The sequence below is a fragment of the Paenibacillus sp. 01T443 genome (assembly GCF_056398325.1).
On sequence record NZ_JBFTPE010000008.1, the window covers coordinates 288,358 to 346,028 of the forward strand.

Below are 57,671 nucleotides of genomic sequence, written 5' to 3' on the forward strand. Positions count from 1 at the left end.
AAGCAGCTTGACMGTTTCTCGGCTTGCGATGAACTGGTCCCCCGACAATACTTTCCCTTTAAGGCTTCGGCCCGAGAATAGTCTGCTGCTGGCAGCAGACGCAAGCTCGATTAAACGATCATCCGCTGCAAACTCTGATCTTGGGTGAAACGGAATCGTCCCACGAGCAAAGCCGAGCGGCGAGCAGTCCATATCATGCTGTATGCAGCTCGTTGAAACCACGATATCGCCAATGTTCAGCTGAGGATCAACGGCTCCTGCTACACCAGTAAAGAGCACGCAGTCAGCGCCGAGATCAAGTAAGATTTGCGTACAGACAGCAGCATTTACTTTGCCGACACCTGATTTACAATATATGACCTCTTTACCGTGAAGGGTACCTTCATAATATGTAATTCCAGCTTTCGTCACTTGAGACGCTATGTTTACATGCTCATGGAGCAATTCAATCTCTTCCGCCATAGCGCCTATAATTCCTATTTTGTTAAAAGACATTTTTCTTATATTCCTCCAACCGATTGACGCACGACGATTTCATGCGGCAGTACCACTTTGGATTGATCTACATTTTCTTTTTTCATAAGCTTGGTCAGCAAACGCATGGAAACTGCGCCAATATCATACATCGGTTGTGCGACAGCTGTAAGCTGAGGGCGAACCATCGATGCCATGCGGCTGTTATCCACGCTAATAATGGAAATATCATCCGGAACCTTTAATCCGGAATCCTGAATACTATGAATTGCCCCAATCGCCATTTCATCCGTTGCGGAAAATACAGCTGTTGGACGCTCGTCCAATTCAATAAAGTACTTCATAGCTTCAGCGCCGGACTCATACCGATAATTACCGATACGCACTAATGAATCATCATAGGCAATTCCAGCCGCTTCGAGCGCACGCTTGTACCCTTGAAATCTTGCATACCCGATTGATGGATCCTGCAGCGTTCCACTGATCATGGCAATACGTTTATGACCTTGCTCCAGCAGCTGCTGTACAGCATCAAACGCAGCATCTTCATGATTGATATCGACAGATGGAATCTGTCCGCTTTCATCGGATGTCGCACAAAGCACAATCGGAACGTTCGCCGTCTTAAAAGCTTGCAGATGCTCCTCCGTAACGGCCCCGCCCATAAATAACAAGCCGTCGACCTGCTTCTCCAATAAAGTGTTGATAACGCGGATTTCTTTATCTTTTTTCTTATCCGCGTTGCACAAAATAATATTATAATGATACATATTGGCAATATCTTCGATACCGCGCGCTACTTCCGCAAAAATAGCATTTGAAATATCAGGGATAACAACCCCGACCGTAGTCGTTTTCTTACTTGCCAGACCTCTCGCTACAGCATTCGGACGATATCCAAGTCTTTCTATTGCTTCATATACTTTCTTGCGTGTTGCGGGCTTCACATTCGGATTGTTGTTAACAACCCGAGAAACCGTAGCCATCGACACTCCTGCTTCTCTTGCTACATCATAAATGGTTACCGTCACAGTGGTTCTCTCCATTAGCTCAGATTTAAAATTACGTACGACGCATATTAACGTAATCATACGACAAAATATTACTTTTCGCAATGTTGACGCATGATCAGCTCTGTTGCATGGTATGTAAAAATGTAAATCCGAGCACTTATGTAAGCAGTGTCCGACGGCTAATTTGCTCAAGTCTCTTCTTTAAATCCGCAATCCATGCTTCATCATTAAGCGTTTGAGCAAGTAAATACAAATCGAGCAATTTGTTAATTCTCTGCTCAATCAATCTCTCAAAGGCGGATTGATCCGTTTGCAGCTTCTCCGCTTTCGCTTCGACCAATAAATTAGCCCATTCATTGCATTCATTGAACAGAAACGTTTGTTTATTTGGTTGAGCACCTAGTTGAGCGATTAATCCAGTTAAATCCGGCTTTACCTCCGGAAATACCTCACTTCGGTTACAGGTCGTGCAAGAGAATATAGGAACATTATCGATTTCTACTTTCCCCGAATAAATAACTGTGCGCAGTTTCATCTTCATGATGTCGCCACAATGACACATCTTATGCAAAGTGGTCCACTCCTTCTTAGTAGCAGCTACCTTTGTCAGCATAGCTTTCAGAGTTCTAATCTATAAATGATTCGACCATTTTCGCGTAAATTCCTGCTTACACAGTCTTGTAATTTTTACTACTAAACGTATCAAAAAAACATCTTACTCCGTTCACTACGGCGCTATTTTTCTCCATTTTGCACGCACCCAAGGTATGGCTGCCAAAGTCGTCCAAATCGCTGCTCCAATGAGATCATTTCGGATATCCAATGGATCAGGCATCCTGCCTCCAACAAAGGATTGATGATATTCGTCCGTTATGCCGTATAATCCGCAAAGCAGCACGATGATTACCTTCATCCAAAAACGATCGCCTTTTTTTCCGATTCCATAATCAAGTGTGAGTGCAAGGATGAAATAAGAAACAAAATGCCCCCAATTGAAACCTTCCATAAAAGGAAAAAACTTCTGAAAGAACGGAAGAAAGGTATCTATCTCCTCGCTCGTTCTTGAAGATAATCCAAATATAACAGCCATCCATGCGGYAGCCGGTATAAATCGCAGCAAACGCATAGGTATTAATGATTGAGCTTTCGGTTCAGTTTGCTTCATTGTTGCTCCTTCGTTACAATAATAGAGATCTTTAATAGATGGAGGGGAAAATATGTCTTTACAAAACAAAACCGTCATCTGCTTACTAGACGACGAATTCGAAGATTTGGAACTATGGTATCCCGTATATCGTGCACGCGAAGCTGGCGCTACCGTTCTGTATGCCGGCCCTGAAAAAGGCAAAACCCATATTGGCAAATACGGCGTCCCTGCAGTCGCTGATCTGTCATTTGATGAAGTGAACAGCAATGATATTATCGGCCTATTGGTTCCAGGCGGCTGGGCTCCTGATAAATTGCGCCGTTATCCAAAGGTACTCGAGCTTGTGCAAGAGCTGAATGCGGCTGACAAACCAATCGGCCAAATTTGTCATGCTGGCTGGGTCCTCATCTCTGCAAAAATTTTAGAGGGACGCAAAGTCACATCGACTCCAGGCATACGTGATGACATGGAAAATGCTGGCGCAACTTGGTTTGATGAAGCTGTCGTTGTTGACGGAAATCTTATCTCCGCACGTCGTCCGCCAGATCTTCCTCCTTATGCGAAAGCTTTTGTAGATGCACTAGTACAGCGAATGGGCTAACCATTCGCTGTTTTTTTGTCTACGCGCTCCATAAATGCCGTTAACAGCTCTAAAATTTCACTACTCGTACGACAGCTGTGCAATTGTTGGAAAACCTCTCTGCTCTCTTCCTGTGAAGTACTCAGAAGTCTTTGCTTGACCTGCAAAATAGAGTGCGAGGACATGCTTAGTTCGTCAACGTCCAGACTAAGCCAAATCGGCAGCGCCCTCAAATCTCCAGCAAGCTCTCCGCACACACCAACTGAAATTCCGGCTCGCTTGGCAGCTTCAACCGTCATGCGCAGCATTCGGATCAGAGCGGGATGGTACGGCTCATACAAATGTGATATTTCTTCGTTCATCCGATCAACCGCAAGCGTGAATTGAACCAAATCATTTGTACCAATACTGAAGAAATCGACCTCTTCCGCAAGCAAATCAGCAATCATTACGGCTGCGGGCACTTCGATCATAATACCGATCTTCATCCCTTTATCGTAAGAGATTCCCGCTTCCTCAAGCTCCAACTTGGCCTCGTTTAACACGGCATTTGCCGCACGCACCTCATCTACCGAAGAAATAAGCGGATACATGAGCTTTACTTTTCCGTAATGGCTCGCACGAAGGATGGCACGAAGCTGTGTCTTAAATAAATCTTTACGGTCTAGCGATATCCGGATGGCTCTATATCCAAGAAAAGGATTGTCTTCTTCAGGCAATTCAAAATAATCAAGCTGTTTGTCCCCGCCTACATCAAGCGTACGAATTACGAGCGGCTCGCCTGCAAGTCTTTCTGCCACGCTGCGATAAACCTCGAATTGCTCCTCTTCTTTCGGAAACCGATTGCGGTCCATATACAAAAATTCAGTCCGGAACAGGCCCACGCCATGCGCGCCGGACGATAATGCGATTTCCAATTCCTTAAAGGAGCTGATATTGGCCGCAAGCTCAAGTCTTTTTCCGTCTGGCGTAACTGGCCGATGACCAGCGATGCCGTGCAGCCGTTTTTTTGCTTCTGCTTGGTGATCATGCAGCTCCGTGTAGGCATCAATGACTTCCTGCACGGGATCGATAAATACGCTGCCGTCATTGCCATCGATAATAATTGTCTGGCCGGTTTGAATAGGCTCCAACAGCTTTGTCTCTACGCCTACGACGAGCGGTACACCAAGCGCCCTTGCCATAATGGCTGAATGGGACGTCGTGCTTCCTGCGAGCGTGACAATGCCTAGTACATGCTGCGGGTTAATGTGAGCGAGCTGAGAAGGCGAAAGCTCCTTCGCAATCAATATAAAGGGCTGGGTATCCGAAGGCAATGTTATCTCCGGTGCGCCAAGCAAATGCTTTAACAGCCGGTTTCCGACATCCTTAATGTCCAGCGCGCGCTCCTTCATGTACTCGTCATCCAGCAAATCAAACATCGTAACAAAATGATCAATGGCTTCCTTCACAGCTACCTCAGCTGCTTTGTACTGGCGTTGGATAATGCCTTGAATTTCATTCATAAAGACAGGATCGTCCAAAATGGCTATATGAGCATCGAATATGTGCGTTTCCTCTGAGCCGACAACATCTCGCAGCTCATCCTTAATCTGTTCGATTTCCGACTTGGAGGTACGAATTCCTTCGTATACACGTTCGAACTCTCGGGCAAAATCCGCTACGTCGATTTTTTGCTCCGGCAGCTCCCATTCCCAGTTCGGTAGCACAAACGATCTCCCAATCGCTATGCCTGCTGACGCCCCTATTCCTTGAATCATTGTGTTTCCCCTCCACCGTTTCTCTCTTTCAGTACAACAGACAACACCGAGGACTGCCCCTTTTTCACCGCTTTGAACGGTGCAAACCGCCAAGAATGAACAAGATCAGAATTTGTTATAACCATTGGGGTAGCAAGCGACTTGCTTTCCTTACGTACCCGCTGCAAATCAAACTTGATAAGCATCATGCCAGGTGTAACTTCATCGCCTTCTTTAACAAGCGCATTAAAATATGCTTTGCCTGCCAACCGCGAGGTGTCAATGCCAATATGCAAAAGCACTTCCAGCCCTTCTGGCGTAAGTAGGCCAATAGCATGCATCGTTGGATAAATATGAATGACTTTACCTTTCACCGGTGAAACGAGCTCCCCTTTCTCGGGAATGAAGGCAACACCTTGTCCAACAAGCTTTCCTGCGAATATCGGATCAGGTACCTCGTCAAGCGGAATCATACGGCCTTGCATCGGCGAATGAAACAGAACCTGCGCTTGATCGCGATGAATCGTCTTAATCATTTCTTCACGAATTAGCTCAGAGTATGTTCCAAATACGACTTGAACCTGTCCGCCGCCAAGCTTTATAACGCCTGCCGCGCCTAAATTGCGAAGTGCATTTATATCAAGCAGCTTGTCATTGGATACTTTAAGCCGCAGTCTTGTAATACAGGATTCCATTTTAACAATGTTTTGTTTTCCACCGATCGCCTGCAAAATAAGCGGTGCGCGATAAGGAATATCGCCTGCCCATTCATCAAGCTGTGAGCCTTCCTCGCGACCAGGCGTCGGAATTCGAAATCTCCCGATGGCCCAGCGGAACAAGAAGTAATAAATAAATCCAACAACGATTCCAATCGGTATAATAAGCCAGCCCCGTGTCGCCAGATGCTCATTGATAACAAAATCGATAGCGCCGGCCGAGAAGGAGAATCCGTGTCTGATACCCAGCTCATAGGTAACCCACATGATAATACCTGATAATATGGCGTGAACGACATATAAATACGGCGCCACAAATAAAAAAGCGAATTCTACCGGCTCGGTTACACCCGTTAGGAATGATGCTAACGCAGCGTATAGAAATGTTTTCCGTATTTTAGGTTTTAAGTCCTCACGCGCCTCATGAATGATGGCAAGTGCAATGGCTGGCAAAGCGAACATCATCGTCGGATATAAGCCTGCCATAAACACGCCTGCTGTAGGATCTCCGGCAAAGAATCGCGGAAGATCTCCATATACCATTGCGCCAGATGCGGTTTCATAGCCGCCAATTTGAAACCAGAACACGTGGCTAACGAGATGATGTAAACCGAATACAACCAAAATACGATGAACAAAACCATATAAGAACACGCCGAAGCCGCCGCCGGATGCTACGATTTCTCCAAGCTCTACGAGCATTTTTTGCAAGTAGGGCGCGACATTGATCATGGCTATGGAGAACAACAAGCATACGACGCTTACGAACAACGGAACAAACCGCGGTCCGCCAAAAAATTGTATGTATTCCGGCAAACGAAGACTTTTGAAGCGCTCATGGCTAACACCAGCAATAATCCCGATCAAGGTGCCTATAAGCACGGTCGGTTCAATTGGAACCGCGGCGGTGCCCGTGATGCCGCTGTAGATAATCATCCCTACAAGAGCAGCCATGCCGGCTGCGAGCGCATTTCCCGTTAATCCAAGCGAAATGCCAAGCGCAAAGATATATGGTAAAAACGTAAAAATCGTTTCGCTGGCCGCTATTAAATAGCCTTCCATACCTGGCAGACCAATGTACGCCCACGGCAGCTTGCTTAAGCTTAAAAATATAGCTGCGCCAGGCAGTACAATCATCGGTAGCATAAATGCTCTACCGAGCTGCTGCAGGCTTCCAATGAAAATCATCTTGCACCCCCTAAAAGTTTTGCGAAGCAAAACTAACTTCGAAAGCATATGCTGTTTTGCGAAGCAAAACTAACTTCGAAAGCATACGCTGTTTTGCGAAGCAAAACTGACCTCATAAGCATTTATCCCAATATGTCTATATCGATGTTAAGCGTTTGCTGCGTTTTTGTCAAAGTAAAACGGCGAGCCAATAAAGGCCCGCCGATGTTGATGATTCTTTTCTAATTATTCTAAAACGTTGTTATCGCATACCGCCTGAATAAGGGGAATTCGCAGCACTCGTCGACTGCCAACCTACATGTGAAATAACTGGACCCGATTGTTGATAGGCATTAGTAGCTTCATATACAGGGTGTAGCGATGTGTTCGAATGTGCAGTTGTCATACCGTATCCGCTATGTGCATTCGACTGCGGATAGCCGCCATAACTTGCGTTTGAGAAATGCGAATTGTGTGCTCCGTAATTCATACCAGAATTTTGGTTAAAAGATTGCTGGTATGATTGCTGGTTTTCTGGACCAGCTTGATACCCTACATGTGCGATAACTGGACCCACGTTGCCAAATGCCGATGCTGGCGATTGAGCGTAGCTTTGTACGGGTTGATGCGAGATGAATGAATTATTCGTTCCTACCGGTTGAGTCATATTCGTATAGCCCATCGGTGCGTAATGCTGTACGCCTTGGTTATACGAGTTAGACGCTTGATAACCGCCTGGCACATTCGAAACGATGGAATTCGTTTGTCTGCCAAAAGTCGGTTGGCTGAGCTGTCCTTGATAGTGAGATTGCACGTTGCCGGTTGGCTCAAAATGCGTGCTTTGGTTTAGGAAGCTCTGTTGGCCTTGGTAATTACCCGGTTGTTGCGAAAATTGATTCACGTCGTGTCCTCCTTGGATTACAATCATAAAGTCTTCAAGCAAATGCCGTTTGCCCCGCTTTCGTTGATCATGCGAAAGGCAAGTGAGGCACTCGCTTATGAAGCCTTCTTATTGTGTAGGAGAGCCCTCTTTTTTATAACAGTTATGTTTTGGATTTTCCACCAGGAAGTAGGATGGAATCTTCAACCTTGATACAACGGTCCATAATGACCTCAAGACCGCCAGCAGCTGCAATAGCGGCCGCTTCCTCGTTCGAGATACCGAGCTGCAGCCACAAGGTTTTGGCGCCAATCGCAACCGCCTCCTCCGCTACCGGAGGGGTATGCTCGCTTCTGCGGAAAACATTGACAATATCTACAGGTACAGGAATATCTTTAAGCGAAGCGTAGCTTTTTTGTCCCAATATCGTATCGGCGTTAGGATTGACAGGAATAATCGTATAGCCCTTCGCCTGCATGGCTTCGGATACCATATAAGACACGCGATCCGGCTTGTCGGATAAACCAACAACGGCGACCGTCATGCTTTTCTCTAGAATACCCTTAATTTGCTCGCGCGTAGGATTCTCAAAAACCATCATAACACCTCAATTCTTCATGATATGAACAGAGCTTAAGCGTCTTCGTCCGTTTAACCGTCAATCCATTCTACGTTTGCACCCAGTGCTTTCAAATGATCGAAATAAATCGGATACGACTTCGCAACATGATGGGCATCACGTATGCGGATCGGCTGCTTCGCACGTAAACCAACAACCGTTAATGCCATAATAACGCGATGGTCAAAATGGGCATTAATCTCGACGCCGCCTTCCACGCCCTCCGGCCGGCCGTGCACAATGATTTCCGCCTGGCGTTCTTCAACATTTGCTCMTGCTTTTCGCAGCTCGTTCAAATAATCGGTAATGCGGTCGCACTCTTTATAGCGCAAATTTTCTACGTTATAGAAGCGTGAAGTCCCCTCGGCAAAAACAGCCGCAGCAACCATGGCCAGAACCGCGTCAGTTGCGTGATCACCATCAAACTCAACAGCTTTCAGTTTCCCGTTGCCTTTTACATGAACGATCCCGTTCTCATGCGTGAGAGGAACCTCCATCATCTTCAGTACATCAACTACCGCACGTTCACCTTGCTTGCTTTTCTCTTCCAGACGATGCACGATCACATCCGACTCTGTCACCGCCGCTGCCGCAAGAATTGCCGCGGAGCCTGGGTAGTCACCTTGTACGGAATACGTTTTTGCTTCATAGCTTTGGCCGCCTGGAATGCGGAAACGCATATAATCCTCGTCGGCATGGATGATAATACCTGCTTGTTCCAGCACCTCAAGTGTTTGACCAACGACAACCTTTGATTTTAAATCATGCAGCACTTCGATTTCGCTATCTTCCTCTAATAGAGGCGTCAGAAACAATAGCGCGCTCAGAAACTGCGAGCTGATGTTGCCAGATACTTGAATTTTCCCGCCTTTTGGAGCACCGCCTTGAATACGGATAGGAAGCTTCCCATCATTATGCTCAATGGAGACGCCCATTGCAGTTAACGATTCGATCAAATCGCTATGCGGCCGTTTGCCGAGCGAATCCGGATAACGGTTAATGAAGGTAACGTCTGGACATAGCACTGCTATAGCCATCAAAAAACGCAATACAGCGCCGGCATTCCCTACATCAAGCTGTTCAACCGGTTTCGGATGACGGCCAAAGCCTGTGATGATGATTTTCTCCTCATCTTCTTCCACCGTAGCACCCAAATCTCGGATGCAACGGCGCATAGCGTCGCTATCTTCGCTGTGAGCAGGATAATAAATCGTGCTCGTACCTTCTGCAAGTGCTGCTACCAGCAGGTAGCGGGTCGTGTAGTTTTTTGAAGAAAGCGCTTGAAGTTCACCTTCAAGTCTTGGCGTTGGTGTTACTAAAACGTCCATAGTTCGTATGATCTCCCTTTACAATAATATATACACCCCAATCGGCAGCCTGGCCTATTGAAATGATGTTCAATTACGTTATTGCTTCTTGGTCCATTGTTCCAAAATCGTTGCAACGACCTCTTCGGCAGACATACTCGTCGTATCAATCGTAAGATGCGCAAAATCGTAAGCATGCTTACGCTGCTCGAGCAGCATGTTCACTCGCTCTTCCGCGTCGCCCTGCAGCAGGGGACGGGCGTTATCCGTCTTTACTCTTGCCATTATTTGCTCGGGACTTGCTTTTAGCGCGACGACATAACCCTTGCTTAGCATCAGCTCACGGTTTGTGCTGCTTAGCACAGCGCCTCCCCCCGTAGCAACTACACAGGAATCTTCACTTGCCAAAATCATATCCAGCACTTTGGTTTCAATTTCCCGAAAGCTTGCTTCCCCTTCGGTTGCGAAAATATTAGAAATCAGCTTATTTTCAAGCCTTTCGATTTCCTCGTCACCGTCGACTCGTTTCCAGCCCAGCTCCTCTGCGAGCAGCCTGCTGACGGTTGATTTGCCGGTTCCCATAAACCCAATCAACACTAATTTATTACATGGTTGCCTTTCCATCGTTACCGTTTCACCCTTTTCATTCTTCCTTATCCATTTTTTCTACAACATCATATCATTTTTTTATTATTCAAGGGTATAAAAAAGTTGTATATGTCGTATGGATGATAATGATGTTTAAACAAGGATAGGAGTGACGTTAGCGATGACCAGAGATCTTCATTTGCAAAGTCCCCACCCCACTCAAATGCGAATCAATCGCATTCTCGATCCTGCTCATCCCCTTTGCCGCGAGGATGTCATTTGGGTGCTTGAGTTTATTAAAAAAAAGGTGGCTGACGAAGATCCAGCCTTAATGGATCTTTCGCAGCCACGCTTAATGCAAAACTTTCTGTTCTTTGCCGAAGCGGCCATGTCACTCATTCATCGAAGACATTACTCCGACCAAGAGGCTGATCGTCTGCGGAATTGGCTGCGCCTGGCAACCTTCGGATTAATTACGGACAATCCCCGCGAGACGAATCAATAATGGCTTTTGAAATTAAGATTGCATCCAGTTGAAGTGGAAGCTGCCTTCTTTGTCCAAACGCTTGAACGTATGAGCACCGAAGTAATCACGTTGCGCTTGAAGCAAGTTTGCAGGCAAACGCTCCGTGCGGTAGCTATCGAAATAAGCGATAGCGCTTGAGAATGCCGGTACCGGTACGCCGTTTGTTACTGCAGCTCCAATAACTTCACGCCATGCGCCTTGGTAAGTTTCAACGATGTTTTGGAAATAAGAATCGAGCAACAAGTTGCGCAGATTCGGATCACGGTCGTAAGCGTCTTTGATGTTTTGCAGGAAGCGTGCACGGATAATGCAGCCGCCGCGGAAAATCATAGCGATTTCGCCGTAGTTAAGATCCCAGTTATATTCTTCAGAAGCTGCACGCATTTGAGCGAAGCCTTGAGCGTACGAGCAGATTTTGCTTGCAAACAAAGCTTTGCGTACGGACTCGATAAATGCTGCTCTGTCGCCAGTGAAAGGTGTTTTTGCAGGGCCGTTAAGCACTTTGCTTGCCGCAACGCGTTCTTCCTTCATAGCGGACAAGAAGCGAGTGAATACGGATTCCGTAATGATGGAAAGAGGTACGCCAAGATCAAGCGAGCTTTGGCTAGTCCATTTTCCAGTACCCTTTTGACCAGCGGAATCCAAGATTACGTCTACCATTGGCTTGCCAGTCTCAGGATCATATTTCGAGAAGATATCTCTTGTGATCTCGATCAGGTAGCTATCTAGTTCCCCTTTGTTCCACTCGGAGAAAATCTCGTGAAGCTCTTCCGCACTAACGTCAAGAACGTTTTTGAGCAGGTCATAAGCTTCGCAAATCAGCTGCATGTCGCCGTACTCGATTCCGTTATGTACCATCTTCACGTAGTGGCCTGCACCGTCTGGTCCGATATATGTGCAGCAAGCGTCATCTCCGACTTTAGCGGAAATCGCAGTAAGGATCGGTTCAACAAGCTCATAAGCGGATTTTTGGCCGCCAGGCATGATGGAAGGTCCTTTCAAAGCGCCCTCTTCGCCGCCGGAAACGCCAGTACCGATGAAACGGAAGCCCTTAGCTTCAAGATCTTTGCTGCGGCGAACGGTATCAGGGAAATAAGCGTTACCGCCATCGATGATAATATCGCCCTCAGCCAAATGCGGAACGAGGGAATCGATTGTTGCATCCGTACCTGCTCCAGCTTGTACCATGATCAAAATTTTGCGAGGAACTTCCAACGATTGAACAAACTCTTCAATTGTATAAGTAGGGACAAGATTTTTCCCTGCTGCTTCTTGAACGAGATCATCTGTCTTCTCGCGGGAGCGGTTGAACACCGATACCGTGAAGCCTCTGCTCTCAATGTTAAGGGCAAGGTTCTTACCCATTACGGCCAATCCAATTACACCAATTTGCTGTTTTGACATCTGGTTCTTCCATCCTTCATCATCTATTTTGGGTCACAATAGTTTTATTTTACTCTTTTTATTCCAAGAAGAAAACTGCCTAACCGTAAAAATGTCGGAATATCGGCATCAGATTTATTGACCGATTTAAAAAGTTTATCTTATATATGCCTAAATACCTCATATTTTTTATGAGAATATACAAATCGTTTCCTGCTCGTGAACATCCTAAAAAAACCAAAAAACGATCAATGGCTGTTTGAAACCGCAGCAATTGATCGTTTTTAAGTTTTCATTTCGGGATCGCCAACTATCATCAGAGTTCCAGTTGCAACATTTCCGAGCGAAGTGCCATCAATCGCTCTTTTGACTCAGAAACCGCTTCCTCATCCGTGCCCTGCAGCGCGTCAAACAGCATCGACAACTCGTAATCAAGCTCATAGCGCAACACGATGGCTCTTTCTTCTGCGCGCTTGGATTGAAAAGCTCTGATCATTTCTTCTATTGTAACGAAAGGCTTCTTCTGATAAATAATCCGATGTTCCATACCGGACACCTCCACGAGTCGTATAATCTCACCGAACATAATACTCTCAATGACGATTTGACGATCTTTAATGCGCTTTACAACCGCATGTCCACGTGTGTCATTAATCAGCTTTTCAATCAACTCTGACAACTTCTCGTCTTTAATGATGTAATCTCCGACAATTTTGTAACGGTTCTTCATGCGCTGGAATTGAAGCTTAACGAGCTTGCGGCCAGTACGGATCGATACAAGGAACTGTCCCTCCGTCTCACTCCAATACAAGGAATAACCCTCCTGAATAAGATCGCGGATGAGATTTTGGATTTGCCGGCGGTCAAATCGCAGCTCCAAATTGCAATATTCGACTTCATGGCTTTTGTTCACGGCAATCCCTCCCTTACCTCAGTTTAGTTGACGAAATGTTCTGATAATTTGTTCTTACTTTTATCTTATACTCCATCCTATGTTCTGGCAACTTGGATTATTGACTAATTTTACGCTGAAAGCCGACTTTCATAAAAAAAGGGCGCGGCCGCCTCCAAATGAAGACAGCTCGTTCCCTTTTTACGGCATTATTCCATAGGCAAACGCGGAAAATCAGAAATACTTTTAATATTCTGATCCGAGTGCGAAAGAAATAGCTTCTTCCAAACCACACTTTTGAATTTCGCCGGCCTTTCTTACCTTTAATTCTACGACTCCTTCGGCAGCATGTTTGCCTACAACGATACGAAGCGGTATTCCGATTAAATCGGAATCCTTGAATTTAACGCCAGGTCTCTCGTCACGATCATCCAGCAGCGTATCCACTCCACCTTCGTTAAGCCTCGCCGTAATATGCATTGCCAAATCCATCTGCACCGGATCTTTCACCGAAACGGGCACGACATGTACCTGGTACGGCGCGATTGACCTTGGCCATACGATTCCGTTGCCATCACTATGCTGCTCTAATACGGCAGACAACAGCCTGGATACGCCAATGCCGTAACAGCCCATAATAAATGGCTGCGTTGATCCCGAGGCATTCAAATATTTGGCTTGCAATGATTCACTGTATTTGGTACCAAGCTTAAACACATGTCCGACCTCAATCCCCCGGTACAATGTCAAGCTCCCCTCCTCGCAGCGCGGGCAGCAGTCTCCCGCTTCAGCGTTACGGTAATCACCGGCTAATGCCTCTGCCAAATGAACATCCGGTTTCACATTGCCAAGGTGGAAATCCTTTTCGTTAGCTCCTGCAATACCACTGTCCATTGCAAGAACCGCAAAGTCAGCGAGCATTGGAATCTGAAGTCCGATCGGTCCCGCGAAGCCGGTAGGAGCGCCAGTCACTAGCTCCGTTGTTGCCTGATCCGCCAGTTCAAGATGCGAGGCAGACAGCATGTTCTTCACTTTTATTTCATTAACCTCATGATCTCCACGAATGATGACGGCTATAGGCTTGCCATCGGCTAAGTAAATCATAGTTTTGATGAATGAATCCGCTCCGAGCCCAAATGCATCGGTTAGCTGATCGATCTTCTTGATATCAGGAGTATGATGCCGCTCAAGCTGAGCGCTGTGCTTTTTCTCCCCATTTGCTTGCTCGCGAACAGGCTGCTTTTTTGTTCCATACTCCGCTTTCTCTAGGTTAGCCGCGTAACTGCAAGCACTGCATACCGCAATCGTGTCTTCACCGATATCCGCGAGTGCCATAAATTCATGCGTTCCGCCTTCGCCTCCGATTGAACCGGCATCGGCTTCAACGGAACGGAAATATAACCCGCAGCGCGTGAAAATACGGTGATAAGCTTCATACATGCTCGTATAGCTTCGATGAAGCCCTTCCCAATCCGCGTCAAAGGAGTAGGCGTCCTTCATCAGAAACTCTCTGCCGCGCAATAGGCCGAACCGCGGCCGCTTCTCATCGCGGAATTTCGTTTGAATTTGGTACAGCGTCATCGGAAGCTGCCGGTAGGAGCTCACCTCGCTGCGGACCAATGCCGTAATAACTTCCTCGTGAGTCGGTCCTAATGTAAATTCCCGCTCATGGCGGTCTCGCAGTCGCATGAGCTCAGGCCCGTAAATCTCATAACGGCCGGATTGCTGCCATAGCTCAGCCGGCTGCATCGCGGGCATAAGAATCTCTTGCGCTCCGGCGAGATCCATTTCCTCCCGGACAATTTGCTCAAGCTTTCTTAATACACGGCGGCCTAACGGCAAATAAGTATAAATACCAGCCGCAAGCTGTCTGATTAATCCTGCGCGCAGCATCAATTGATGGCTGATTGCTTCCGCATCGGACGGCGCTTCACGCAGGGTAGGCATTAATAATTGGCTCTGTCTCATTTTTGATAACCCTCCCATTTTAAATTCCCATTTTTTCGAAAACAAAAAGAACGCATTCGTAAGGGACGAATGCGTTCGTGGTACCACCCTAATATAGCCGCAGCAAACATAGAGCAGCTCTCAATCGATAACGGAAATATTTCCCGGCAGCAGCACGGCTAATAATTTACTGCTGCAGCTCACAAGGTAGGGTTTAATCAATCGTTCATAGAAGCCTTGCAGCCAGTGGGCTTCCTCTCTGAAATAAACGTTGGCTGATTAACATAGCCTTGATCTACGCTGATAAGATGTCATTAAGTTTTGACAAATTTACATTAAAACGCATTCGAAGTCAAGTCTATTTTCATAAAAGAATACGAACGGTTATTAACTGGTTCGATTCGGTCTAAGCACAACTGAACCAAAGGCAAGCAATACGGCAGCGAACAAGAGCAGGATACATAGCTGCAAGCTGATATCGCTAAAGCTGCCTCCGCCGCCCAAACGGTCAATCGCCATAATCGCCCATTTTTGAGGAGTGAAATTGGCGAGCTTTTGCATGAAATCGGGCAGAATCGAAAGCGGAAAAAAACAGCCGCTGATCATGCAGGAAGGCGTAATCACCAAGTTGTTGATTTGGGAAAGCTGCGTGCTGTTTCGTACTAAACCGGCTATTGCAGAAGCGACTCCCACTGCTGCGAGCAGGAAAAATTCCAGCACGAGCAGCATGGCTCCAAACGGTATGCCGGGCGAATAACCGAAGACGAAATACATTAAACTTAATACAATCACAAGCTGTATGGTGCCTACCAGCATGCTGCCCATAAAATTTCCAAACGCAATATCCATTGATCGAAGCGGAGCGGTAAACATTCTGGCCATCGTTCGCTGCTCCCGATCCTCCATTACAAAACCGATGGATTGGCTTACAAGAAGCATAAGAAACATCAAGATAAGGCCGATCATCATCGGGTTGGAAACGATATGGCCAAGCTTCATTTCAGCATTTTCCGCAACAATCGTTGGCGCTGCTTGTGCTTCAAGCAGCGCTTCCAGCTTTGCTAAATCAGCACCCGCTTCGCTACCTGCGCTGCTTACAAGACTTACAGATGCGAAAAGCCGATCTGATTCTGTTGCCAGCATTGCTGCAAGTGAAGCATTCCACAGCTGCTTATTCATTTGGTAGAGTGACGCCTTAGCGTGAATGCCCTCTAGCATTTTCGCCGTAAAATCGGGTGGAATATAGATTGCTGCGTCTGCTTTCCCGTCGATGACAAGATTTTTAAGCTCCTGCTCGGAATTCGATACACTTTGAATCTCATAAAGGGATTCTTTTTCTATCGTGGACGCTAAATAGGCGCCTAATAATCCCGTATCCGTATTGTTTACGGCAATCACGGCTTTGTTACCTTCTAAGCTTGCAAACAATCCAACCATAATCGATAAAATAATAGCCGGAATCAGGACGTTCATGATCAGTCCGCGACGTGACCCCATCGTTCTGCGTATGAGCTGCGCTGCTATATGCAAGCTAGGCATGCTGTTTCACCACCTTAGGCAGTCTAATGACTGCAATTATTGTAAGCGCGAGTGCGAACAGTGTGAGAATACCGATTCCGTGCCAAACGTCCGAGTCGTTGGTTCCGCTCATAATGGCACGAAGACTGATGTTAGCCCAATGATTAATCGTTAATTGATTAGCCCCGCCGACCAATTTCTCCACACCGGTCATCATGCCTCCGCTGAGAAATGTCATGCTGAATACGACGATAGTAAACAAGGTTTGCGTAGTTTTTCTTGTACGGGCTATTGAAGCGATCGTAATGGCTAGACCTGCGCCAGCCGCTGTCGTTAGCAAACAAATTAACGAAATGGCACCAAATTGCCCGCCCCAATCAACGCCGTAAACATAGGTTGTAAACACTACAATGACAACCGCTTGCAGCGCAGCAAGCATAACAGCGCCAACGATGATGCCAAACACGATCACCCGGAATGAATGCGGGATGGCGTACATGCGGTGAAGCGTACCGTTCTCTTTCTGGGTCAGCAATGCAATGGCTGCCGTCATGCCCCCATAAAGCAGAAACATAATGAGGTACGCTGCCGAATAATATTGGATGGCAGAAGTCTCGCCAAAAAATTGGCTGTCACCCATTCCAAGATTATGGATGTCTATCGGTGATTCCGATGCGGCAGCTGATTGGCCGCTCTGCACGCCTGCTCTAGCAGCCGCCGCCTCGTCAAGCGTCTTCATGGCTGCAATTTCTATATTCATGCTAGACATATAACGATCGACAAACGCATCCGCTGCAATATTTTTCTCTTCGTAACGCCCGCTGTAGGTGAACCATTTAGAAGCGTCTCCCGCCAGCACTTGCTTGGAGAAATAGTCAGGAATATATACGCCGTAATCCGCCAGGCCTTCTCGCACCCAGTCCTTTACTTCGGCTTCCGATTCCGCTTGAAGAACCTTAACATAGGGCCGATTGGCTTCATCGTTCCAAAATGAATCAATGCTTGCCTTCAACTCTCCTTGGTCCTCGTTGAAATAAGCAACCTTGGCAGGCTTAATCTCGGTATCGAACGCGCTGCCGAGCAGCAAAATCAATAGCAATGGCAATCCGATTAATATAATTAGAACGGAACGCATCCTGCTGTATTTAATCAATTCATAATAAGCAGTCGTCCACCAAACTCTCATCGTAAACTCCCCCTATTCGTCACGCAAATTGCGTCCGGTCATTTGCAGAAAGAGCGATTTGAGATTCGGCTCCACCCGTGTCAGCTTGCGAAGATTAATGCTGTGCTTCTGGATGATAAACAATAAATCTTGGAGGATGGACGGCGATTCCTTTACCGACACCTCAAGCGTCATACCATTATCCCGCTCATCCAGATGCTGCACGCCCGGATGCCCTGACATCTCATCCCGTGCTGGTCTCGGCAGCCCGTCAATTTCAAAAATAAGCTTCTCATCTTGCCCAACCTGGCGTTTTAATTCATCCTTCGTGCCGCATGCAATAAGCTTGCCTTGATCGAGGATACCGATTCTGGTACATATCGCCTCCACCTCTTCCATGTAGTGGCTTGTATAAATCACGGTTGATCCAAGTTTATTTAAAGCTCTTACCGATTCTAAAATGTGATTTCTGGATTGCGGGTCAATACCCACAGTCGGCTCATCCATAATAATCAGCTTTGGCCGGTGCATGATGGCGCATGCGATATTGAGCCGTCTCTTCATGCCGCCGGAAAACGTCGATGGCTTATCCTTAGCCTTATCCAGCAGCCCGACAAATTGCAGCGCTTCATCTACTCGATCGCGAAGCATCGAGCCTCGAAGGCCATACAGCTTCGCAAAAAAAGTTACGTTTTCCCTTGCAGTTAACGTTTCGTAGATCGCGAGCTCCTGCGGCACCAGCCCAATCCTTTTCTTTACCTCGAGCGGCTGCTTCCGTATGGAGAAGCCGTCAACCAAAATGTCGCCGCCGCTTGGATTCAGCAACCCCGACAGCATATGAATGGTTGTGCTTTTTCCTGCGCCGTTTGGACCCAGCAAACCAAAAATTTCTCCTTCGCCGATATTAAAAGTAAGGTGGTTAACGGTTAACGTTGTATCATATTTCTTAACAACCTCGCGAAATGCAACTAGACTCATCCATCCTCATCCTCCTGGTTTGTTTCTGATAAACCTATTGTAAACCAGGGCAATCTTGGAAACAGGTCAAATTAGTCACCTTCTGGAGGTGACAAAAGTCATCTCTTTAAATGACCGGGCTGAAAGCGTGAAGGTTATATGAAAACCTTCCTTCCTAGTCGTTCGTCAATCAGAGATTATGCTATAATGAAGCAAATTCAGCTGCGGGAGCTATTTCGATATGAATATACTGCTGTATCGGATTCGAGCCTTACTGGTAGCGGTACCTTCCGTTATTAGTATCGTGAACGTCAGCCCTAGCTTCTATGCTCTCTATACGGCTACTGCCCTGCTTGCGCTTCTGCTGATAAAGACTAGCTCGTTATTTCCTAAATATCGCAATCTATTGCTGGTTGCCGAGCTTATCAGCTTCACCTGGTTTTCCTATACCTATGGGGGATTCCTGTTTCTCTTGCTTTTCTCCACTCTTATTGCCTCTTTCCGCGGCAGACCTGACCGAACGCGAAGTGTCCTATGGTCTGCTATAGGGTTAATGGCATTAATCGCTGGATTGCAAAACAATGATCATCATCTGCTCCTGACTGCGGCTGTACTGTGGGTCATGACAGCAGCCATACTCTACGCTACAAATGAATACGAGGAAAAGCATCATCACATAGAAGACTTGTACGAAGCGCTAGCCGCCAGTCATGCCGAGCTCGATGCCGCGAGAATCCGAATGCAGGAATATGCCCTGCAGGTTGAGTATCAAGCACAGATTGAAGAGCGCAACCGGATCGCCAAAGATATCCACGATGATCTGGGGCACCGGCTGATTCGCGTCAAAATGATGTCGGAAGCCGCACTGCATTTATTTGATGCGGACACCGTCAGGGCACGCAACACAGTCGAGCAAATACGCGACCAACTGCAGGACAGCATGGAGCTGATGCGCCGTACCGTTAGGAGATTGGCAGCGGACGGTGAAAAGGATGTCAGACGGTATGCGCTCGATCGGCTCGTGGAAGAGTCGGCAGCTGGCCTTGGGATAACGGTCAGCTTCCAAGTAACCGGCAACCCTAGACCGCTTTATCCGAGCATGGAGCTCATCCTGTTCAAAAATGCCCAAGAAGCTATCACGAATGCCGTTCGTCACGGAAAAGTGACGTCTGTTACGGTAGATCTTAACTTCCTTTCTTCTAGCGTTGCCCTTACGATAGCGAATAACGGCAGCCTGCCGGAAGAGCCGATAGAGGCCGGGCTTGGGATGCGAGGCATGAGAGAGAGGATGGCATTGATCGGCGGCCGAGTGGAATGGAAAAAGTCTGATCGGTTCTCTATCACGACTACGCTTCCGCTGCTTGGCGGATAACGGAATTCATAGTGTTCAGAAATGGGGTTATGTGCTTATGATCCAGGTGCTGGTCGTGGATGATGATCCATTTATCCGAGAGAGCATGAAGGTAATTTTGGAGCTGGATAATGATTTGCATGTCGCAGGGGTTTGCGGCAACGGGCAAGAAGCCGCAGCTTTTGCTTGTCATAATAAAGTCGATGTCGTGCTCATGGATATTCGGATGCCCATTTGTGACGGCGTAGAGGGAACCAAGCTGCTCCGCGCGCTTGACTCTCCCCCTGCTGTCCTCATCTTAACGACCTTTGATGACGATGAATACATCGCACAAGCGATTCGTAACGGAGCAAACGGCTATTTGCTCAAAAATGTACCGCCTAGCCGCATTATCAGCGGCATTAAGACCGTCCATGAAGGCTCAGTCCTCATTCATCCGGACATTGCCCGCAAGCTTGCAGGGATGCTTGAAAGGCCGCGTGCCGAATCAGGCAAAGCAGCAACCATTGCAGGCCTTACGCAAACCGAGGTTCAAATCGTAAAATTAATTGCCGATGGGCAATCCAACAAGGAAATTGCGGCAACCTTATTTTTAAGCGAGGGCACGATCAAAAATTATATTACTGAAATATTAAATAAACTTGAGCTTCGCGACCGTACCCAAATCGCAATCTTTTATTTGAAATTAGCGCATCAATGATTTTTAAATTAAAGGAGATTAAACCATGACAACACAGACTACCTCAGCAAAGCTAGCTGGATTTACGCAGGCCGATTTCGATGTTTTTGGAATCGAGGGTCTTGAAGAGCGAATGGCGGCCATTCAAAATCAGATTCAACCAAAGTTTCGGGCACTCGGGGAGCAGCTTAGCGTTGATGCGGCTGTGCATGCCGGTAACGAGATGTACCTGCATGTAGCTAGGCACGCCCGCCGCAAGGTTAATCCCCCAAAGGATACCTGGCTGGCGATTTGCAGCAACAAACGCGGCTACAAAGCACACCCGCACTTTCAGCTTGGCTTATTTGATGACCATTTGTTTCTATGGCTGGCGCTTATTTACGAGGTTCCGAACAAAGCCAATATCGCAACTGCTTTCTTAAAACAAATCGACGATGTCATCGCGAATGTACCTAAGGATTACGTGCTTTCTCTTGATCATATGAAAAAAGAATCGACTGCGGTCAGCACGATGACGAAGAAGGACTGGAAAGAGGCGCTCGTTCGTTTCCGGGACGTACAGAAGGCTGAGCTCCTTATCGGACGGCATGTGCAGGTAAATGATCCCATCCTGCGCGACGGCGAAGCGCTGCTTGCTCTTGCTTCTTCTACGTATGAAACGCTCATGCCGCTTTACCACATGTCGAACTTATAATCGTAAAATAAAAAAGAGCTGTTCCAGCAAGGCATAACGCCTTCTGGGACAGCTCTTTTTTTAGTTAAAGCTGCTGAGCAGCTGCTGCTTCCGCTTGTGCGGATGCTGCGTTTGCGCGTCTTTGTTTGCGTGAAATGCGGAAGAACAACAGCTCATACACGCAAGGAACAATAATCAGCGTAAGCAGCGTTGCCGCGATCAAGCCGCCGATGACGACGATCGCAAGGCTTTGCGAAACGATGCTTCCCGATTCATGTGAACCGAATACGAGCGGCAGCATCGCCGATACTGTGGCTACTGCCGTCATCACGATCGGACGCATACGCGTCGTTGCCGCTTCGATCAGCGATTCGCGAATCGACATCGTTTGCTCATTTTGCTTCACTCGGTCTATTAAGACAATCGCATTCGTAACCACGATTCCGATCAGCATCAGCGCTCCGAACATCGCCGTGAAGTCTGGCGTAACGCCCGATACAAGCAAGCCTGTAACCGCACCGATGGCAGCTAGCGGCAAGGAAATCATAATCGCGAGCGGCGCTCGCAGCGTCTTAAACGTCAATACCATGATGAGGTATACGATACCGATGGAAATAAGCGCTGTTAAGCCCAAATCCGCAAAATCGCTTGATTGATCAGCAGATGCTCCGCCCACTGAAAGGGATACTCCATCAGGCAGCTTAAGCGCATCTGCCGCTTTATTGATTTCTTTCCCAACGACCGACAGCTCTTTAGGCTCCGCGATAGCCGTTACGCGAATGTAAGTCTTTCCTTCTTTATGGTAATACAAGGAAGGCTCATCAGAGCGAACCAGTTCTGCAACTTTCGATATTGGCGTTGCGCCAGCCTCTGTCATGACCGTCAGTTGTTCTAGCTCGGTTGTTGACGCTGGATTCACGACTGGCTGCAAAATAACCGGCGTATCGCTCTCCTCTATTTGGATCGTACCGATTGGCAGCGGATTGAGCATGCTTTGCAGCTGCATAGCGACCTCTTGKCCTTTAGCCAGGGTAGGATCGACTTTAAAGGAATAGACCGATTTTTTCTCTTCTTGGTTGCTTTCTACCTTCTGCACGCCGTCAATCGGTTTAACCGCGGCAATCAAATGATCTGCTGTTTGAGTAAGCTGCTCAATATTGTCGCCTGTCACATCGATATAGATTTGCGAGGATCCCCCGCCCATCATTAAATCAGATGCATTTGCGGTCAAAACAGCGTCTTTATAATTATCCTTCTGCGCTTTCACATTCTCCATAAACAGCTCTGCGTCAACGTTATCCTTCAAATCGATCATATACGTAATCAGGGTAGGCGATGATACCGATCCGTATTTCGCTGCATCAGCGCTATTGCCGAGCATCATCATGACCCATTCAATATCCTGATCGGCAGTCAGGTAGGATTCGAATTTCTTTCCTTCTTCCAGTACACGTTCCGCCGGCGTTTCACTCGGATATTGCAAGGTTACATTAATGTTCTCAGCGCTGGAAGAGTCGAGCGCTCCCTTTGGCATGAACACATATGCGCTGATTGAGCCTGCGAATAGCAGCACCGCTATAAGGAGCGGTATGATTTTGTGAGCAAGGTTCCATCTGATAAATGCTGCGAATTTAGGCGAACCGGCATGCTCCTTCTCCTTCGTTCCCCGCAGCAGCACGGCGCTTAAGAGCGGCACTACCGTCAAGGCAACAAGTAAGGAAGCAAGCAGCGAATAGGCAACGGTCAGTGCGAATGGCAGCAGGAATGCCTGCAATGATCCGCGCAGAAGGCCCATCGGTAAAAATACCGCAACCGTCACAAGCGTAGATGATGTTATCGCGGAGGAAACTTCTTTCGTCGCGTCCGTTATCAGCTTAACCGAGAAAGACTCTTTTTGGAGCCTTCTGTATATATTCTCGATAACGACTATACTGTCATCAACGAGTCGCCCAACGGCTACCGCAACGCCACCCAGCGTGATAATGTTAAGCGATACGCCTGATAGCTGAAGCAAATACAACGTAATGCCAAGCGACAGCGGAATCGATACAATCGTTACGATCGTAGCTTTGAAATTACGCATGAACAATAAGATTACGATCGTAGCGAACAATGCTCCGAGCAGCACCTCACGCATCATGCTGTTTACGGATGATACGACCGAATCGGAAGTGCTTAGAATAATCGAGGCATCGATTCCTTTTAGGTCTGCATTTAAACGTTCAACTGTCTCTTCAATGCCTTTACCAACAGTAACGGCGTTCGCATCAGCAGATTTAGAGACGGTGTACATAATGGCATCCTTACCGTTCATACGGCTGATGCTCTCTTGATCCTTTGCAAATTCGACACTAGCGACATCGCCAAGCTGCACACCGGCAGCGACAGGAAGCTTGCGGAGCGTTTCCAGATCCGTCACCTGGTCATATACGTTGATATTGCCAGCCGCTCCGTCCAGCGTGCGTTCGCCAATCGAAACGGATGCACCCCGGCCCTGCAGCACGCCCATTAGCGCTTGCATTGGTATGCCTGCAGCTGCGAGCTTATCCGTATTCGGTATGATATGGACTGCCGGCGTTGATTTCCCGCTTATGCTAACTTCGCCTGCGCCCTCGGATTTCTGAAGCTCCGTCGTAACCTCTTTAAGCTTCGCTTCCTTTTCCTGCTCACTCATTCCGTCTTCAAAGGTTAATGTCACCCATGCAATTGGAATCATGGACGTATTAAATTGAACAACGAATGGCTTCATTACATTCTCAGGAAGCTGTACCTGATCGACGATCCGCTCAATCTCAGCCTTAGCTTCCTTCATGTTTGTCTTCGAATCAAAATTCAAATTGATTTGAGCATAACCGTCGCCAGAGGTCGAGAACATATCTGTTTTCCCTTTAACGAAGGTTACCGCCTCTTCCAGCGGATTTGTAACGGTCTGTTCCATTGACTTGGCGTCATTGCCTGGTCCAATAGCCGTAATCATGACCTGCGGGTTATCAGCTGCCGGCAAAAACTCCATCGGCAATCTAAAGTAGCTGATCACCCCCATCGCTAAAGCCATGATGACGATCAGGATGATGGCCGCCTTATTCCGGAACGACCATTCTGTCAATTTACTCATTTGTTTCCGACTCCTTTTCCCTCTACGGTTTTCTAGTGTTTTGTCTTTTCTAATCATAGTAGGAAGTACGGATGAGAAAAAACGTCCAGAGAATGGAATTGGTTCTCGCCCTTAGTCGGAAATCGACTACGACTGAAGACCGATGCAATCCGAAAAATGAGTAAGTACTCACTTCTAAATCATCGAGATTCCCTCTATAATGTAGTGAGTACTTACTCATTATGAAGAACAGGAGTGTGCGATATGACTCTATTCAGCCCCGCTGCACATACAAAATCAAGCATCGCAGTAGAACTGCAAGGCATCACCCGCAGGTTTAGCGGCCGTACCGTACTTGAGGGTATTACGCTATCCATCCCGCAGGGCGAGCTGTTTGGCTTGTTAGGCCCTTCCGGTTCAGGCAAAACAACGCTAATAAAGCTAATTACAGGAATTGACCGGGCGGATGACGGTTCGGTTCGAATGCTCGGCGAGAAGATGCCGCAGTTGAAAATGCTGCAAGCCTTCGGTTACATGGCGCAATCCGATGCACTTTACAATGAATTGACTGGGAAACAAAATTTAGCTTTTTTTGGCGCCATGTTTGGTCTAAAGGGAGAAGCGCTTCAGGCCCGGATTCAGGCCGTTTCCAAGCTTGTTGCATTGACCGATCATCTAAACAAACAGACCGCCGCTTATTCCGGAGGAATGAAAAGAAGGCTATCGCTTGCCATCGCCCTCCTGCATGAGCCTAAGCTGCTCGTGCTAGACGAGCCGACGGTGGGCATTGATCCGGTCTTGCGCAAGTCCATTTGGAAGGAGCTCTCCGAGCTTACCACACAGGGCGTGACTATTATTTTGACGACTCATGTCATGGATGAAGCAGAGAAATGCGATCGCTTAGGTCTGATCCGGAGCGGAAAGCTCATAGCAGTCGATACGCCGCAGGCTCTCAAGGAGCAGGCTGGCTGCAGCACGTTAGAAGAAGCGTTCATTGCGCTTGGCGAGAACGAAGGTGACCAGCGATGAGAATACGCGCACTGGCCATCCGGATCATCAAGCAATTTTTGCGTGATAAACGGACGCTTGCCTTATTGTTTCTTGCCCCCCTTCTTATCCTGAGCTTAATGAAGCTCGTATTTGACGGGCAAGCCATAGCTCCCGTGATTGGAACCGTTAAACTCCCCGCTGCCCTAAACGAGAAATTCGAGCAGCTAGGTGCCGATATTATCAGCTATGACACGAACTCTGCTGCTCAATCCGCGATTCAAGCGGGCGACCTGGACGGCATCCTGCAATTAGACGGCGGTGCTCCCGAGCTAACGCTTGAAGGAAGCAACCCCTCAATCAACCGGGCAGTATTATTGCTAATGCAAAATGCATTGCAAACAAGCGAAGGAAGCGCGGCCCCTGCTATTACTTATTTGCACGGCGGGCCGGATATGGCTGCTTTCGATTCTTTTGGACCCGTACTCATTGGTTTTTTCTCTTTTTTCTTCGTCTTTCTGCTTGCTGGCGTTTCCTTCCTTAGGGAAAGAACAAGCGGAACCTTGGAGCGCCTGCTGGCCACGCCGATCCGCCGAAGCGAGATCGTGGTTGGATATTTAGCCGGATTCGGTATTTTCACCCTGCTGCAAGCTTCTTTGATCGCCTGGTATTCGGTCGACATATTAGGGCTGTATATGGCCGGAAACATTGGATATATGCTGATTATTAATTTACTGCTTTCCTTAACGGCATTAACTCTTGGAACACTGCTATCCTCCTTTGCCAGCAGTGAATTTCAAATCATTCAATTCATTCCGATCGTAATCGTGCCGCAGGCTTTTTTCTCCGGCCTGTTTAATCTCGATGCCATGAACCCTTTGCTGCAAAAGCTAAGCTTGATTATGCCGCTCTATTATGGTGCTGATGCGATGCAAGGCATTATGATTCGCGGCGAGGACTGGGGAGATTTTCAGTTGGATGTATACGTGCTTGTAGGCTTCTCCCTCTTGTTCGCTCTCTTAAATGTGCTGGCGCTGAAGAAGCATCGCCGCATGTAGCAGTGAAGCGCTTCTGATATAATGAATGGATTGGGTAATGAGAAGGAGTGTCTTAGATGCAAGAACCAGTGGATCAATGGCTGCATGAGCTGTTGAAGTTAGATGATGACGAAGTGAAAATGACCGAAAAGCAATCAAAAATCGTGCAGGCTGCCTCTGAGGTTTTTGCGCAAAAAGGATTCGCTGCTTCATCAACGAGTGAAATTGCACAGCGGGCTGGCGTAGCCGAAGGAACGATTTTTCGTCATTACAAAACAAAAAAGGATTTGCTGATCTCAATCGTTGCGCCTGTGATGGCAAAGCTTGTAGCCCCATTTGTCCTGCGCGACTTTTATAAAGTGCTCGATGGCAGCTTCGACAGCTTAGACCAGCTGCTGCGCGCCATCATTGAAAATCGAATTGCTTTTCTCGAAAAAAATATGCAGGTTTTCAAAATATTTATTCAAGAAATCCCTTTTCATCCCGAAATTCAAGAGCAATTTCAGAAACAAATTTTGTCAAAGGTGCTGGAAAAGTTCAGTATTAGTATTCAGAAATTTCAGCAGCAAGGCTCCATTATCGATTGGTCGCCGATTACGGTTGTCCGTTTAACGGCATCTGCGTTGATCGGTTACGTGCTCTGCCGCTCCTTGTCCGGGAATGTTCCCGGCAATGTATGGAATGACGATACCGAAAGGGAAGCAACCATCACTTTTATCATAAAAGGACTTGCACCTTAGATTTATTTCATTAAAAAAAGCCGGTTATCCATCAATATGATGAGTAACCGGCTTTTTTCTATTTATTTTGCTGACTGTAAATTCACTTCATCAATGCTTGTCCTGTCGAGCTGACGGAAGCGAAGCAGCAGAAGCAGTGCGGCCAGGCACAAAATGCCTCCCAGTAAATATGGCAATCCCATCTCAATCGTGAAGAAGAACGAACCAAGCAATGGTCCAGCGATACGGCCCAAGCTGTCCATCGAAGAGCTGAGTCCAGACGCTACGCCCTGACCTACCGTTGTCTTCTGCGAAATGAGCGAGGTCACGCACGGCCTGATCAAAGAGTTACCGATGCCGAACACCGCGAGAGAAAGCGTTGCCCACAAAAGCGAATGAGCGCCAAGCAGCAGGAAAAATCCGATGGCTGAGATAACAAGCCCGATTGCAATGTATTTCGGCTCCTCGCCTTTCTTGATGTGCCGGCGTACGACTCCGCCCTGCACGAGCGCACCAACAAAGCCGCATACAAAAAACAAGATGCCAACCTGCAGCGGAGTCACGTCAAATCTACGCATGCCGAAAAATTGCAAGGTCGCTTCCATGCCGGCAAGCGTAAATGTCACGAAAAACGCCAGCACGTACAAATACTTTAGTGGACCGGTAAAAGCAGCCCACCTTGAAACCCGTTTCTCCGAAGATGCTCGCCGCTGCTCAGGAGCAAGCGATTCCTTCAGCTTCCATGCCGCCAGCACAAACGTGATTAACGCAAGCGCCGATGCTGTGTAAAATGGCGTTTCCAACGAGAATACGCTCAAAAGTCCGCCTACGCCGGGCCCAATCGTAAAGCCGAGACCGATCGACATCCCGACAAGCCCCATCCCCTTCGTTCTCGACTCCGGCGGCGTGATATCCGCTACGTATGCGACGATCACGGAAGCGACTGCGCCAGAAAACAATCCTCCGAGCACCCGCGACAGGTACATGAGCGTCAAATTCTCTGAAGAAAGGCCAAACAGCAGGAAACTTACCGCAAAGCCAAGGACGCCTATTAAGATAATCGGCCTTCTGCCGATCCGATCGGATAAGCTTCCCCAAAATGGCGATAGGAAAAACGAGACTGCGGAATAAATAGCCAGCATTCGGCCTGTATGTATTTCCGCTTTATTCGGATCAGCGGCTTGAATAATTTCCGGCATAACCGGAATGATAATGCCGAACCCAATAAAAGTTGTCATTAATATTGCCATTACAATAAGCATACGTTTATCTTTCATGCTGCAACCCCTCCACCAACCTATGTTACCATATCCATTAATCAATCATGTATGAACAATTGAAGAACAAATCGACAAACCTTGCCCTTATCTTAAAATTGAAGCTTGCATTCCCCCCTGTATTTGCTATACTCAACTTTGTTTGTAACCTCTAATGAAAGGCAGGGATGAAAGCAATGGATCATACCAAAACCCCGCTATTCACAGCGCTTCGCCGTCATGCGGAGCAGGATCCCGTACAGTTTCATATTCCTGGACACAAAAAAGGATTGGGCAGCGACTCGGAATTTCGCGAATTTATCGGCGATAACGCGTTGTCGATCGATTTAATCAATATAGCACCGCTTGATGACTTACATCAGCCGACTGGCGTTATTGAGGAAGCGCAGAAGCTGGCAGCTGACGCATTCGGATCGGACTACACTTATTTCTCCGTACAAGGAACTAGCGGAGCGATCATGACCATGATTTTAACCGTGTGCGCGCCTGGCGACAAAATCATCGTTCCTCGCAATGTACACAAATCGATCATGGCTGCTATTATTTTCGCAGGCGCAAGGCCAGTATTCATTTCACCTGCAAGGGATAACAATCTTGGGATCGATCATGGCATTACGACACGTTCTGTCCGCAAAGCACTTGAGAGACATCCGGATGCAAAAGCCGTTCTCGTCATCAACCCGACCTATTTCGGAATATGTGCGAATTTGAAAGAGATCGTCGATCTCGTACATAGCTTCGACATTCCAGTCCTTGTAGACGAAGCGCATGGCGTGCTCATTCATTTCCATGAGAAGCTGCCTATGTCTGCCATGCAAGCAGGCGCGGATATGGCTGCAACGAGCGTTCATAAGCTCGGTGGTTCCATGACGCAAAGCTCGGTGCTGAATGTCCGTAAGGGCAGAGTCAACCCGCACCGCATTCAAACCGTGATCAGTATGCTGACCACCACTTCTACTTCTTACATTTTGCTAGGATCACTTGATACGTCGAGACGCAATCTTGCTCTGAATGGACATGTAATCGCCGAGCGTGCGATTGAGCTTGCCCAGTACACTCGCAAGCAGATCAATGAGATTCCAGGGCTGTATTGCTTCGGAGAAGAAATTCTCGGTGATGAGGCTACCTATGATTACGATCCGACAAAAGTGTCCATCCATGTCCGTCATCTCGGGATTACCGGATATGAAACGGAAAACTGGCTTCGCGATAACTATAATGTAGAAATTGAAATGAGCGATATGTATAACATTCTTTGCTTAGTTACGCCTGGAGATACCTCTGATTCCGTGTCAAAATTGTTAATCTCGCTTCGCGGACTTTCAGAGAGGTTCCATGAAGGTGCAGAGGCGCGTGAATTAGTCGTCAAAATTCCGGATATTCCCCAGCTTTCCCTGACACCGCGCGACGCATTCTACGGTCAAACGGAAGTGCTTCCGTTCAAAGAATCTGCCGGACGGATCATAGCCGAGTTTATTTATGTCTATCCTCCGGGAATTCCTATTTTATTGCCGGGCGAGGTCATTACGCAAAAGAATATCGACTATATCGTCGATCATGTCCAAGTCGGCCTGCCGGTTAAAGGCCCGGAGGATCGCAGCATTGAATTCGTAAAAGTCATCGTTGAAGAAACAGCGATTTCATAAGCAAGAAAATGAACCGGCTTTAAAGCATCTGCTTGCTTCTAAGTCGGTTTTTTTCATACATTTTTGCAGAATGCCACTTATTGTAAACCCATATCGAGCATGCTATGATGTTGGCAGAGGTGAGATGCGATGAGTCAAAGCGCTTACATAAAATTCGTGCAAGGATCATCCGTGAAGAAGCTGTCACTAGAGGAAATTAAGAGCCAGCTCTTGCATTACCGGGAGCAAACCGCTCTGACCGGCTCGCAGCTGGATTGGAATTACGYGGAAGCCGCTTTCCCTTACACAGTCGAATCCAAGCAGGATGAGCGGTGGTTTTACTTAAAAGGGATCAACCCGCTTTATAAGCATATCATTTTTGGACCAAGCGAAGCCGAAAGCGCCGCTGGAGGCACTGTACCCTGTGTACAGGTCGTTCTTCCGGACGAGGCAACTCACGGCGATAAAGCAAAGGCGAATGAGCTGTGTAAATTTATAGCCAGCCGCCTGAAAGCCGAGCTTACCATGTTCAATGGCCGAACCCTCTATTTTAATCCGCGAAAATAATACAGAGCTCCAGGATATAGGCAACAAAAAAACGATCCGCAAGCGAAACTCGCAGATCGTTTTTGTTTGGCTGATCGATGGTGACGAATGAGAATTACTTCTCTTCGCTCTCCGAACGGGCAATTTCTTCGTAAATCGCTGTAACGCGATCCCATTCCGCATCGTCTTCAATACCGACTAGGAAGGACTCATCGTTTTCTTCTTCAATACGGAAAATGACGCCGTCCGCTTCCGGATCGTTACGGTCCAGCAATACAGCATACACATTGTTTTCGGATTCAAACGTATAAACCATGACCATTTCGCGTTCCTGGCCCTCGTCGTCAGTCACGATAAAGACATGCTCTTCATGCTCGTGGTCTTCACCACAGCCGCAATCATCGCCATGCTGATGCTCGCTCATGTTATTACCCCATTTCAATAATGTTTACAGACTATCGTATAGTAACATGACAGTCTATCAACGGTCAAACAAAGACGCCCCTTTTCATAAAAGGAGCGCCTTCTCGAATTCATGCAATCAAAGTGAAGAAATTAGTTTCTCCGAAACAGCGGTCCACTCGTCGTAGCCCTTGAGCTTCAGAAAGAAGCGAATCGGATATTTCCCGCTTGATTCGAATTTATATTCAATATCATCCGTTGCATACCAGAAATTGTCTTTGGACGTATTCACGCTTTCTGTTTGAATCACTTTCTCTCTCCCGTTCGGGTCGAAGATCGATACCTTAACAGCCACAATATCTGTTTTTAAATTATCGATCTGAGCAAACACTTTAAACTTGGCTTGATAACCTCTTGCCACATTTCCAAATACCGCGTTATTTTGGAATAGGAACATATGGACATTTGGCTTATACACAATCGCACGTTTACTTTGATTGTCCCATTCAACGATGGCTTGCATTGATGTAGCCAGTTGACGAAGCGGCAAATAGGTTTTGCCTTCGGTCACTAACCCGCCGTCATCCTGCTCCGCCCCGTTAATAAAGACGCGTACCCTCTGCGTTGCAGAATCTGCAAACAGCATCGTTCCGCCCCAAAGAGACAGCAACAGCAGCAGAATAGCAACTTTTCTGAATTTCATAGTTGTATGCCCTCCATCCGATAGCCTGGATGTATGGTTATACTCGGATACTCATGCAAAGTTGCGTTTTTCCGAAACTATTTTGCTTATAGTACTATTGCACCATCGCTGTCAAACGGTGTTGAAACCTGCGCTTGCCTGGGAAATAGAAGTGCGAAATAAACCCATTACCCATACGTTCTCGTTAATACGCAAGGGACACCTTTCCCGACTGTTCCAGGTGTTCTCATTCTAGCCAAATAGCTGATTCCTCTTGCGCATGGCGTTTTGCATACCGCACAGGTATCTGAGAGTACAAGCTTATAATTATAGTACTTGCGATCACTTGCCGGCTTCTTTTTCTTGACTACTTTACCTTTTCCTTTGCTCATCCCTAGTTCGCCTCCACTGTACGTAACGCTTTAGCATTATATGTAGAGAAGGGCGAATGTGCATCAGTAATTGGCAGAGATACTTAAAATTTGGTACATTAAATAGGTGTAATGACGAGGGGGTTTGTTATGAACATAAAAATGATTGGAACGGGCAGCGCTTTTGCCAAAAAATATGATAATAACAACGGACTCATTGAAATCAATGGCTTTCGACTGCTTGTCGATTGCGGAATAACCTTGCCTAAAGCTCTGCATCAGCAAAGGATCTCTTTTCAAGATCTTGATGCGGTTCTAATCAGTCATATTCACGGGGATCATGTTGGYGGATTGGAAGAGTATGCTTTCCAAATGATGTTTAAATATAATCGGAAGCCTATCCTCTATATCGCGGAAACACTCGTTGAACCGCTTTGGGAGCAGACGCTACGCGGAGGACTAACGCAAGAACCGTTAGAGAGGCTGGATGACTTTTTTGATGTCCGTCCGCTTGAGCCGAATAAAGACATCGAGCTTCACGAAGGGTTGAAGGTTAAGCTGCTGCAAACCAAACATATCGTGAATAAACCTAGCTATTCTTTTTTGTTTAACCAAAGCTTCTTCTACACGGCTGATATGCGGTTCGATCCTGTGCTTCTTCAGCAGCTGGTTGATGAAGGCGTCATGACGATCTACCATGATTGTCAGCTTGAAGCGCCAGGCGTCGTCCATGCTTCCCTAGAAGAGCTGTTAAGCCTTCCTGAAGAGATACAAAGGAAAACATGGCTTATGCATTATGGCGACGCGATAGAGCAGTATAAAGGCCATACGGGAGCCATGCGAATAGTCGAACAGCATAAGACCTATGAAATCAAATAACCGCAAGAAAGGCGCCGCATGACTTGCATGCAGGCGCCTTTCTTTAATTGTAAATAAATTCTAATTTATTTTACCCCATTAATTAATCATTCTAAAAGGTAGGCAGCTGATCCAAATTGTTTGTCGGATCCCCGTCAGCGTCGCCGCGGATATAAAACTCGCCATCTCTGCCCTTAAAGGTGTTCACACCTGCAATATGCCCTGCTTGTACTTCTTGAAGTGCCGTAACATAATCAAGCACCCGGCCGCTGTTCGTTTTAAAAGCTGTAAGATCGCCGTCTCCATCCTTTTGCACAGCAACGATTTGCTCCCTCGTATCTTGTCCACTGTTCATGTCGCTCATGATTACTAGCCCCTCTCAGAATAGAAGATTGTACAGCCAACTTTTATCCTGCCCTTCTCGGCACCCTTTTTATGCATTAAAGCAAACAAAAAAATCCGACGAGCCCGCATCTATCGCGATCGCCGGATTTTCGTATTATTTTCTTTTAATTGCGTCAGCCGGAAGTCTCCTTCTCCATACGAACTGCTCATCATGCGATAAGGTATCCCGAATAGCGAATTTAGCCACAGAACCGATAACAATACCGATAATTCCAAACATCCCTAATAGCCAAATAGCTAAGTAGGCATACTGTGCAGCCAACACGAACCGCCTCCTGCGCGCTTTCTATAAAGGTATGCAGGAAAGTTTTCCTTTAGTATACGTTTCCAACATGCATACTCATTTGTAAAAAGCTCATACTAATCGACAGACATTGGATAACAATGCTAGCGTGAAACCATACATTAAGGGAGGCACAACCATGCTTGAAAATGTAGAGAGCAATTACAATTGTTCAAATGCTTCGACTGATTTACCCAACTTGCTTCAGGAACTGCAACAGCTGGAGCAAAACGCACACAGCGATCAAAGCGAGGAACAACTGCAGCAATTAAATCGAATCCGAAACCAAATTCATTTTATTCGCAATAAATGCGATATTCCGCAATGAGCCATAATTAAAGGCGGTCGTTTTGCGGAAATATATGAGCACAATTATTATGTGAAGACATATAAATGCTTATATATTAAATAAACCCCTCCCACTTGCCGATATATTAAGTAGGAGGTGAATGATGGATATAGCAGCAGCTTCCATGACGATGAGTCAGAACCGTTTAGCTCTAGCAGCCAGCATCCGTGTCATGTCTTTGAGCAAAGACATAGCTATGCAGCAAGGAAAAGACCTCGTTCAAATGTTGAAAAATGCTCAGCCGAATTTAGGCAATAACCTTGATATTCACGTATAAATTTTCCCCCGCGGGCAGGTATGCCTTAGGGGGTTCTTCCTCAACGCTTGTGATCCCAACTTTGCCGTTTTAAGCTTGAATTGTTTCATAATACAATTATAGGTGTAGATAATCGAATACGAAGGCTTCAAAGTTATGCATTGTTCAGAAAACTAACAAAAACCTAATTGCTTTTTGGAAAAATTCTAACAACCTTCGTTTATCCTTAATTTATACAAATGATAAGTTGGAGGGATTATGATGGAAAATAATTTTTACCAGCAGAAAATTGAAGAAATGAGAGCGGAAATGGTACGATTATTTGAAGCTTGTAATAACTTCACCGATCATGCTGTTATCAAAATCAGTCAGGAGCTTGACCATCTCCTTAACGAATATTCAGGCAGTCTGGCCAAATAGTCGAGGATAATAAGCAGCACTGCAATTAATCCTTATCTCGGCCCTCTCGACCATCATGCTAACTTTCAATAAAAAAGTGTTGACTTCGCATCTTCACCCTGCTATATTATTAATTGTCGCTAATATGATCTGGTAGCTCAGCTGGGAGAGCACTATCTTGACAGGGTAGGGGTCACAGGTTCGAACCCTGTTCAGATCATAATTTTCAGAACCCGCAATCCTTTGTACCATAAGGGATTGCGGGTTTTTCCTTTTCCTGTTTAACCTGTGTTTCCACAGTCCATTTTATAATTGGTGCGATTCACTTTGAAGAATTCAAAGAATAACTTTGTTGTTGCTATAGAACATCTCACCGAAAGCATCAGCTGTATCCTGCTGCATATGTGGTGAAATATGCGCGTATCTATCAAGCGTTTTCACGCTGGACCCTCCCATGCGTTCAGCAATCCTTTTGTTGTTTTCACGCATCTCCAACAGCATTACGACATGAGTGTGGTGTGTCTAAGATCATGAAACCTTATTTTTTCTAACGGTTCTTCATTGGGCTGTAATTTTTTATTAATATTATTAACTATGCGACTAAATGACCTAATAATGTTTCTGGGAGATACCGGGGTTCCGCTTTGGGTGCGAATTAATAAATTGTGATTTTCATAAATCTCCCCGGCTTTAAGCTTCTCCATTTTGTTACGTCTAATAACTTTCACTAGTTGTTTTAAAGTTACCTTGTCTATTCCGATTGATCGACGGCTTGACTTAGTTTTAGTCTTGAAATGCAATTTATTACCCTTGTGATTAAGAGTTCTAATAATGCCAAGTGAATTTGTTAATAAATTTAATTCGTTTTCATCATAACTATCTGATTAACGCGCTCTCTTTTATAGAGAGCTTTTTTTGTGCTTCAATATTCAAATGGTGTTCATTTTCAACTTAATTTAACCGATATTTATAGTTCAACATCTAAATGAAGGAGCATTAATCCATGAGCACAAAAATCGGTCTATTAATCAAGGATGCGAGAATCAAACATGGCTTAAGTCAACGTCAGCTGGCAAAGCTGATCGGGATTAGCCAATCGTACATTGGGAAAATCGAGATTGGTGAGAAAAACCCAGGATTATCAGTAATGCACAAACTAGAAGAGTTGTTTAATATTGATAACGGAGAGCTTTTTGCAGCGGCAAATTTTAGCTCTTATAATAATTTAGATTAATCCGGAGTGTTAGGAATGACCATTTTGAGGTTATTCTCGACATAGTCATTCATTTCGGGTTACATGCCGAAATGATATTCAATATTCAGTTCTGTACCGCCAACCATAAACGTCCTCCATCCATAACGCGAGTTATATTGACGCTTAGCTCCGGTTGATTCTCGAATAATTCACTCAATTCAGCTTCCATTTCTTCGTAAGTGTGAAATTCGTATTCCATGCCGTTATCCTCCCGATGTATTTCAGTATTCAAACAACAATCGTGAAGATCATGCTATAATCTCAAAAAGGGGTGATATCATTGGGTTTCTTAATCGTTGTCGTTATTTTTGCAGTGTTATTTGGTCTTTTCAAAAAGAAGAAGTGATTCAATATTCAACCAATGTTCAAACAATCAATTGCGTCAGAACGCTTTTAAGGCGATCATTGGCTATGGCGATTTACCGTTGCTCCTTCTCTATCTCAACGAAGTCCCTGTTGCATCCGGCTGCTGCCACAGCAGTTGTTCCGCTGCCGATGCAGTTGTCCAGAATCACATCCCCCTCGTTCGTGTACGTCCGAATGAGATATTCGAAGAGTGCTACAGGCTTCTGCGTCGGGTGGTACCGTTCTTTATCCCTCGGATAGTACAGAACGTCCACTGGATAACGGTCCGTTTGCCCTCCGCCTTCGGTACCGATGGACGTCTTCCCGTAGTTGCTGCCATCGCTTGAATGCTTTTTGTAGCGATTGACCGATTTATGACCGCTGGTCTTTTGCGGGTTGTACTTTGGTAGGCTTTTGTAGAAGACAAGCACGTTTTCATGGACCTTCAACGGCGATCTTTAATCAAGCGATTGTACTCTGACCAAAGCCTGTCCAGCGGAATAACGCTATCCCAAGAATTTTCTGTGGTACCGTATGGCAAATCACAAAGTATCATGTCGAACGATTTGGCAGACAGGCTCGGCATGATTTCTAAACAATCGCCGCAAAAAATCTGATCAATCACGCTGTCACCTCACAAGTGGAAGCCACCAACGGCCTCGTCAATAATGTCCTGGTTAATGCCGATATACCGCATAGTGATCGATGAAGCACTATGGTTGAAAATCTCCTGCAGAAGCGCCACGTCCTTGTACCGCTTGTAAAAATGATATCCGAAGGTCTTGCGCAGAGTATGAGTCCCGATCTCGATAAGCCCGACTTCGGCTGCCGCATAGTTGAGAATGCGGTATGCCTGCACACGACCAATGTTTTGTTTAGTCCGGTATGACTTGAACAGCGGATCACTGTCTTTCATACCTTTGGTGTACTGGTTGATGATCTCTTGCAGTTCTGCATTGATCGGAAACCTCTTTCGCTTTTGCGTCTTTCCTTCGACGATGCGGATGTGCGATTTATTTCGAACGTCCCGAACGTGGAGTTTAAGTAGGTCGCCGATCCGCAGGCCGACATTGATACCCATCACCAGCAGAAACCAATCTCGATCCGATCGCTTCCGCAGTGCCATCTTCATCCGTACTATCTTTTCCACGCTTCTAATCGGCTGTACTACTTCCAAGTCAATCCCCTCCTGTCATGCACACCGTTTATTCACTGAATTACTTAACGTCTGTCGCTTTTAATAAATAAACCGATAGTTTACGATATTACCTAGAGTATGGTAACGTTATGATCGTCATTATAGCCTACTACTAACGAAGGTTTGTCATGAAGGTTAAAGTCGAACACATGGGGCATAAGGCGGCGAGGTAAATATCACATCAGGCAACTGCTCGCCGAATGCTTGCCATACATCCCAAGGCTCCGCTTCGTGCCAATCATCATGCGGTTCGCTTCCGAAGAGCACTACTATTCAAATGTATATAGCAAGCGTTTCATTAGCTGATGTACTTTACAGTAATGGAGCTCTGACAGTAACGAAAATAGGATAATTGTAACTCCGAAACTCAAATCTTAATATCCATTTGTTTGCCGCCGCTAACTACAATGTGACTAAGACAGAGCACCTGTTTGAAGTACCGCATAGTACAAAGTTCCATGGAGGTGTGACTGGTCATTCAGTGGAAGARCCATTGCATACGATAACTTATCGCATAGGATCGGAACGACCTGCGGGAGCAGCACATGCAATGGGGATGGTCACAGCTTTCCTCGCCCAGTATCGAGCACCACTTTCAGAAACGCATGTTCGATTTTTAGACAGCAGTTATCCATTCACCGAGCAATGGCGCGGTTATTCCGCCTTTTCCATAATCCCGCGAACTACCTCAAGCTGGTGACGTTCGTTTTCTAGTTGACGATCATAGTTCCGCATCAGATGCGGGTTTAATGCTATCCTTGCTATGATGTATGCATCCACCACGTTATGGCTTTTGTGGGTATATCCGAACTGTTCTTTTACCGCAGCGCCGATAGCATCTTTCTTTTGCTTTTCCGTCTGCCCTTTTTCAACTTTGACTCCAACATATTTTTTCGTCCACATGGCATTTGATATGTCGAAATCAAGTTTTCGACGATAAATGATTGACCGCAATCCACCGTGTATCATCCCAGTAGTTACAGCATTCATTGTTCCAAAAGGAGTGTCCTCAATAACTATCAGATCTACATCTTGCAATAGCTTGTACAATTGATTCTCCAAGTCCACAAGCTGCTCCATGCTGATTCCACYTTTTTCAACCTTGCCAGCTCCCTTTAGTTCTAGTTCGACAAGGACCGCACCGCTCTCATCCAGTTCAACGAATCCCGTCTTAGTCGCTGGGTCGATTCCGATGAATCTCATCGGCAGCCGCCTCCCTCTTACCCGTTATTTGTAAACTCCTAGGTCTGCCGTACGCTGCATTGCGTTTGATATAACCTTTCTTCTCCAGCCGTTCCAATTGACCGTGAACGGTCGAGCTGGATGCAAGACCTACTCCCTCGCCAATTTCGCGCACTGAAGGCGGGTATCCGTTTTTACTGATGAAAGCAATAATGAAATCAAATGTATCGGATTGACGCTTGTTCAGTGGTTTTAGCCCTATTGCCAGCTGCTGTTGATCAGTCTGCAGCATAACAATCAGATTCCGCTGCACCTGCAACCCACGCTGCATGAGTGATATGTTCATGACGGTTCCAGTACCAAGGCACTCAGCGACTTGCTGCAACACTTCATCGTCGGTCATAGTGTCGTAAATCATTTCTCTTATCACTCCTATTAACAATCCCTAAATTGAGATAAATGGCCGGCAGCAGGAACACTTCAGCGATCATCTCGCCGTTCGAATCTCTGTAGATTTCGCTAGGTGCATCTTGATAGTGAGGGTCGAGATTAGCGAGCAGTTGGAATCTCCTTTTCCGCGCTGCTTTACTCATACCATTTCCTCGTGATCATCGACCGGGCGATCTCTTTAAGTGTCCGCGAGATCTCCGATACTTCCTGCTGCCTGTTCTCACCAGCCCGCCCGTTACCCCGGATAAGCTGTATGGTCACAGGTTCGAACCCTGTTCAGATCATCAAATAAAAAGCCTGCAAATCCTTATAACATAAGGTTTGCAGGCTTTTTTCTTATTATTTAACATCGAAAAATAATTCCCTTTTGCATTCAACCTGTATTTACTCTCCTAACATCGGGTACCATACAGTCATTAATGTAAGGAGTGGAATTCCCATGACTTCTAAACGACTAGAATGGACGAGTACAAGCATTCCTTTTGCTCACAATAAACCTTTGCAGCTAATGATCATCATTTTTATCCTATTTTTTGGACTTTTGGCTTTTTCGCCCACTGATCGATTTATATGGATAACTTATAACTCAACCCTTATCGCGGCTATCCTTATCCTTGTCTTCACTTACAAGTGGTTTCGTTTTTCAAACCTGTCCTATCTTCTGATGCTCGTTTTCTTTTGTCTCCATACTTATGCGGCACATTATACATATGAAGGCACACCTATGGACCAATGGCTAAAAATATCGTTACATACAAAAAGAAGCTATTATGATCAAGTCGTTCATTTCGCCTTCGGACTCCTCATTGCTTTTCCGTTCCGTGAATTTTTAATATTCAAAGTTAAGCCGCGCGGAATTTGGTCATATGTTCTGCCAGTTGTCTTTGTAATCGGCTTTAGCGCGCTATTCGAGATCCTTGAAATGTTAGCCGCCTTAGTAGCCGGCCCTGGTGGCGAAGCCACCTTTGTTGGAATGCAAGGTGATATCTTTGATACGCAAAAAGATATGGCATTAGGATTCCTTGGCGGAGTCATTTCGATGGGTATTCTCGCATGGATAATCAGGAAAAGGGATAAAACAAATGCTGCTTCAGATGCCCTCCGGTAACACTTAGAAAACAAGCAGGAATATTTACGAATTAACATTTTAAAAGATACTATTCAACATGAGAATCCTTGATTTTAAGGGTTCTTTTTATTATCTTTATAAGGATTGCAACAATATGTCTTTCTTCAACGTCAAATAAGTGCTGCAGCAAATAATAAAAGAGGTGACCCTATGAAAAAAAGATCCCTACTAATCGTAACACTGGTTGCGATGATGCTCTTCACTCTCGGACAAACCGTCTGGGCGTTCAAGGACGTTAAAAATGATGCAAATGAGAAACAAATCGAGGAGCTTCAGAAGCTGGGCATACTGAGCGGTGATAAGCATGATAAGTTCAATCCGAAAGGCAAGCTTACTTATGCGCAAGGCGTTTCGATGATCGTTAAAGGCTTAGAGCTTAATATTGATCACATCCGCTTCATTAAAGCGCCAGAAGCAAGCGATTACTTTACAAATCTAAAAGATGATGCCTGGTACTCCGATGCCTTTATCATCGCAAATCTAAACGGCTTAGAAATTCCAAAAACGGTAAAAGCTAATGATATCATGACACGTGAGCAATTCGCTCATCATTTGTTCAAAGCGATGCTGACCAAAGGCGATTATGCCTTTATCGAAATTTTCATGCAGCTCGAAGACGAGGCTGACGTAAACAAAGATTATATGGACAGCATCCAGAAGCTGATCATCAGCAAAATTGTTACACTGGATAAATCAAACAAGTTTTATCCGAAGAAAGCCATTACACGCAGCGAGTCTGCCGGCTGGCTCTATGGGGCCATTCAATTCGTAAAGGAGACGACACCTATTCCTGAATTGCCTGAACAACCTGTTCTAGATCCAAAGCTTTCTGTAACCGCAGTAAACGCTGAAATTAATAAAGTAACCGTCACGGCTCAAGTGCCACACCCTGGTTATGGCATTCGTATAGCCTCTATCGGATTTGAAGGCGATAAAGCTGTTATTTATCTTGAAACAGTATTGCCTGATCCGGATAAAATGTATCCGCAAGTCATTACTGATGTATCGGTATCCACTTACGTCGATGCAAAACTAAAACCTGTGCTACCGGAATCAGCGGGTTCGAGCCAATCGTCCACGGGTTCTGCGATTATCGCGGAGTAAGCGTAAACGGTTGTAGTCCCCAAATAAGGCTTCTCTAATTGTCTGAGCTGAAGCTCAGACAGCGGAGAAGCCTTTTTTTCATTTACATTCAAGCTCAGAGAGCATCGGAATCGTCCAATCAATGGGCTCACACCCTATCTTCTCTAGAAACGCATTCGCCCGCGAGAAAGGCCTGCTCCCAAAAAATCCTCTGCGTGCCGCAAACGGACTCGGATGCGGCGAGGTGATAATTAGATGCTTGTCCGTATCAATGGCACCGGCTTTCGCCTCTGCATGCTTTCCCCAGAGCATAAATACAACGGGTCTCTCCCGCTCGTTCAGCATCGCAATAACCGAATCGGTAAATCGCTCCCAACCGAGTCCCTGATGAGAATTAGGATTGCCCTCCTCCACCGTCAGCACCGTATTTAACAGCAGCACGCCTTGCCCCGCCCACGACTCCAGACTGCCATGATCAGGTATTTGTGCGCCTATATCCGTTTCTAACTCCTTATATATGTTCTTCAGAGAAGGCGGCACCTTCACGCCTGGCTGTACGGAGAAGCTAAGCCCATGCGCCTGCTTTGGTCCGTGGTATGGATCCTGCCCCAGGATAACCACTTTCGTTTGTTTATAAGATGTATAATTAAGTGCATTAAGAATGTTTTGTTGTTCAGGAAACACCGTCTTGATCTTGTATAAAGTATCTAACTTTGCCAGCAGCTCCACCATATATGATGCTTGAAGCTCGTCCTTTAACTTCTGGGACCAATCATTGTTCAGCCGTATCGTCATTTTTCCGCATCCTTCCAAGACTGTGTAAAATAAAAATCTCCTCCGCAAGGCCTGATCGCTCAGTTCCATGCAAAGGAGCTTTGAATATGATAGGACTTTTATATGCTATTTCTAATTTTAGCATGACCTGCGTGTTAACTACAATATACCGCTAGTACTTACCTCGGCTGTGGAATCTCTTACGATCAGCTCCGTGCGAAGAGCAATCCGCTGTTTGACCGTGTTCGAATCCGCAAACTGTTGGATAAGTAGATCAACCGCTGCCTCTCCTAACTGATCCATAGGCTGAGCAATCGAAGTTAACGGAGGGTTCGTAACCGTCGCCAATAGGGTATTATCGAAGCTTACGATCGATAAATCAAAAGGCACGCGCAAGCCACATTCCTTCGCGGCCTGCAGTGCACCGACAGCTATCAAATCATTGCAGCAAAATAGCGCGGTTGGCCGGTCCATTCGGCTAAGCAGCTCCGACGTCCGAGCTATCCCATCCTCCAGTCCGTTTTTGCAAGCCAAGATGCTTTTGTCAGGCAGCGAAATCCCGGCTTCCCCAAGCGATTGTCTAAAGCCGCGAACCCTTTCACGGCTGCTGCTTATCTGCAGGCTCTCAGCGAGCACCGCCAATTTCGTATGTCCTAGACTTAGCAGATGGCAAGCAGCCTGTTTCCCGCCGGCGTAATCATCCGCTACAACCGTATGCACGGGAAACGAGTTTACCTCACGCCCGATAACGACAACGGGGATAATCGTGCTGATATCTTGTAAAATGTCATTATTTTCGAGACCTGTACCGATGATGATGCCGTCCACACGTTTTTGCTTTAAAACAGAAATATATCGTTCGACACGGTCATCCTTATTATCCGTGCTGCAAATAATGACGCTGTAGCCAAATCGATGGCCGCGATCCTCGACAGCACGAGCAACCTCGGCAAAAAAAGGATTGGCAATATCCGGAATAAGCAGACCTAACGTGAAGGTCTGCTTGCTGGTTAGAGCCGAAGCGATCGCACTGGGCTGATATTGCAGCCTCTGCATAATCGCAAAAATTTGATTGCGCCGCTCCGTGCTTATTTTCCCTTTAGCGTTAATAACCTTCGACACGGTTGCGATAGAAACGCCCGCTTCTCTAGCTACGTCGTAAATGGTCGCTTTCATTTCGATTCCTCGCTCGCCTTTTCGCTCATACTCTATTATGCTCAAAGAGATGGAAGATTGGCAATCATTTCTTAATCAGCCATTCATGATCGGGGTTAAGGTTGTTCTATTGGTTGCGCCTTTACCTTGGCAGGCCCCGCTGCTTTCAAGCGCATGATCTCCACGCCGGCAAGCAGCATAATGCCGATACCATGGTTGTCATTAAGCACCGTTCGCAAATCATGCATGTAATAATCGGGAGAGAAGGAATAACGAGAGCCGCTGCATACGCCATGTACATTGCCTTGCTTGTCAATTGCGCAGCTCGTCAGCCCTTGCCATGCCCGCAGCGCGATTTCGGTGTATGCCATCTGATCTTTTAACCAGCCAAAGCGAACACCGCGTGCAAACGCATAAGCAAACATCGCCGTACAGGATGCTTCCTCATAAGCATCTGCCTGATTAAGCACCTGACGCCACATGCCTGAATCACCCTGCAGAGCTGCAACCCCAGCACACATTTCCTCAAAAAATGCTTCCAGCGCTGGTCGATTGCTGTGTTCAGGAGGCAGCTTTTCCAGCAGCTCCGATAAGGAAAACAAGCACCAACCGTTTCCGCGCCCCCAAGGCACAAGCGTAGCTTTTCCGTATTTAAAATCGAACACATGCGACATGAGGCCTTCGTCTGCCATAAATAAATAGCTTTTGAATAAAAGAAATTGTTTCGCAGCCTCATCAAGCGATTTCGGCTCACCTGTTGCCAAAGCATAACGGATCAAGAACGGCCCGCTCATATACAAATCATCGGCCCACATCGTATCTGCCGAGTATTCACCCGGACACTGCCGATAGAACGCTCCATCCTCCTTCCTTTCCAGCTGCTCGAGCATGAAATCCGCAATTCGGTCTGCGATTCGTAAAAAAGTATGATCACGCGCTGTCGCATATGCCTCCAGCATGGCCGAACCGAAGGAGCCGCAATTATCGAGCATTCGTATCAAAACGAGCTGATGATTAATAGACGGGAACCCGTATTCCTCTTTATCCCACAAGGAATAGTCATACATGTCCGTGCAGCTGCGGATATGGCTCAGCGTGTAATCGATCAAATCCCTGCGTTCCAGCTCGCTTGCCGTCTTTAGGAGCCCATACATCGTTACGCCGAGCGGATAATCCCAGCGGCCAAAGTTCGTCGCGCTTCCGGTTGTCCATTTATTGCTCAGCATCGCATTCTCGTAATAGGGACGGACACGCGTCTGTGGAGCATCCACGCACCAATACGAGTAACCGCTGAATTCTCCATTTTGATTAACGACCGGGAAAAGTGCTGCAGTCGAGCATACTAACGCAGAATCTACAGCGTCAGCAGGATCGAGAGGTCCAGCAAACAGCCACTTTCCGCTGTAACCGTGAATATGCGCCGGCGCTTCAAAGCCCAAACGGTTTCCTTCGTATTTGGCACTAAGCTCAAAGCCCCAGCCTGCTGATCCGCTGATGGAACGCACTAACAATTCGTTGTACCCGGCAGAAGCGTTTACTTCTATCCTAAAATCCCCAGCCTTCATCAGAGCTGCGGCTAATTGTCCACCAAGCCAAATGCTCGTTGGACCATATGCGGTCCCTTCCAGCACAATGACGGCATCTCTGCCCGGCACATTCAGCTTTGTCCAGCCAAACGCGGCTGCCGGTACAGCGGGATTTCCGAATAAACGCTCGCAAATCGGCCGTTCAGCTTCCTCCGATGTCCATTCTGTGCGCGGAAGCCAACTTAAGCCGCTGGCTTCCTCCGATTCCCCAAATGAAAAGAAACCGTTCTCTTCCATTATTCGAGATTCGTCTGCGGGCTCTGAATAGACCCAGCCTGCGCTGCCTGCTCTTCCGGAGAAAGGAGCCAGTACCTGCATAATGCGTACCTTTGCTTCATCCGCGCCAAAACGGCAGCCGAAACCAGCTACTGTTTTACGCGCTTCGATTAACACTTGATTCCAGCCTTTGCGGAACAACAGGGGGATTACTGCCTGCGCACCTGGCTTCAGCTCATCGACGACGTTCGAGCGGTATACCTGCACTTCATTCACCATAAGCTTAATTGGGCCAAATGGCTCTATTATGCCGTCGATCGATCTCTCGTCATCGCTCCAGACAAGCCCGTATAGATAGGCGTACTGGCCATGCCTCGCATCCGGCAGCCTTTCAAATAGGTTCATTTCAAATAAACCATTTTCGCTTTGCAAAATACCTGATTTGGCGAAGGCACGCAGCGCAAAAGGTATGGGCGGATTAGCGCCGACATACCTTCCGGCAAGCACCTCCAAGATGCGCTTGTCATCGTCTCCGAACCAATAGCGGCTGCTTTCGCGCGGTTCAAAATATCCGCTCATTTCATCAGCTCCTCTTGATCAGTCAAAGATTTCGCTGTCTCCGCATCCGTCTTAGTGGGCGAGAGCTTGATATCAAACGTTTTATTATAGGGTGTCATCAGATTGACAACGAGCGATTGGCAGCCGACCGGTATCGCTGTATTCCGCAGCGTTTTCACTAAATGCTCATGCGCCCCGCCATCAACCTCTATCCAATCCTCTCCTGCTGCATAACGAACGCTTCCATGCTTCCAGAAATAAGCATCCTCTATAGGAGTTAGCCCTTCGCCCGAAAATGATCCTTCGCTGCCAAATACGAAAACGACCTGCGTCATCATGCTGTCAGGCTCCGGGCAACGAAGCTGAAGCTGCCAGCCATGCTCGGTTTTCCTTAGCTCTGCCTCGACATGATGGTATTGCAAATGCGTCGTCTCTCTTAGATGATGGGGAAGCAAGTACCATGGGCTAACCGCCGATCCTGCCGACAGGGGTAAATTTTCCTCCGCTACGGGACCGTAATACCCCTTGCTTTCGACAGCCGTCAGCTTATAGCCCTTCTCCAGCACTTCTAATTCGTTCATCTTTACAAACCCAGGCTCAAAGGAAGTGCCGATTTGCACCGCCAGCAACCTCGCATCGCCATGCCGAAGCGCAAACATCGAGCTCGCCTCAGCCATTACGGTTAAGCTTGTTTTCCCGTCTCTTTCACGGGCAACCGGCGCGCCAAAATCAGGATGCAATCTGCTGTGGTAAATTTTACCGCCGTGCCCCGCTCCATCCATTTCACTTAAAAAACGTTTCCGCGGAAAGTTACGGTTAAGCACCATTCGGTATTTCGTTGGCAGCTCGGCCGGATGAATGGTATGCTCTCGCAGCTCGGGCCGTAATAAATAACTGAGCATGGCATTGTTAGGCAGCCAGCCTGGATGTTTAAGCGATTGGCCCGCAAGCTCGGCGATCGCTTCAAATATAGGATCGTGATCCCTTTGTGCCATTAACCTGCTGACTAGAAAGTAGCTTTCCATCGTATAGCTGAGGCCAAAATCCTGCCTTCCCGAATAATCCGTGACGACCTCTCCGTTAGGATGAACCATGTATGCCATCATCTTCAGATTTCGGCGGACCGGCTCGAGCAGTTCCGGTTTATCCAAAAGCTCAGCCGCATGGAACAACATAACATCGCTGACCGCATTGTAAATCCCGTTGCTCCGCTCGGTCCATTCCCCATCCTCCGTGCAGTCCAGCCCCTCAGCCAGCCACGCATGTGCTCTTTCCTTAAGCTCAGCGCGGCCCGTCAGTTTGTACATATACCCCAGCGCTGCAGTCAGCACCCAGCGATGATTCGGCGTATGGCAGCCGCCTGTCAATAATGCGGGAATCGTCTGCTCTAGAAAGAGCCAAATATTCGCTGTCGATTTCCGAAGCGGCTCCCATTGCTCCGCCTGCAGCAGCTCATAAACCTGTGCCAGCCCAACGACTACAAAAGCGGTATCCGGCGGTGAATGCATATTGGTCCATCCGGGGGATATCGTGCCGTCGGCATGCTGGAAGCGCAGCATATATTGCGTGCCAAGCTCTAGTTGGCTGGCCAGCTCCTCGTCATGATGGAGCATCGAGTCCTTGTTGATCAAAGCTGCGACCCAGAGCGCCATTACCATCGGCGAGCCGCCATGGCTGGGCCACGCGATTCCGTTCTCCGCGTCGGCTACTCCCCCGTAATATCGGCTGCCTTGAGCCAGCACCTGCCGGCTGGCGCCCTCTTTTGCCCAAAAATCGTTTAATTCAACAAGCTTTTCGTACATGCTCCTCCGTCCTTTCCCCACGTTCATATCGTACGGCTAGTTGCCGCTATCCTTTTACAGCCCCAAGCATAACACCGCTTACGAAGTAACGCTGAAGCCAAGGGTAAACGATCAAAATCGGCACGGTTGCGAAAATAACGCTGGCTGCCTTCAAGCTTTCAGGCACGACCGTCGCCATTTGCGCGCCTTCCATCTGCATTAGCTCGCTGATCATATTGTTTTGAATGAGCTGGTACAGCTTAAGCTGCAGCGGATAAAGCTCCGGACTGTTGATATACATCAGCGTGTCCGTAAAACCGTTCCAGCGGCCTACCGCATAGAACAAACTAAGCGTCGTAATAACCGGAAGCGACAAAGGAAGAATAATGCTGACCAGCGTCCGGAAATGGCTGCTGCCGTCAATCTCGGCCGATTCTTCAAGACTCTCGGGAATATTGTTGAAAAACGAGATTAATATAATCAAATAAAACGGATTGATTAGCCCGGGAAGCACCAGCGCCCACATCGAATCCAGCATATGCAAATTACGAATTAAAATATATTCAGGGATAATGCCTCCGCTGAAGAACATGGTAATGACGACGATAAACATAAAGCCTTTACGGCCCTTCAGCTTCTTTTTAGAAAGCGGATAGCCCATAGCAATCGTCATCACCATGCACAATACGGTGAAAACGCCTGTCAGCAGCACCGTGAAGCCAAGTGAACGAATCATCGCAGGGTCAAAAAACACTTTATAATACGCCTCAAAATTCAGCTCTACAGGAAACAAGCTCACTTGCCCCGAAAGAATTGGCTTAACCGAGCTTAGTGAGATAGCCAATATATGAAGAAATGGAGCCAGACAAATCAACGTGCAAACGGATAAAACAATAAAATTAATCGTATCAAATACACGGTTAGCGGTCTGTTCTCTCATCACGTCCGCTCCTTTCAAATAGTCGCTAGCAAGAAAAGGAGATTCATTGCGTCAGGTTTATAGGATGCTCTCATCAGTCAGCTTCTTGGAAATGTAATTTGCCCCAAGCACGAATACGAGGCCAACGACGGCTTGGAATAACCCAATGACCGTTGCCAGCGTATATTGACCGGACTGAAGTCCGATGCGATAGACGAAAGTACTTAGCACATCCGCATACTCGCGAACCGCTAAATTGCCAATGACATAGGGTCTTTCAAAGCCAATGGATATCATATGCCCAAGATTGATGATCAGCAGCACGATGATGGTTGGCTTTAGGCCGGGCAGAGTAATATGCCAAATTCTCTTTAGCCTTCCCGCTCCATCAATGCCGGCAGCTTCAAAGAGCTCCTTATTAATGCCGGTAAGCGCGGCCAAATAGATGATCGTTCCCCAGCCTGCGCTTTGCCACACGCCAACCAGGAGATAAGTAATGAGCCAATCGTTTTTATCCGTCAGAAACGGAACAGCGTCAAATCCAATCGAAGTCAGCAAGTTATTGATCATGCCTGACTGTGTGCCAAATACCTGATAAACGATACCGCCAATAATTACCCAAGAGATAAAATGGGGAATGTATAGTATCGTTTGCGACAGCTTCTTAAACCAAGCCGTCTTCAATTCGTACAGCATAATCGCTAATATGAGCGGTGCCGGGAAGGATACGAGCAGATCAAGAAAATTGAGCATAAGCGTATTGCGAAGCGTGGTATAGAAATCACTCATACCGAATACTTCCTTGAAAGCTTCCAATCCGATCCATTCGCTGCCGTTTATGCCTTGAAAAAAGTTGAAATCCTTAAATGCAATCTGTATGCCGTACATGGGACCGTATTTAAAAATGATGAAATACGTCAGCGGCAATACAAGCAGCGCATACAGCTGCCAATATCTGCGGAAATAGACGGTCATGCTCACAGCGGTTGCCTCCTCTAATGAAGTTGAAGCCTGCGAGGGAACAAGGCCAGGCCCCGCTCCCACCGCAAATCCCAACTTACATGCGCTTTATTTGGATTTCATCTCTTTGTAAACAGCGATCCGTTCATCCAAAATAGCTTGACCGCCGCTAGCCATATAATCCTTCAGCATCGAATCAAAAGTGCTCTCGAATTGCTCGGGTTTCGCCATGGTCGTTTTTACGATAATTTCGTTGAACTTGTCGAGCAGTGTTGTTGCATATTTGGTTTGTGCTTCAATCGGCCGATCCATTATCACGAGTGGGATCGTATCCGTATTGGCAATTTCTTGGGCAACCGCAACCTGCTCTTGGAACTGCTTCGGCATTGCCAGCGCTCTCGCCTTCAGATTTTTCTCCATGCTGCCAAGCTGCTTGCCGTTTGAAATAATGCCCATATCGCCAGAGTTATACATCCGGTTTAACGCTTCTTCGGTCGGATTTTCCATTGCAACAGGAATTCCATCTACCAGCGTGTAGTTCTCGTTTTCGATTCCGTTTTGGATTTGGAACAGATTATCGCCCGATGTCATCCAATCCAAGTATTTAATAGCCTCTACTGCCCGTTCGCTTGACTTTGGAATCATAATATAAAGCCCATTCGGCGCATATTTTGGCTTGGCATGCTTGCCTTCTTCATTTGTGTATACGTCAACGGCGGCAATTTCAGCGCCTGGCACGTTTTTTTGCAGCAAGTCATACGATCCATTCTCATAATAAATGTTTACGTCATCTTCACTGAAAAATCCGATTTTGCCTGTCGAGATATCCTCGCCTAATTTTTTCTTGTCTTTATCCAGCCCAAAATCTTTGTTTATCAGCCCCTCATTGTAAAGCTTGTTCATGAACTGAAGTGCGTCTTTAAATCCTGGAAGCAGCACGGGATAATCATTGGAGCCAAGCTGCTGCGTAAGCGTATATTGCTCTTCTTCAGTCATGCTCTTAATAAACGACCAAAGCAGCGGTTCATACTGTGCCGATGCGATTGTCATACCCAGCGGAATGACTTGTCCTCCGGTTTGCCCGGGATCCTTCTCTTTAAATGCCTTCAAGGTTTCATACAGCTCGTCAGTTGTCTTCGGAACCGGCATGCCCAGCTTATCCAGCCAGTCCTGGCGAATAAAAGAAGCATATTTGCCGATGTTTGAACGTTTCGCCGGAATCGCGAACTGCGTTCCTTCAAACTTGCCGTAACTGAGTACTTCATCTCCTAAGAAAGCTTTTAAATTGGGTCCATACTCATCAAGCAGCGGACCAAGATCGGTTAAACCGCCTTGTTTTGCATAACGGTTGAAAGTGTTCGGATCATACGTGAAGACGATATCTGGCACGCTGCTGCCGCTTGCCATCAAAACATTCAGCTTTTCAACTTCCTCTGAACGCGGCACTGGAACGTATTCCAGCTTTACGTTGTTCGGCGCCCCAAACTTTTCTTGAATCCATTTTGTCCAATAATTATCAGTAATAGTGGAGCCTGCTGGTGAATTGCCTCGATCGAATACTTCAACCTTTAGTGTAACTGTCTTTGCCGGAGCTCCGCTTCCGTTCTTGCTCTCTGCTGCATTTGGCTCGGATTTAGATGAACACGCGCTGAACAACAAAGCGCAAACTACCATAAAAGCAAGCATTGATGTTTTTGAAGCAATGAACCGTTTTTTCATTATGTTTCTAGTCATCGTTCCAACCCCTTCTTCGTATCGAGTGGTATTCGAATCAGGTTGCATGACCTTTTTAGACAACGTTTACATTCCGTTCATGCAACCCGTATCGGAATGACCACAGTATGGCATGCCAATCGTTCAAGCTGCAATAAACTAGTTTCTTATCGATAAACCCCGTTGTTTTTTACCATATTGTGGATGATTCAACCATACTCGTATACTAAACTATTTTCAAAAAGTCCCGGTTTGATTGGGTTTTCCCGGCTTTAGCTTCAATCTTCTGTAGTCGCCGGGCGTTACTCCGATCACCCGCTTAAATACCCTGCCGAACGTAATTGAGTTGGCATAACCAACCTGAAGCGCGATGCTTTGTACCGAATCCTCGGTTTCGGCAAGCAACCCCTCCGCATGCTCCATGCGCAGCTGCACGATGAAGTCCACGAATTTCATATTAAACTCCTCTTTAAACAGATAGCTCGCATATTTGGCCGAGATATGAAAACGATCGCTCAAATGCTTTAAAGACAAATCCGGGTTCGCGAAATTTTCTTCGATATAGGCCTTCATTTCAGTGATCATCGCATGATGGTTTTTGGTCTCGCAAAAAGCAACGTAGTGATGATACATCTCGGTTAAATACGCAAGAAACAAACTGCGCAGATCTGTTAGCGACTGCGTATCATCCACCGTTTGCTTCCATTGCTCGGCTTTTTCCCCTTTAAAATACGCTTGCAATTCCTCTGAAATGCTCCCTAGCTCGCTGCCCAGCATATCCATCATCGTTTGCAGCAGCATTCTTATATCTTCATCCTTCAAGCAATCGGTTTCCAATGATTCGAATATTTGCTCCAAATGCTCACGCCACTCACCCGTCGAAAGCCGGAACTCCCTTACTAAATCCGCTGCTTGCTGAATATACTTATACGATTTTTTCCCTGCGTTCCTTGGCAAATCATCACTCATAATGACAGCTTCCTTGCTGAGCGACAATTTATGAAGCATAGCATTTACGGCTGATTTGTAGGATATGCCGATAGTTGCCCAGCCCTTCAGGACAGGCCCGATACCGAATAATAAGGAAATGCGGAGATTTTCAGACACCCATTCGCTTCCTTTTTCGGCAAATTGACGGATGTGCTCCTTTGCAGCTTGCATGTCTTTGACGGTAGCAATAATGATTCCCATCCGGCTTTCTCCGATCCATTCTGCCCAGGCAAACATTCCTTCATCCCGGGCAAGCTCCTGCAATACGTTAGACAACGCAAATTTTAACGTATGCTGGTCTCTTTCCGAAAAACCGCTGCGGAAATTCCCGTAGTGTCCAATCTCCACCATGATAAAAGCAAACTGCTCCAGCTTTATTCCCACAGGCAGAAGCTTTAGCTTCAACAGTCGATCCTCCACATTTGCAGACTCTTCACCTTGAACAAGATCATAAAACAGCTGCTTCCTGCCGGCCAGTAAGTGATCATTCTGCTCTTTTTCGTAATCGTCTCTTTGTTGAATTAAATTTTCCAGCGTACGGTCAATGAGAGTCAGCTCATCCATTTTCAAACCGAGCCCGTCATTGCGAAGCTGGATCGATTCGATCCGGTTCATCATCACACGGATAGGTTTATAATTTTTGCGAGTAATATACAAGATATAAACGATAGCGAATACAACCGTCAGCACGCCGATGATAACCCAGACGTAAGAAATGACAGAAACCCATAAAAAGAGCTGTCCCGCTGCGATACCGCTTTCGAAAGTCCAGCCAAGCATTTCTAATTCAACCTTGTTGAGAACCTTTCCGTCTTCTTCCTCTGCATTCATCGTCGAAAAGAGCATTTGGCCAGCCTTATCGCGAATATGTAGAAACGTGACGGAATCATTTTTCATCGATTGGATCATTCTTTCAACCGCATACATATCTACATTGATGACAACAAGTCCTTCCGTTCCAAACGGGAGCGGCTCTCTCTTGTACATTGAAATGACCTTTTTATCGTTCTCCATGCTTAGCTCATGATAAGGACGAATGGGTGACCAGCCCTGATAGGAGACGTTGGCGAGCGCATCCTCGAGAAATTCTCTATCCGCAAAATCATCCCACGGCACGAGACCGCTGAGTGTCAACACCTGCTTGTCCTCTATGCGGTAAACATATATCGAGTCAATGAGGCTGTCATTTGCAATCAGACCGCGCATGCTGTCTACCACCTCGAAAATAACCTCATGATTTGCGGTTGTCCGCTCTATATTCAAAAAATTGCGGTATTGATCGTTCTTTTCCACTTCTTCAAGCACATCCGTCTCAATCCCTTTTAAAGAACGAGATAATGTATCCATGATATAACCGGTTGAAATACGGTCAGCCTTTACCGTTTCATTATGAGAGATTTCATTTACCATGAGGAAAGATAAAAACGTCAGCATCGTTATCGTAAATAAGAAAATAGGGAAATAAGAAAGCAGCATTCGGCGGTACCAACTCTTTTTCATAACCATCACTCCTCTTCTAGACAAACCGGAAAGCTAGCAAGCATTTTAATACAATGGAATTGATCTTTATCCTCACAAAAGTAAGGTAAGCGCTTTCTCTACTTATTCTAAAAGATTCATACCTGCAAAGCAATCCATGCCGAGCTATTATTCCGCACAAAAAAAGACCCGAATGAAAGACACTTGTTGCTTGCGTCTTCCATTCGGGCCTTCGTTTATATATCGCTATTCGCCTCCGGCTTGCTTGTCAAACCAGTTATAGAAATACTGGTTGATATATTGGCCGGCAAGCAGGAACGGGAGTGTGTCATCTTCATTAAATGACTCTTTGCCTTTAATATTGAAATATAACCAAAGCGCCAGTCCTTCCGCGAACGCGCCGGTATGATAATCCGTTCCATTCAGCAATTTGGATATGGCGGACATACAATCCTCAAACGCCGCTTCACCTGATGGATGAAGCGCTTGGAGCTTTATTTTCAGATAGGAATAAATATAAGGAAACTCCTTGCTCCCCGCTAATGCTGAGCTGAAAAGCGCTGTCGAGACAGCAGCGGTCATAATACCCGACTTCCATTGCTCTGCATGTTCTTTCAAGGAAACATCCTCCCGGAATCGTTCAAGAAGATCATTATACAGCGTATCCTTTAAGGAAAAAATCTCCGCATATAAACGACGTGAGTTTTGCTTCAGTGAAGTCTCTCCGTTCTTGTGCTCGATCATGTAATCCCCGCTTTCCTATGTCTTCGGCAACGTAACACCTCTTCTAGTTTACTTCAAACAAATTATAGAATGCAAAAATAGATTTAACAAGGCAACAAAAAAAGCTCGCTGCAAATTCATGCAGCAAGCTTTTTTAGAAGCATAGCTAATTCCCCGACACGACTTCCGTCCCTGCAATAAAATCATGAATCGCCCGTTTATCCTCACGCAGCCCAACCATAAACGCGCTGATGATAACCCCGATTCCAAGCGTTAAAGAATACACAAGCCCCCCTACGACATTTCGCAGCAGCATTGTGCCGATCCCTGGACTTGAGCCGTCGAGCTTCCGAATTTGAATGCCGCAAATCCTCTTGCCGATCGTATAACCGTTCCAAAAAACCGGAAGCAGCAGCGTATAGAGGAAGGAGATAATATCCGTGAAATACTCCCTTCCGTCAAGTCCGCCCGTAATCAGCAAAGAAATAATAAACAGCGGGACACCGACAATTAATCCGTCCAACAAGGAAGCGCCTAACCGGATCCAGAAGCCAGCATTCATACGTGCAACTCCTCCTGTAACTAATCAAATTGATGATCACCAACAAGGCATTCACTCATCAAATAAGGTATATGTTAGCTTCATCCGGATGATTACCTTGCCATCGTATCTTATTTAATTGATATGGAAATCCTCTTATAAGGCGCAACGAAAAACGCATGACGCTTACTATGAATAAAGGAGGCAAATTTGCTAGTGGATTCCACCAAGGACCTATTAATTAAAAAAGCTTTTGCCAATCCAAGATTACGGCAAAATATTGTTAACAAAGGCATCATCTACCTCTATTGCGACTACTCTGGGTTCGTTGCTCAAAACAATTATGCCGTAGCATGCTGCTTTGTTTACAACGGAAATATAAAGGTTACCGCTAAAAGGCTCGAAATTGAAAGTGAACGAGGCTCGAATTACGGAGAATTACTCGCTATCCTTTACAGCCTGGAAATGCTATCAGATGCATTAATAGAGCATCAGCCAAAACTCGCTTACATTTACACGGATTTTAGCCGCATCGAACAAGTCTTATCGAGTCATTACTTCTCAAATAAGCATTATGAACAAGTAAGAAATGAAATTGTAGCATGTATAAACCATTTACAACGGATGTATCCTTTGGTGAACGTGAAAATAAAATACATAGGTAAACATAAACATAATAACTCGCTGCACCGAATGGCCCATAATGCTTCCAGGCTTGCCGCGATGGAGTAAGAAAATATGGTTGAGCATACGAGAATAAAATAGAGCCAACGGAACAATCCGAAGGCTCTTTGATCTGTATAAGCTTTGTTTTTTATTGAAGAGGATTGTTTTGAAGAGCCATTGCTGCATCTTGAGCCTGCTGCAGCTTTTGTTGAGCTTGCTGGACGTCCTGATGCTCCCGTTTGACCTGTTGTTGCGCTTGCAATACTTGTTGCGTTTCCGCTTGCAGCAGTTGTTCCGCTTCTAATAATTCTTGATTTTCTTCTTGCAGCTTCTGATGTGCAATTTGAACCTCTAACTGCGCTTGTTGTAATTTTTGATTCTCCTGAAGATCCGCAGCGATCTGCTGTAGATTTCGATTTACCATTAAGTATGCCTCCCATCATTAGTGTTAATGTCCTGAATTGACCAATAATTATGGTGCTCTAAATCATGCTTTTCTATGCTGTAACTTTCATTTCTCATGACGAGTTACATTTAGGAAGCAACCTTATGCAGGAATAAAATAACTAACTGATTGCRATACTACTTAAGATCAAAAAATGAAGGAGACTATGATGAATAAACAACGAGCAATTGAAATTTCCGAATCACCGATAATGGAAAATGTGACTTATCAAGGTACTCCGGTATATATTCAGCATGTGAATGAAAATGATACCGCGAGGATATATCCCCTTGGTCAATCCGATCAAGAGATTACGGTTTCGTTAGAAAGCCTGATTGAGAACTTCTAATCAAGCTAGGTAGCTCCAAAGCAATGAAAATCCGCTTGCCTGCATCCCAGACCTTTTTTCGCACAGTCGCCGTTAACAAAAAAATAACCAAACCACCTATATAGCGGTGGTTTGGTTATTTTTTAATTCAGGAGCAACTTGTTGTTTTTATTACTATCATTACCTTTTAAATCTAGCTTCGCGTTGTATAAGGTGTTGTTTTCAATGACGTATGGTGCGCTGTCTGTGCCCGCGTTGGATGTGTGGATGCCGCTTACAGCTAAATTGGTTTGGAACGTATTCTCTTTTACAACGACATTGAAGATTTTTGTAAGTTTAGGATAGCCGTAAGGCCCAAACTTCATAAAAGGGGTAGATGCCGTAGATAATTGATTTGCGGTAAATGTGTTGTTCAAAAAGCTTATTTTATCCGTTCCCAACACATAAACAGCCGCAGCGTATCCGATTTTATCTGTCAGAACAAAATTCGAGTTTTGTACGATAACCTCCATTTTATCCCCGTACAAATTTTCGACGTTCAATAAACTGTTTTTTCCTGTGATATCACAATCATCAAGTGAATATTTGCCGGAACGACTAATGGATAGGCCTGCTGTATCCAGTGTACAATTATAATATTTCCCTGAAGTCAATAACGTCTTTTGTTTGCCGTCATTGTCAATGACTAAGTTTTCGTATATGTTTTCATCTGATCCATAACCGAAAATGATGGTGTTCGCTGCGCTGGCGCCTGTGATCGTTACGTTTTTAAGATGAGCGGTTTTTTTTCCTAGGTACAGCGCTCCCTCCTTATTTGTTCCGCTGAGGGTGATATTGATATTGGTTGCTTTTGTACCTGCTTTTTCGCCTAAAGTTAGACTCGTGTCGATTAATGTTGCGTTATCGAACTCAATATTTCCTCCGAGCAATTTTACTTGCGCGTTTTTAAACGTATTGCCTGTGGCTTTGATATTTTGAGGCAGCAAGGTGAGTCCAGAACCATCGAATTTATTGTTATTGACGGTCGATCTCTGATAATCTTCGTGAATATGAACGCCAACATGGCCAGGCACATCACCACGTATAAACGTGTTGTCTTCAATTATCGCTCCCTCTCCGTATGCCAGTACAATTTGAATTTTGTTGGCATTAAACTCATTTCCTTTGATAAGGTGGTTGATGGCTGGGAAGAATCCTGGTTCGATGTCAATGCCTGACATTGGGGCAGTCCCGCGCGTGTGATGGATCTTATTGTTTAAAATTTGGACTTCTTCGCCCCCAGCTGTAATTCCCTGTCTGCGATTATAACCAATATCATTATTTTGAATGATAATATTTCTGCTGTTATCAATCGTCATTCGGTTCACATTTACATTTTTAACTGAAGATGCATTGAAGACCACTCGAAAATAATCAGCGCCTTCTGGAATGTTAGAGCCGATGAAGTACGCTTTGCGTTCTTTATCACATGAAATAAAGCTGTTATTCGATCGGTAATAACAAATGTCATAACTGTCGGATGTGAGACCTTTAGGAAGCCACATATGGACATTGCGGTGTGTTTTGTAGGCTTTGTTGTCAAAA

At 46.2% G+C, this 57,671-nt stretch carries 61 protein-coding genes and 1 tRNA gene (2 of these 62 only partly in view); 20 read left to right on the top strand and 42 right to left on the bottom strand.

Annotation, left to right across the window (positions count from 1 at the left end; genetic code table 11):
* The 4 genes from AC1DLI_RS15170 to AC1DLI_RS15185 form a co-directional block, all read right to left on the bottom strand.
* Positions 1-495 carry the 5' portion of a 5'-methylthioadenosine/adenosylhomocysteine nucleosidase gene (locus AC1DLI_RS15170; protein WP_477603896.1) on the bottom strand. Its footprint begins 204 nt before the window's first position, so 495 of the gene's 699 nt are visible here — the first part of the coding sequence; it begins with the start codon at positions 493-495; its stop codon lies beyond the left edge, outside the window.
* Positions 496-500: 5 nt separating this feature from the next.
* A complete protein-coding gene (gene ccpA / locus AC1DLI_RS15175; protein WP_477603898.1) occupies positions 501-1,505 on the bottom strand; it encodes a catabolite control protein A in 1,005 nt (334 codons plus the stop codon).
* A gap of 139 nt (positions 1,506-1,644) precedes the next feature.
* On the bottom strand, positions 1,645-2,028 hold the full coding sequence (locus tag AC1DLI_RS15180) for a hypothetical protein (protein WP_308994669.1): 384 nt from the start codon (positions 2,026-2,028) through the stop codon (positions 1,645-1,647).
* A gap of 186 nt (positions 2,029-2,214) precedes the next feature.
* Positions 2,215-2,652, bottom strand: a complete 438-nt coding sequence (locus AC1DLI_RS15185) for a VanZ family protein (protein ID WP_477603901.1) — start codon at positions 2,650-2,652, stop codon at positions 2,215-2,217.
* A gap of 52 nt (positions 2,653-2,704) precedes the next feature.
* Here AC1DLI_RS15185 and AC1DLI_RS15190 point away from each other — a divergent pair, with 52 nt between their 5' ends.
* Complete coding sequence (locus tag AC1DLI_RS15190; protein ID WP_308994671.1) at positions 2,705-3,235, top strand: type 1 glutamine amidotransferase domain-containing protein; 531 nt, start codon at positions 2,705-2,707, stop codon at positions 3,233-3,235.
* Here the strand turns inward: AC1DLI_RS15190 and ptsP are convergent.
* The 6 genes from ptsP to AC1DLI_RS15220 all read right to left on the bottom strand — a co-directional run bounded on the left by ptsP (position 3,232) and on the right by AC1DLI_RS15220 (position 10,266).
* The gene (ptsP, locus tag AC1DLI_RS15195; protein ID WP_477603903.1) at positions 3,232-4,974 is read right to left on the bottom strand and encodes a phosphoenolpyruvate--protein phosphotransferase; all 1,743 of its coding nucleotides are present in this window, start codon (positions 4,972-4,974) and stop codon (positions 3,232-3,234) included. The genes AC1DLI_RS15190 and ptsP overlap by 4 nt on opposite strands.
* Positions 4,971-6,857: a glucose PTS transporter subunit IIA gene (locus tag AC1DLI_RS15200; RefSeq protein WP_477603905.1), complete on the bottom strand. Its 1,887-nt coding sequence runs from the start codon at positions 6,855-6,857 to the stop codon at positions 4,971-4,973. Before AC1DLI_RS15200 ends, ptsP begins: the two co-directional genes overlap by 4 nt.
* 241 nt (positions 6,858-7,098) lie before the next feature.
* Complete coding sequence (locus AC1DLI_RS15205; protein ID WP_477603907.1) at positions 7,099-7,737, bottom strand: hypothetical protein; 639 nt, start codon at positions 7,735-7,737, stop codon at positions 7,099-7,101.
* A 142-nt stretch (positions 7,738-7,879) separates the two neighbouring features.
* Positions 7,880-8,314, bottom strand: a complete 435-nt coding sequence (locus AC1DLI_RS15210; RefSeq protein WP_308994736.1) for a CoA-binding protein — start codon at positions 8,312-8,314, stop codon at positions 7,880-7,882.
* Between the two features lie 53 nt (positions 8,315-8,367).
* Positions 8,368-9,663: a 3-phosphoshikimate 1-carboxyvinyltransferase gene (gene aroA / locus AC1DLI_RS15215; protein ID WP_477603910.1), complete on the bottom strand. Its 1,296-nt coding sequence runs from the start codon at positions 9,661-9,663 to the stop codon at positions 8,368-8,370.
* 78 nt (positions 9,664-9,741) lie between these two features.
* Complete coding sequence (locus AC1DLI_RS15220) at positions 9,742-10,266, bottom strand: shikimate kinase (protein WP_477603912.1); 525 nt, start codon at positions 10,264-10,266, stop codon at positions 9,742-9,744.
* Positions 10,267-10,411: 145 nt separating this feature from the next.
* Here AC1DLI_RS15220 and AC1DLI_RS15225 point away from each other — a divergent pair, with 145 nt between their 5' ends.
* Complete coding sequence (locus AC1DLI_RS15225; RefSeq protein WP_477603914.1) at positions 10,412-10,735, top strand: hypothetical protein; 324 nt, start codon at positions 10,412-10,414, stop codon at positions 10,733-10,735.
* Positions 10,736-10,747: 12 nt separating this feature from the next.
* Here AC1DLI_RS15225 and gndA read toward each other — a convergent pair whose 3' ends face one another.
* The 6 genes from gndA to AC1DLI_RS15255 form a co-directional block, all read right to left on the bottom strand.
* Positions 10,748-12,160: an NADP-dependent phosphogluconate dehydrogenase gene (gene gndA / locus AC1DLI_RS15230; RefSeq protein WP_477603916.1), complete on the bottom strand. Its 1,413-nt coding sequence runs from the start codon at positions 12,158-12,160 to the stop codon at positions 10,748-10,750.
* Positions 12,161-12,455: 295 nt separating this feature from the next.
* Positions 12,456-13,052 (bottom strand): hypothetical protein, encoded by a 597-nt coding sequence (locus AC1DLI_RS15235; protein ID WP_308994679.1) that lies wholly within the window; start codon positions 13,050-13,052, stop codon positions 12,456-12,458.
* 225 nt (positions 13,053-13,277) lie between these two features.
* Complete coding sequence (locus tag AC1DLI_RS15240) at positions 13,278-14,999, bottom strand: proline--tRNA ligase (RefSeq protein WP_477603918.1); 1,722 nt, start codon at positions 14,997-14,999, stop codon at positions 13,278-13,280.
* A 366-nt stretch (positions 15,000-15,365) separates the two neighbouring features.
* Positions 15,366-16,517 (bottom strand): ABC transporter permease, encoded by a 1,152-nt coding sequence (locus AC1DLI_RS15245; protein ID WP_477603920.1) that lies wholly within the window; start codon positions 16,515-16,517, stop codon positions 15,366-15,368.
* Positions 16,510-17,682, bottom strand: coding sequence for an ABC transporter permease (locus AC1DLI_RS15250; protein ID WP_477603922.1), 1,173 nt, complete (start codon positions 17,680-17,682; stop codon positions 16,510-16,512). The genes AC1DLI_RS15245 and AC1DLI_RS15250 overlap by 8 nt, the downstream gene beginning before the upstream one ends.
* A 12-nt stretch (positions 17,683-17,694) precedes the next feature.
* Positions 17,695-18,639, bottom strand: a complete 945-nt coding sequence (locus AC1DLI_RS15255) for an ABC transporter ATP-binding protein (RefSeq protein ID WP_477603924.1) — start codon at positions 18,637-18,639, stop codon at positions 17,695-17,697.
* Between the two features lie 220 nt (positions 18,640-18,859).
* Between AC1DLI_RS15255 and AC1DLI_RS15260 the strand changes: the two genes are divergently transcribed.
* Genes AC1DLI_RS15260 through AC1DLI_RS15270 form a run of 3 tightly spaced genes read left to right on the top strand, consistent with a single transcriptional unit; the run spans position 18,860 to position 21,342 of the window.
* Positions 18,860-19,990 (top strand): sensor histidine kinase, encoded by a 1,131-nt coding sequence (locus AC1DLI_RS15260; RefSeq protein ID WP_477603926.1) that lies wholly within the window; start codon positions 18,860-18,862, stop codon positions 19,988-19,990.
* Between the two features lie 37 nt (positions 19,991-20,027).
* On the top strand, positions 20,028-20,669 hold the full coding sequence (locus AC1DLI_RS15265; protein ID WP_477603928.1) for a response regulator: 642 nt from the start codon (positions 20,028-20,030) through the stop codon (positions 20,667-20,669).
* A 25-nt stretch (positions 20,670-20,694) separates the two neighbouring features.
* The gene (locus AC1DLI_RS15270) at positions 20,695-21,342 is read left to right on the top strand and encodes a DUF1054 domain-containing protein (protein ID WP_477603930.1); all 648 of its coding nucleotides are present in this window, start codon (positions 20,695-20,697) and stop codon (positions 21,340-21,342) included.
* Between the two features lie 64 nt (positions 21,343-21,406).
* On the opposite strand, the gene AC1DLI_RS15275 is transcribed toward AC1DLI_RS15270, so the two are convergent.
* Positions 21,407-24,436 carry an efflux RND transporter permease subunit gene (locus AC1DLI_RS15275; RefSeq protein ID WP_477603932.1) on the bottom strand — a complete coding sequence of 1,010 codons (3,030 nt, stop codon included), beginning with the start codon at positions 24,434-24,436 and terminating at the stop codon, positions 21,407-21,409.
* A 243-nt stretch (positions 24,437-24,679) separates the two neighbouring features.
* Here AC1DLI_RS15275 and AC1DLI_RS15280 point away from each other — a divergent pair, with 243 nt between their 5' ends.
* Genes AC1DLI_RS15280 through AC1DLI_RS15290 form a run of 3 tightly spaced genes read left to right on the top strand, consistent with a single transcriptional unit; the run spans position 24,680 to position 27,179 of the window.
* Positions 24,680-25,444 carry an ABC transporter ATP-binding protein gene (locus AC1DLI_RS15280; RefSeq protein ID WP_477603934.1) on the top strand — a complete coding sequence of 255 codons (765 nt, stop codon included), beginning with the start codon at positions 24,680-24,682 and terminating at the stop codon, positions 25,442-25,444.
* Positions 25,441-26,460, top strand: a complete 1,020-nt coding sequence (locus AC1DLI_RS15285; RefSeq protein ID WP_477603936.1) for an ABC transporter permease — start codon at positions 25,441-25,443, stop codon at positions 26,458-26,460. Before AC1DLI_RS15280 ends, AC1DLI_RS15285 begins: the two co-directional genes overlap by 4 nt.
* 56 nt (positions 26,461-26,516) lie before the next feature.
* Positions 26,517-27,179, top strand: a complete 663-nt coding sequence (locus AC1DLI_RS15290; protein WP_477603938.1) for a TetR/AcrR family transcriptional regulator — start codon at positions 26,517-26,519, stop codon at positions 27,177-27,179.
* A 62-nt stretch (positions 27,180-27,241) separates the two neighbouring features.
* Here the strand turns inward: AC1DLI_RS15290 and AC1DLI_RS15295 are convergent, their stop codons facing one another.
* The gene (locus AC1DLI_RS15295; RefSeq protein ID WP_477603940.1) at positions 27,242-28,435 is read right to left on the bottom strand and encodes an MFS transporter; all 1,194 of its coding nucleotides are present in this window, start codon (positions 28,433-28,435) and stop codon (positions 27,242-27,244) included.
* A gap of 176 nt (positions 28,436-28,611) precedes the next feature.
* On the opposite strand from AC1DLI_RS15295, the gene AC1DLI_RS15300 reads away from it, so the two are divergent.
* A complete protein-coding gene (locus AC1DLI_RS15300; RefSeq protein WP_477603942.1) occupies positions 28,612-30,081 on the top strand; it encodes an aminotransferase class I/II-fold pyridoxal phosphate-dependent enzyme in 1,470 nt (489 codons plus the stop codon).
* 129 nt (positions 30,082-30,210) lie between these two features.
* Positions 30,211-30,627, top strand: coding sequence for a DUF1885 family protein (locus AC1DLI_RS15305; protein ID WP_477603944.1), 417 nt, complete (start codon positions 30,211-30,213; stop codon positions 30,625-30,627).
* Between the two features lie 94 nt (positions 30,628-30,721).
* On the opposite strand, the gene AC1DLI_RS15310 is transcribed toward AC1DLI_RS15305, so the two are convergent.
* From AC1DLI_RS15310 to AC1DLI_RS15320, 3 genes are all read right to left on the bottom strand, one after another.
* On the bottom strand, positions 30,722-31,030 hold the full coding sequence (locus tag AC1DLI_RS15310; protein ID WP_308994702.1) for a DUF1292 domain-containing protein: 309 nt from the start codon (positions 31,028-31,030) through the stop codon (positions 30,722-30,724).
* 117 nt (positions 31,031-31,147) lie between these two features.
* Positions 31,148-31,711, bottom strand: a complete 564-nt coding sequence (locus AC1DLI_RS15315; RefSeq protein WP_477603946.1) for a stalk domain-containing protein — start codon at positions 31,709-31,711, stop codon at positions 31,148-31,150.
* Positions 31,712-31,878: 167 nt separating this feature from the next.
* Positions 31,879-32,082: a hypothetical protein gene (locus tag AC1DLI_RS15320; protein ID WP_308994704.1), complete on the bottom strand. Its 204-nt coding sequence runs from the start codon at positions 32,080-32,082 to the stop codon at positions 31,879-31,881.
* A gap of 129 nt (positions 32,083-32,211) precedes the next feature.
* Between AC1DLI_RS15320 and AC1DLI_RS15325 the strand changes: the two genes are divergently transcribed.
* Positions 32,212-32,940, top strand: a complete 729-nt coding sequence (locus AC1DLI_RS15325) for an MBL fold metallo-hydrolase (protein ID WP_477603948.1) — start codon at positions 32,212-32,214, stop codon at positions 32,938-32,940.
* Between the two features lie 91 nt (positions 32,941-33,031).
* Here the strand turns inward: AC1DLI_RS15325 and AC1DLI_RS15330 are convergent, their stop codons facing one another.
* Both AC1DLI_RS15330 and AC1DLI_RS15335 read right to left on the bottom strand, forming a co-directional pair.
* Complete coding sequence (locus AC1DLI_RS15330; RefSeq protein ID WP_477603950.1) at positions 33,032-33,283, bottom strand: DUF3892 domain-containing protein; 252 nt, start codon at positions 33,281-33,283, stop codon at positions 33,032-33,034.
* A 135-nt stretch (positions 33,284-33,418) separates the two neighbouring features.
* Complete coding sequence (locus tag AC1DLI_RS15335) at positions 33,419-33,589, bottom strand: hypothetical protein (protein WP_477603952.1); 171 nt, start codon at positions 33,587-33,589, stop codon at positions 33,419-33,421.
* A 157-nt stretch (positions 33,590-33,746) separates the two neighbouring features.
* Here AC1DLI_RS15335 and AC1DLI_RS15340 point away from each other — a divergent pair, with 157 nt between their 5' ends.
* The 5 genes from AC1DLI_RS15340 to AC1DLI_RS15360 all read left to right on the top strand — a co-directional run bounded on the left by AC1DLI_RS15340 (position 33,747) and on the right by AC1DLI_RS15360 (position 35,845).
* Positions 33,747-33,935 (top strand): DUF2524 domain-containing protein, encoded by a 189-nt coding sequence (locus tag AC1DLI_RS15340; protein WP_477603954.1) that lies wholly within the window; start codon positions 33,747-33,749, stop codon positions 33,933-33,935.
* Positions 33,936-34,059: 124 nt separating this feature from the next.
* Entirely contained in the window at positions 34,060-34,233 is a 174-nt protein-coding gene (locus tag AC1DLI_RS15345; protein ID WP_477603956.1) for a YjfB family protein, read from the top strand.
* Positions 34,234-34,473: 240 nt separating this feature from the next.
* Positions 34,474-34,632 (top strand): aspartyl-phosphate phosphatase Spo0E family protein, encoded by a 159-nt coding sequence (locus AC1DLI_RS15350; protein WP_477603958.1) that lies wholly within the window; start codon positions 34,474-34,476, stop codon positions 34,630-34,632.
* Positions 34,633-34,758: 126 nt separating this feature from the next.
* Positions 34,759-34,831 (top strand) — tRNA-Val (locus AC1DLI_RS15355).
* A gap of 783 nt (positions 34,832-35,614) precedes the next feature.
* Positions 35,615-35,845, top strand: coding sequence for a helix-turn-helix transcriptional regulator (locus AC1DLI_RS15360; RefSeq protein ID WP_477603960.1), 231 nt, complete (start codon positions 35,615-35,617; stop codon positions 35,843-35,845).
* Between the two features lie 85 nt (positions 35,846-35,930).
* Here the strand turns inward: AC1DLI_RS15360 and AC1DLI_RS15365 are convergent, their stop codons facing one another.
* From AC1DLI_RS15365 to AC1DLI_RS15395, 7 genes are all read right to left on the bottom strand, one after another.
* Entirely contained in the window at positions 35,931-36,065 is a 135-nt protein-coding gene (locus tag AC1DLI_RS15365; protein ID WP_477603962.1) for a hypothetical protein, read from the bottom strand.
* A 220-nt stretch (positions 36,066-36,285) separates the two neighbouring features.
* On the bottom strand, positions 36,286-36,660 hold the full coding sequence (locus AC1DLI_RS15370) for a DNA methyltransferase (protein ID WP_477603964.1): 375 nt from the start codon (positions 36,658-36,660) through the stop codon (positions 36,286-36,288).
* Positions 36,657-36,836, bottom strand: a complete 180-nt coding sequence (locus tag AC1DLI_RS15375) for a hypothetical protein (RefSeq protein WP_477603966.1) — start codon at positions 36,834-36,836, stop codon at positions 36,657-36,659. Before AC1DLI_RS15375 ends, AC1DLI_RS15370 begins: the two co-directional genes overlap by 4 nt.
* Before the next feature lie 9 nt (positions 36,837-36,845).
* The gene (locus tag AC1DLI_RS15380) at positions 36,846-37,388 is read right to left on the bottom strand and encodes a site-specific integrase (RefSeq protein WP_477603968.1); all 543 of its coding nucleotides are present in this window, start codon (positions 37,386-37,388) and stop codon (positions 36,846-36,848) included.
* Between the two features lie 675 nt (positions 37,389-38,063).
* Complete coding sequence (locus AC1DLI_RS15385; RefSeq protein WP_477603970.1) at positions 38,064-38,612, bottom strand: hypothetical protein; 549 nt, start codon at positions 38,610-38,612, stop codon at positions 38,064-38,066.
* Positions 38,581-39,009, bottom strand: a complete 429-nt coding sequence (locus AC1DLI_RS15390) for a LexA family protein (protein ID WP_477603972.1) — start codon at positions 39,007-39,009, stop codon at positions 38,581-38,583. The genes AC1DLI_RS15385 and AC1DLI_RS15390 overlap by 32 nt, the downstream gene beginning before the upstream one ends.
* A gap of 167 nt (positions 39,010-39,176) precedes the next feature.
* Complete coding sequence (locus AC1DLI_RS15395; protein WP_477605091.1) at positions 39,177-39,302, bottom strand: hypothetical protein; 126 nt, start codon at positions 39,300-39,302, stop codon at positions 39,177-39,179.
* 178 nt (positions 39,303-39,480) lie between these two features.
* On the opposite strand from AC1DLI_RS15395, the gene AC1DLI_RS15400 reads away from it, so the two are divergent.
* Both AC1DLI_RS15400 and AC1DLI_RS15405 read left to right on the top strand, forming a co-directional pair.
* On the top strand, positions 39,481-40,149 hold the full coding sequence (locus AC1DLI_RS15400) for a DUF2238 domain-containing protein (protein WP_477603974.1): 669 nt from the start codon (positions 39,481-39,483) through the stop codon (positions 40,147-40,149).
* 171 nt (positions 40,150-40,320) lie between these two features.
* Positions 40,321-41,274 (top strand): S-layer homology domain-containing protein, encoded by a 954-nt coding sequence (locus AC1DLI_RS15405; protein ID WP_477603976.1) that lies wholly within the window; start codon positions 40,321-40,323, stop codon positions 41,272-41,274.
* A gap of 78 nt (positions 41,275-41,352) precedes the next feature.
* On the opposite strand, the gene AC1DLI_RS15410 is transcribed toward AC1DLI_RS15405, so the two are convergent.
* The 10 genes from AC1DLI_RS15410 to AC1DLI_RS15455 form a co-directional block, all read right to left on the bottom strand.
* Positions 41,353-42,048 (bottom strand): uracil-DNA glycosylase, encoded by a 696-nt coding sequence (locus tag AC1DLI_RS15410; RefSeq protein ID WP_477603978.1) that lies wholly within the window; start codon positions 42,046-42,048, stop codon positions 41,353-41,355.
* A gap of 138 nt (positions 42,049-42,186) precedes the next feature.
* The gene (locus tag AC1DLI_RS15415; protein ID WP_477603980.1) at positions 42,187-43,203 is read right to left on the bottom strand and encodes a LacI family DNA-binding transcriptional regulator; all 1,017 of its coding nucleotides are present in this window, start codon (positions 43,201-43,203) and stop codon (positions 42,187-42,189) included.
* Positions 43,204-43,298: 95 nt separating this feature from the next.
* A complete protein-coding gene (locus AC1DLI_RS15420; RefSeq protein ID WP_477603982.1) occupies positions 43,299-45,563 on the bottom strand; it encodes a glycoside hydrolase family 88/105 protein in 2,265 nt (754 codons plus the stop codon).
* Positions 45,560-47,344, bottom strand: coding sequence for a prenyltransferase/squalene oxidase repeat-containing protein (locus tag AC1DLI_RS15425; RefSeq protein WP_477603984.1), 1,785 nt, complete (start codon positions 47,342-47,344; stop codon positions 45,560-45,562). Before AC1DLI_RS15425 ends, AC1DLI_RS15420 begins: the two co-directional genes overlap by 4 nt.
* 46 nt (positions 47,345-47,390) lie before the next feature.
* The gene (locus AC1DLI_RS15430) at positions 47,391-48,263 is read right to left on the bottom strand and encodes a carbohydrate ABC transporter permease (RefSeq protein ID WP_477603986.1); all 873 of its coding nucleotides are present in this window, start codon (positions 48,261-48,263) and stop codon (positions 47,391-47,393) included.
* Positions 48,264-48,320: 57 nt separating this feature from the next.
* Positions 48,321-49,223: an ABC transporter permease gene (locus tag AC1DLI_RS15435; RefSeq protein WP_477603988.1), complete on the bottom strand. Its 903-nt coding sequence runs from the start codon at positions 49,221-49,223 to the stop codon at positions 48,321-48,323.
* Positions 49,224-49,310: 87 nt separating this feature from the next.
* Positions 49,311-50,936 (bottom strand): extracellular solute-binding protein, encoded by a 1,626-nt coding sequence (locus tag AC1DLI_RS15440; protein WP_477603990.1) that lies wholly within the window; start codon positions 50,934-50,936, stop codon positions 49,311-49,313.
* A 216-nt stretch (positions 50,937-51,152) separates the two neighbouring features.
* Complete coding sequence (locus tag AC1DLI_RS15445; RefSeq protein WP_477603992.1) at positions 51,153-53,405, bottom strand: helix-turn-helix domain-containing protein; 2,253 nt, start codon at positions 53,403-53,405, stop codon at positions 51,153-51,155.
* 225 nt (positions 53,406-53,630) lie between these two features.
* Positions 53,631-54,128, bottom strand: coding sequence for a hypothetical protein (locus AC1DLI_RS15450; protein WP_477603994.1), 498 nt, complete (start codon positions 54,126-54,128; stop codon positions 53,631-53,633).
* A 145-nt stretch (positions 54,129-54,273) separates the two neighbouring features.
* On the bottom strand, positions 54,274-54,669 hold the full coding sequence (locus AC1DLI_RS15455) for an RDD family protein (RefSeq protein WP_477603996.1): 396 nt from the start codon (positions 54,667-54,669) through the stop codon (positions 54,274-54,276).
* A 195-nt stretch (positions 54,670-54,864) separates the two neighbouring features.
* Between AC1DLI_RS15455 and AC1DLI_RS15460 the strand changes: the two genes are divergently transcribed.
* Complete coding sequence (locus AC1DLI_RS15460) at positions 54,865-55,380, top strand: hypothetical protein (RefSeq protein ID WP_477603998.1); 516 nt, start codon at positions 54,865-54,867, stop codon at positions 55,378-55,380.
* Positions 55,381-55,462: 82 nt separating this feature from the next.
* On the opposite strand, the gene AC1DLI_RS15465 is transcribed toward AC1DLI_RS15460, so the two are convergent.
* Positions 55,463-55,738, bottom strand: a complete 276-nt coding sequence (locus AC1DLI_RS15465) for a hypothetical protein (RefSeq protein ID WP_308994722.1) — start codon at positions 55,736-55,738, stop codon at positions 55,463-55,465.
* A 190-nt stretch (positions 55,739-55,928) separates the two neighbouring features.
* Between AC1DLI_RS15465 and AC1DLI_RS15470 the strand changes: the two genes are divergently transcribed.
* Positions 55,929-56,108, top strand: coding sequence for an H-type small acid-soluble spore protein (locus tag AC1DLI_RS15470; protein ID WP_308994739.1), 180 nt, complete (start codon positions 55,929-55,931; stop codon positions 56,106-56,108).
* A 122-nt stretch (positions 56,109-56,230) separates the two neighbouring features.
* Here the strand turns inward: AC1DLI_RS15470 and AC1DLI_RS15475 are convergent, their stop codons facing one another.
* Positions 56,231-57,671 carry the 3' portion of a right-handed parallel beta-helix repeat-containing protein gene (locus tag AC1DLI_RS15475; protein ID WP_477604001.1) on the bottom strand. The gene runs 677 nt beyond the window's last position, so only the last 1,441 of its 2,118 coding nucleotides appear in the window; its start codon lies beyond the right edge, outside the window; its stop codon occupies positions 56,231-56,233.

Bases quoted from the DNA above. Each gene is read 5' to 3' on its own strand.
- AC1DLI_RS15350 (WP_477603958.1), top strand. From the start codon at position 34,474: ATGGAAAATAATTTTTACCAGCAGAAAATTGAAGAAATGAGAGCGGAA.
- AC1DLI_RS15455 (WP_477603996.1), bottom strand. From the start codon at position 54,669: ATGAATGCTGGCTTCTGGATCCGGTTAGGCGCTTCCTTGTTGGACGGA.
- AC1DLI_RS15285 (WP_477603936.1), top strand. From the start codon at position 25,441: ATGAGAATACGCGCACTGGCCATCCGGATCATCAAGCAATTTTTGCGT.
- AC1DLI_RS15250 (WP_477603922.1), bottom strand. From the start codon at position 17,682: ATGAGAGTTTGGTGGACGACTGCTTATTATGAATTGATTAAATACAGC.
- AC1DLI_RS15440 (WP_477603990.1), bottom strand. From the start codon at position 50,936: ATGACTAGAAACATAATGAAAAAACGGTTCATTGCTTCAAAAACATCA.
- ptsP (WP_477603903.1), bottom strand. From the start codon at position 4,974: ATGATTCAAGGAATAGGGGCGTCAGCAGGCATAGCGATTGGGAGATCG.
- AC1DLI_RS15410 (WP_477603978.1), bottom strand. From the start codon at position 42,048: ATGACGATACGGCTGAACAATGATTGGTCCCAGAAGTTAAAGGACGAG.
- AC1DLI_RS15245 (WP_477603920.1), bottom strand. From the start codon at position 16,517: ATGCCTAGCTTGCATATAGCAGCGCAGCTCATACGCAGAACGATGGGG.
- AC1DLI_RS15310 (WP_308994702.1), bottom strand. From the start codon at position 31,030: ATGAGCGAGCATCAGCATGGCGATGATTGCGGCTGTGGTGAAGACCAC.
- AC1DLI_RS15415 (WP_477603980.1), bottom strand. From the start codon at position 43,203: ATGAAAGCGACCATTTACGACGTAGCTAGAGAAGCGGGCGTTTCTATC.
- AC1DLI_RS15360 (WP_477603960.1), top strand. From the start codon at position 35,615: ATGAGCACAAAAATCGGTCTATTAATCAAGGATGCGAGAATCAAACAT.
- AC1DLI_RS15465 (WP_308994722.1), bottom strand. From the start codon at position 55,738: ATGGTAAATCGAAATCTACAGCAGATCGCTGCGGATCTTCAGGAGAAT.
- AC1DLI_RS15225 (WP_477603914.1), top strand. From the start codon at position 10,412: ATGACCAGAGATCTTCATTTGCAAAGTCCCCACCCCACTCAAATGCGA.
- AC1DLI_RS15405 (WP_477603976.1), top strand. From the start codon at position 40,321: ATGAAAAAAAGATCCCTACTAATCGTAACACTGGTTGCGATGATGCTC.
- AC1DLI_RS15425 (WP_477603984.1), bottom strand. From the start codon at position 47,344: ATGTACGAAAAGCTTGTTGAATTAAACGATTTTTGGGCAAAAGAGGGC.
- AC1DLI_RS15180 (WP_308994669.1), bottom strand. From the start codon at position 2,028: ATGAAGATGAAACTGCGCACAGTTATTTATTCGGGGAAAGTAGAAATC.
- AC1DLI_RS15190 (WP_308994671.1), top strand. From the start codon at position 2,705: ATGTCTTTACAAAACAAAACCGTCATCTGCTTACTAGACGACGAATTC.
- AC1DLI_RS15390 (WP_477603972.1), bottom strand. From the start codon at position 39,009: ATGATTTACGACACTATGACCGACGATGAAGTGTTGCAGCAAGTCGCT.
- AC1DLI_RS15470 (WP_308994739.1), top strand. From the start codon at position 55,929: ATGAATAAACAACGAGCAATTGAAATTTCCGAATCACCGATAATGGAA.
- AC1DLI_RS15260 (WP_477603926.1), top strand. From the start codon at position 18,860: ATGAATATACTGCTGTATCGGATTCGAGCCTTACTGGTAGCGGTACCT.
- gndA (WP_477603916.1), bottom strand. From the start codon at position 12,160: ATGTCAAAACAGCAAATTGGTGTAATTGGATTGGCCGTAATGGGTAAG.
- AC1DLI_RS15330 (WP_477603950.1), bottom strand. From the start codon at position 33,283: ATGAGCGACATGAACAGTGGACAAGATACGAGGGAGCAAATCGTTGCT.
- AC1DLI_RS15420 (WP_477603982.1), bottom strand. From the start codon at position 45,563: ATGAGCGGATATTTTGAACCGCGCGAAAGCAGCCGCTATTGGTTCGGA.
- AC1DLI_RS15300 (WP_477603942.1), top strand. From the start codon at position 28,612: ATGGATCATACCAAAACCCCGCTATTCACAGCGCTTCGCCGTCATGCG.
- AC1DLI_RS15340 (WP_477603954.1), top strand. From the start codon at position 33,747: ATGCTTGAAAATGTAGAGAGCAATTACAATTGTTCAAATGCTTCGACT.
- AC1DLI_RS15450 (WP_477603994.1), bottom strand. From the start codon at position 54,128: ATGATCGAGCACAAGAACGGAGAGACTTCACTGAAGCAAAACTCACGT.
- AC1DLI_RS15320 (WP_308994704.1), bottom strand. From the start codon at position 32,082: ATGAGCAAAGGAAAAGGTAAAGTAGTCAAGAAAAAGAAGCCGGCAAGT.
- AC1DLI_RS15295 (WP_477603940.1), bottom strand. From the start codon at position 28,435: ATGAAAGATAAACGTATGCTTATTGTAATGGCAATATTAATGACAACT.
- AC1DLI_RS15255 (WP_477603924.1), bottom strand. From the start codon at position 18,639: ATGAGTCTAGTTGCATTTCGCGAGGTTGTTAAGAAATATGATACAACG.
- AC1DLI_RS15345 (WP_477603956.1), top strand. From the start codon at position 34,060: ATGGATATAGCAGCAGCTTCCATGACGATGAGTCAGAACCGTTTAGCT.
- AC1DLI_RS15210 (WP_308994736.1), bottom strand. From the start codon at position 8,314: ATGGTTTTTGAGAATCCTACGCGCGAGCAAATTAAGGGTATTCTAGAG.
- AC1DLI_RS15365 (WP_477603962.1), bottom strand. From the start codon at position 36,065: ATGGAATACGAATTTCACACTTACGAAGAAATGGAAGCTGAATTGAGT.
- AC1DLI_RS15290 (WP_477603938.1), top strand. From the start codon at position 26,517: ATGCAAGAACCAGTGGATCAATGGCTGCATGAGCTGTTGAAGTTAGAT.
- AC1DLI_RS15445 (WP_477603992.1), bottom strand. From the start codon at position 53,405: ATGAAAAAGAGTTGGTACCGCCGAATGCTGCTTTCTTATTTCCCTATT.
- AC1DLI_RS15270 (WP_477603930.1), top strand. From the start codon at position 20,695: ATGACAACACAGACTACCTCAGCAAAGCTAGCTGGATTTACGCAGGCC.
- AC1DLI_RS15220 (WP_477603912.1), bottom strand. From the start codon at position 10,266: ATGGAAAGGCAACCATGTAATAAATTAGTGTTGATTGGGTTTATGGGA.
- AC1DLI_RS15240 (WP_477603918.1), bottom strand. From the start codon at position 14,999: ATGAGACAGAGCCAATTATTAATGCCTACCCTGCGTGAAGCGCCGTCC.
- AC1DLI_RS15430 (WP_477603986.1), bottom strand. From the start codon at position 48,263: ATGAGAGAACAGACCGCTAACCGTGTATTTGATACGATTAATTTTATT.
- AC1DLI_RS15280 (WP_477603934.1), top strand. From the start codon at position 24,680: ATGACTCTATTCAGCCCCGCTGCACATACAAAATCAAGCATCGCAGTA.
- AC1DLI_RS15265 (WP_477603928.1), top strand. From the start codon at position 20,028: ATGATCCAGGTGCTGGTCGTGGATGATGATCCATTTATCCGAGAGAGC.
- AC1DLI_RS15315 (WP_477603946.1), bottom strand. From the start codon at position 31,711: ATGAAATTCAGAAAAGTTGCTATTCTGCTGCTGTTGCTGTCTCTTTGG.
- AC1DLI_RS15400 (WP_477603974.1), top strand. From the start codon at position 39,481: ATGACTTCTAAACGACTAGAATGGACGAGTACAAGCATTCCTTTTGCT.
- AC1DLI_RS15200 (WP_477603905.1), bottom strand. From the start codon at position 6,857: ATGATTTTCATTGGAAGCCTGCAGCAGCTCGGTAGAGCATTTATGCTA.